This window comes from Streptomyces sp. NPDC006235 (genome assembly GCF_040613735.1).
In the GTDB taxonomy this organism is placed as follows: domain Bacteria; phylum Actinomycetota; class Actinomycetes; order Streptomycetales; family Streptomycetaceae; genus Streptomyces.
The window spans coordinates 1-57671 of the sequence record NZ_JBEXSR010000011.1 but is presented as its reverse complement, the minus strand read 5'-3'; the positions used below and the strand labels follow the sequence as shown (position 1 = coordinate 57671).

At 72.9% G+C, this 57671-nt stretch carries 45 protein-coding genes (1 of these 45 running past the window's edge); 26 read left to right on the top strand and 19 right to left on the bottom strand.

Features of this window, described 5'->3' with window-relative positions:
- Together ABZ192_RS15805 and ABZ192_RS15800 are read right to left on the bottom strand one after the other, a co-directional pair.
- Positions 1 to 1113, bottom strand: the 5' portion of a protein-coding gene (locus ABZ192_RS15805; protein WP_356925084.1) for a DUF5691 domain-containing protein. It extends 573 nt beyond the left edge of the window; the window shows 1113 of its 1686 coding nt (coding positions 1–1113); its start codon is at positions 1111 to 1113; the stop codon falls past the left edge of the window.
- 169 nt (positions 1114 to 1282) lie between these two features.
- On the bottom strand, positions 1283 to 2638 hold the full coding sequence (locus ABZ192_RS15800) for an SWIM zinc finger family protein (RefSeq protein ID WP_356925083.1): 1356 nt from the start codon (positions 2636 to 2638) through the stop codon (positions 1283 to 1285).
- Positions 2639 to 2783: 145 nt separating this feature from the next.
- Here ABZ192_RS15800 and ABZ192_RS15795 point away from each other — a divergent pair, with 145 nt between their 5' ends.
- From ABZ192_RS15795 to sucD, 6 genes are all read left to right on the top strand, one after another.
- A complete protein-coding gene (locus ABZ192_RS15795) occupies positions 2784 to 3959 on the top strand; it encodes an AAA family ATPase (protein WP_356925082.1) in 1176 nt (391 codons plus the stop codon).
- Between the two features lie 55 nt (positions 3960 to 4014).
- The gene (locus ABZ192_RS15790) at positions 4015 to 6444 is read left to right on the top strand and encodes a DUF5682 family protein (protein ID WP_356925081.1); all 2430 of its coding nucleotides are present in this window, start codon (positions 4015 to 4017) and stop codon (positions 6442 to 6444) included.
- A gap of 139 nt (positions 6445 to 6583) precedes the next feature.
- Complete coding sequence (locus ABZ192_RS15785; protein ID WP_356925080.1) at positions 6584 to 7747, top strand: VWA domain-containing protein; 1164 nt, start codon at positions 6584 to 6586, stop codon at positions 7745 to 7747.
- A gap of 203 nt (positions 7748 to 7950) precedes the next feature.
- Entirely contained in the window at positions 7951 to 8961 is a 1011-nt protein-coding gene (locus ABZ192_RS15780) for a hypothetical protein (protein ID WP_356925079.1), read from the top strand.
- A gap of 480 nt (positions 8962 to 9441) precedes the next feature.
- Positions 9442 to 10620: an ADP-forming succinate--CoA ligase subunit beta gene (sucC, locus tag ABZ192_RS15775; protein WP_356925078.1), complete on the top strand. Its 1179-nt coding sequence runs from the start codon at positions 9442 to 9444 to the stop codon at positions 10618 to 10620.
- Positions 10621 to 10641: 21 nt separating this feature from the next.
- A complete protein-coding gene (gene sucD / locus ABZ192_RS15770; protein ID WP_010036416.1) occupies positions 10642 to 11526 on the top strand; it encodes a succinate--CoA ligase subunit alpha in 885 nt (294 codons plus the stop codon).
- A 95-nt stretch (positions 11527 to 11621) separates the two neighbouring features.
- On the opposite strand, the gene ABZ192_RS15765 is transcribed toward sucD, so the two are convergent.
- On the bottom strand, positions 11622 to 13013 hold the full coding sequence (locus ABZ192_RS15765) for a sigma factor-like helix-turn-helix DNA-binding protein (protein WP_356925077.1): 1392 nt from the start codon (positions 13011 to 13013) through the stop codon (positions 11622 to 11624).
- A gap of 96 nt (positions 13014 to 13109) precedes the next feature.
- Between ABZ192_RS15765 and ABZ192_RS15760 the strand changes: the two genes are divergently transcribed.
- Positions 13110 to 14999, top strand: a complete 1890-nt coding sequence (locus ABZ192_RS15760; RefSeq protein WP_356925076.1) for a DUF6350 family protein — start codon at positions 13110 to 13112, stop codon at positions 14997 to 14999.
- Positions 15000 to 15015: 16 nt separating this feature from the next.
- On the opposite strand, the gene ABZ192_RS15755 is transcribed toward ABZ192_RS15760, so the two are convergent.
- Positions 15016 to 15792 (bottom strand): hypothetical protein, encoded by a 777-nt coding sequence (locus tag ABZ192_RS15755; RefSeq protein ID WP_356925075.1) that lies wholly within the window; start codon positions 15790 to 15792, stop codon positions 15016 to 15018.
- Positions 15793 to 16110: 318 nt separating this feature from the next.
- Between ABZ192_RS15755 and purN the strand changes: the two genes are divergently transcribed.
- Both purN and purH read left to right on the top strand, forming a co-directional pair.
- Entirely contained in the window at positions 16111 to 16749 is a 639-nt protein-coding gene (gene purN / locus ABZ192_RS15750; RefSeq protein ID WP_356925074.1) for a phosphoribosylglycinamide formyltransferase, read from the top strand.
- Entirely contained in the window at positions 16746 to 18311 is a 1566-nt protein-coding gene (gene purH, locus ABZ192_RS15745) for a bifunctional phosphoribosylaminoimidazolecarboxamide formyltransferase/IMP cyclohydrolase (RefSeq protein ID WP_356925073.1), read from the top strand. The genes purN and purH overlap by 4 nt, the downstream gene beginning before the upstream one ends.
- Positions 18312 to 18359: 48 nt before the next feature.
- Here the strand turns inward: purH and ABZ192_RS15740 are convergent, their stop codons facing one another.
- From ABZ192_RS15740 to ABZ192_RS15720, 5 genes are all read right to left on the bottom strand, one after another.
- A complete protein-coding gene (locus tag ABZ192_RS15740) occupies positions 18360 to 18968 on the bottom strand; it encodes an ALF repeat-containing protein (protein ID WP_356925072.1) in 609 nt (202 codons plus the stop codon).
- A 145-nt stretch (positions 18969 to 19113) separates the two neighbouring features.
- Positions 19114 to 20826: a protein kinase gene (locus tag ABZ192_RS15735; RefSeq protein ID WP_356925071.1), complete on the bottom strand. Its 1713-nt coding sequence runs from the start codon at positions 20824 to 20826 to the stop codon at positions 19114 to 19116.
- Between the two features lie 122 nt (positions 20827 to 20948).
- Entirely contained in the window at positions 20949 to 22511 is a 1563-nt protein-coding gene (locus ABZ192_RS15730) for a protein kinase (RefSeq protein ID WP_356925070.1), read from the bottom strand.
- Positions 22508 to 23257 carry an FHA domain-containing protein gene (locus ABZ192_RS15725; protein WP_356925069.1) on the bottom strand — a complete coding sequence of 250 codons (750 nt, stop codon included), beginning with the start codon at positions 23255 to 23257 and terminating at the stop codon, positions 22508 to 22510. The genes ABZ192_RS15730 and ABZ192_RS15725 overlap by 4 nt, the downstream gene beginning before the upstream one ends.
- Before the next feature lie 130 nt (positions 23258 to 23387).
- Positions 23388 to 23969 (bottom strand): hypothetical protein, encoded by a 582-nt coding sequence (locus tag ABZ192_RS15720; protein ID WP_356925068.1) that lies wholly within the window; start codon positions 23967 to 23969, stop codon positions 23388 to 23390.
- 274 nt (positions 23970 to 24243) lie between these two features.
- Here ABZ192_RS15720 and ABZ192_RS15715 point away from each other — a divergent pair, with 274 nt between their 5' ends.
- The 12 genes from ABZ192_RS15715 to ABZ192_RS15660 all read left to right on the top strand — a co-directional run bounded on the left by ABZ192_RS15715 (position 24244) and on the right by ABZ192_RS15660 (position 40083).
- Positions 24244 to 25098: a bifunctional methylenetetrahydrofolate dehydrogenase/methenyltetrahydrofolate cyclohydrolase gene (locus tag ABZ192_RS15715; protein ID WP_356925067.1), complete on the top strand. Its 855-nt coding sequence runs from the start codon at positions 24244 to 24246 to the stop codon at positions 25096 to 25098.
- A gap of 148 nt (positions 25099 to 25246) precedes the next feature.
- The gene (locus ABZ192_RS15710) at positions 25247 to 25714 is read left to right on the top strand and encodes a DUF3017 domain-containing protein (RefSeq protein WP_356925175.1); all 468 of its coding nucleotides are present in this window, start codon (positions 25247 to 25249) and stop codon (positions 25712 to 25714) included.
- A 368-nt stretch (positions 25715 to 26082) separates the two neighbouring features.
- Positions 26083 to 27321 (top strand): DUF2690 domain-containing protein, encoded by a 1239-nt coding sequence (locus tag ABZ192_RS15705; RefSeq protein ID WP_356925066.1) that lies wholly within the window; start codon positions 26083 to 26085, stop codon positions 27319 to 27321.
- 1045 nt (positions 27322 to 28366) lie between these two features.
- The gene (locus ABZ192_RS15700) at positions 28367 to 29356 is read left to right on the top strand and encodes a malate dehydrogenase (protein ID WP_193502044.1); all 990 of its coding nucleotides are present in this window, start codon (positions 28367 to 28369) and stop codon (positions 29354 to 29356) included.
- A gap of 218 nt (positions 29357 to 29574) precedes the next feature.
- Positions 29575 to 31359: a hypothetical protein gene (locus ABZ192_RS15695; RefSeq protein ID WP_356925065.1), complete on the top strand. Its 1785-nt coding sequence runs from the start codon at positions 29575 to 29577 to the stop codon at positions 31357 to 31359.
- On the top strand, positions 31346 to 31702 hold the full coding sequence (locus ABZ192_RS15690; RefSeq protein WP_356925064.1) for a hypothetical protein: 357 nt from the start codon (positions 31346 to 31348) through the stop codon (positions 31700 to 31702). Before ABZ192_RS15695 ends, ABZ192_RS15690 begins: the two co-directional genes overlap by 14 nt.
- 70 nt (positions 31703 to 31772) lie before the next feature.
- Complete coding sequence (locus ABZ192_RS15685; RefSeq protein ID WP_356925063.1) at positions 31773 to 32777, top strand: hypothetical protein; 1005 nt, start codon at positions 31773 to 31775, stop codon at positions 32775 to 32777.
- Positions 32778 to 32940: 163 nt separating this feature from the next.
- Positions 32941 to 34461 (top strand): aldehyde dehydrogenase family protein, encoded by a 1521-nt coding sequence (locus ABZ192_RS15680; protein WP_356925062.1) that lies wholly within the window; start codon positions 32941 to 32943, stop codon positions 34459 to 34461.
- 82 nt (positions 34462 to 34543) lie between these two features.
- Entirely contained in the window at positions 34544 to 36073 is a 1530-nt protein-coding gene (locus ABZ192_RS15675; protein ID WP_356925061.1) for a GMC oxidoreductase, read from the top strand.
- Positions 36074 to 36105: 32 nt separating this feature from the next.
- Complete coding sequence (locus tag ABZ192_RS15670; RefSeq protein WP_356925060.1) at positions 36106 to 37176, top strand: glycine betaine/L-proline ABC transporter ATP-binding protein; 1071 nt, start codon at positions 36106 to 36108, stop codon at positions 37174 to 37176.
- On the top strand, positions 37176 to 39125 hold the full coding sequence (locus tag ABZ192_RS15665; protein WP_356925059.1) for an ABC transporter permease subunit: 1950 nt from the start codon (positions 37176 to 37178) through the stop codon (positions 39123 to 39125). Before ABZ192_RS15670 ends, ABZ192_RS15665 begins: the two co-directional genes overlap by 1 nt.
- Before the next feature lies 1 nt (position 39126).
- Entirely contained in the window at positions 39127 to 40083 is a 957-nt protein-coding gene (locus ABZ192_RS15660) for an ABC transporter substrate-binding protein (RefSeq protein WP_356925058.1), read from the top strand.
- 6 nt (positions 40084 to 40089) lie between these two features.
- Here the strand turns inward: ABZ192_RS15660 and ABZ192_RS15655 are convergent, their stop codons facing one another.
- From ABZ192_RS15655 to ABZ192_RS15645, 3 genes are read right to left on the bottom strand one after another with little or no spacing between them, the layout of a single operon-like run.
- A complete protein-coding gene (locus tag ABZ192_RS15655; RefSeq protein ID WP_356925057.1) occupies positions 40090 to 40809 on the bottom strand; it encodes an isocitrate lyase/phosphoenolpyruvate mutase family protein in 720 nt (239 codons plus the stop codon).
- On the bottom strand, positions 40806 to 41282 hold the full coding sequence (locus ABZ192_RS15650) for a carboxymuconolactone decarboxylase family protein (protein WP_356925056.1): 477 nt from the start codon (positions 41280 to 41282) through the stop codon (positions 40806 to 40808). Before ABZ192_RS15650 ends, ABZ192_RS15655 begins: the two co-directional genes overlap by 4 nt.
- Positions 41279 to 41800: a carboxymuconolactone decarboxylase family protein gene (locus tag ABZ192_RS15645; RefSeq protein ID WP_356925055.1), complete on the bottom strand. Its 522-nt coding sequence runs from the start codon at positions 41798 to 41800 to the stop codon at positions 41279 to 41281. The genes ABZ192_RS15650 and ABZ192_RS15645 overlap by 4 nt, the downstream gene beginning before the upstream one ends.
- Before the next feature lie 47 nt (positions 41801 to 41847).
- Between ABZ192_RS15645 and ABZ192_RS15640 the strand changes: the two genes are divergently transcribed.
- Together ABZ192_RS15640 and ABZ192_RS15635 are read left to right on the top strand one after the other, a co-directional pair.
- Complete coding sequence (locus tag ABZ192_RS15640; protein WP_356925054.1) at positions 41848 to 43236, top strand: PLP-dependent aminotransferase family protein; 1389 nt, start codon at positions 41848 to 41850, stop codon at positions 43234 to 43236.
- Positions 43237 to 43284: 48 nt separating this feature from the next.
- Positions 43285 to 43752, top strand: a complete 468-nt coding sequence (locus ABZ192_RS15635) for a carboxymuconolactone decarboxylase family protein (protein ID WP_356925053.1) — start codon at positions 43285 to 43287, stop codon at positions 43750 to 43752.
- A gap of 86 nt (positions 43753 to 43838) precedes the next feature.
- Here ABZ192_RS15635 and ABZ192_RS15630 read toward each other — a convergent pair whose 3' ends face one another.
- From ABZ192_RS15630 to ABZ192_RS15600, 7 genes are all read right to left on the bottom strand, one after another.
- Positions 43839 to 44639: an aminotransferase class IV gene (locus tag ABZ192_RS15630; RefSeq protein ID WP_356925052.1), complete on the bottom strand. Its 801-nt coding sequence runs from the start codon at positions 44637 to 44639 to the stop codon at positions 43839 to 43841.
- 11 nt (positions 44640 to 44650) lie between these two features.
- A complete protein-coding gene (locus ABZ192_RS15625; RefSeq protein WP_356925051.1) occupies positions 44651 to 45829 on the bottom strand; it encodes an FAD-dependent monooxygenase in 1179 nt (392 codons plus the stop codon).
- On the bottom strand, positions 45826 to 47385 hold the full coding sequence (locus tag ABZ192_RS15620) for an AMP-binding protein (RefSeq protein ID WP_356925050.1): 1560 nt from the start codon (positions 47383 to 47385) through the stop codon (positions 45826 to 45828). The genes ABZ192_RS15625 and ABZ192_RS15620 overlap by 4 nt, the downstream gene beginning before the upstream one ends.
- A gap of 23 nt (positions 47386 to 47408) precedes the next feature.
- Positions 47409 to 48932 carry an AMP-binding protein gene (locus ABZ192_RS15615; RefSeq protein ID WP_356925049.1) on the bottom strand — a complete coding sequence of 508 codons (1524 nt, stop codon included), beginning with the start codon at positions 48930 to 48932 and terminating at the stop codon, positions 47409 to 47411.
- Positions 48929 to 51382, bottom strand: coding sequence for an aminodeoxychorismate synthase component I (gene pabB / locus ABZ192_RS15610; RefSeq protein WP_356925048.1), 2454 nt, complete (start codon positions 51380 to 51382; stop codon positions 48929 to 48931). The genes ABZ192_RS15615 and pabB overlap by 4 nt, the downstream gene beginning before the upstream one ends.
- 30 nt (positions 51383 to 51412) lie before the next feature.
- A complete protein-coding gene (locus tag ABZ192_RS15605) occupies positions 51413 to 51991 on the bottom strand; it encodes an antibiotic biosynthesis monooxygenase (protein ID WP_356925047.1) in 579 nt (192 codons plus the stop codon).
- 102 nt (positions 51992 to 52093) lie between these two features.
- Positions 52094 to 52942 (bottom strand): DMT family transporter, encoded by an 849-nt coding sequence (locus tag ABZ192_RS15600; RefSeq protein WP_356925174.1) that lies wholly within the window; start codon positions 52940 to 52942, stop codon positions 52094 to 52096.
- A gap of 144 nt (positions 52943 to 53086) precedes the next feature.
- Between ABZ192_RS15600 and ABZ192_RS15595 the strand changes: the two genes are divergently transcribed.
- From ABZ192_RS15595 to ABZ192_RS15585, 3 genes are all read left to right on the top strand, one after another.
- Positions 53087 to 53443: a hypothetical protein gene (locus tag ABZ192_RS15595; protein WP_356925046.1), complete on the top strand. Its 357-nt coding sequence runs from the start codon at positions 53087 to 53089 to the stop codon at positions 53441 to 53443.
- Positions 53444 to 53457: 14 nt separating this feature from the next.
- Positions 53458 to 54639: a glutathionylspermidine synthase family protein gene (locus ABZ192_RS15590; RefSeq protein ID WP_356925045.1), complete on the top strand. Its 1182-nt coding sequence runs from the start codon at positions 53458 to 53460 to the stop codon at positions 54637 to 54639.
- Positions 54640 to 54811: 172 nt separating this feature from the next.
- Positions 54812 to 57580, top strand: coding sequence for a hypothetical protein (locus tag ABZ192_RS15585; protein ID WP_356925044.1), 2769 nt, complete (start codon positions 54812 to 54814; stop codon positions 57578 to 57580).
- Positions 57581 to 57671 lie beyond the last annotated feature (91 nt).

Genomic DNA, 57671 nt, shown 5'->3' with positions numbered 1-57671 from the left:
CCGCCGCGACCAGGTCCCGAGCGGGGCCGCCTCCACCAACTGGCCGAACCACCACGACCGTTCCCCGCGCCCGGCGGGCGCCTTCGCCACGACGCCGTCGCGCTCCATGCCGGGATCGCACTCGTGCGGCGCTTCGACGGTGATCGTCGGCGTGGCCACGGTGGATCCGGTGGCCGGGGAATGCTGGGTGGGCTGGGTGGGCTGGGTGAGCTGGGTGGGTTGCGTGTGGTCGATGGCGACGCACGCCTCCGCCCTGAGCGCCATACGCGCCGCGAGCGCCGAACCGGGCAGCGCCGACAGCAGCTCGGCCGCCGTCGCCCGGACGTTGCGGCTGCGGTCGGCCAGGGCCTGTTCCAGGAACGGCTCGTCGTCCGGTCCCAGGCCCGTGCGTAGCGAGTCGAGGAACATCAGCCGGTCCTCGGCCCGTTCCGTGGCCCAGGTCGTCGCGAGCAGGTCGCGCGCGGCAGCCGGTTCGCGGGAGCGCAGGGCGGACAGGAGGGCGACCCGTTCGGCGAACAGGCCCTCCTGCCACAGCTGCCGGATGCTGTCGGCGTCATCGAGATGCGGAAGGGCCGCTCCGCCGCCCGGTGTCGAGCGCAGGGCGAACCGCCAGTCCGGGTTCAGCCGGGCCAGCCACAGGGCCCGCGGCCCCGCGAACTCCAGTGCCGCCGGACGCAGGTCCGTACGCCCCCGGGCCGCGTCCAGCAAGGCCGGCAGCAGTTGCGGAGGCGGAGCAAAGCCACGGGCGTTGGCCGCCGCGAGCCACTGGGGCAGCAGCTCCGTGAGGTCGGGCGCGGCGCCCCGACGGCCGCCGCCGGACGCGCCGGAGCGGTCGGCCAGCAGTATCGAGAGTCTGCGGGCGGCCGCCTGCGGCAGAGGCGGACGCGGGTCCTCCGGGGCCGGTTGCGGACGCTCCGCCGCCCGCGCCGGACGCAGACCGGCCCGTCGCCGTACGGTCTCCACGGCCGCCGCGTCCAGCAGGGCCACCGGTGCCTCCGGGCCCGGCCCGGTGCTCGGTGGCGTGCGCCGGTCCGTGCCCAGCAGTGCCGTGGTGACGAGCCCCTCCCAGGCGCCCGTCGCGGGCGCGGCCACAGGAGCGGAGGTCCTGGTCATGAGCTTCCTTTCCGTGGGGCGCCCGGGGGTGGTTGAAGGCTCACCCTTACCGGTTGTCCCGGGATGCCTGAAAGATTCGTGGATTCGAGGGGAAGGCGGGTCGGGCCGGAGGAGCCGGGCCGCCGTCGCCGACGCCGGCGTGCGTGATGGCGTCTGAGGCGGCGCCGGCTCAGCACAGGGCTGTCGCCTCACCCGGGCCTTCCGGCCACGCCGTCAGCGGAGTGAACCCCTGGTGGCCGCATTCGCCGAAGACCCGGACCGGGGCACCGCCCGACAGCGCGACGAGCCGCCACAGGCCCGGCCGGGAACGCGCGGCCGGTGTGAGCGGCAACGCCGCGTCCTCGTCCGCGTCCGCCAACTGCCAGGAGTCGCCGTCCGGGATGGGGACGACCCGGTCCAGCGTCATGGGGACGGATTCCAGCCACGGATCGTCGCGCAGGGCGTCGCCGTAACGGGCGGCGGCCTGGGACGTCGTCATCCCCCGCGGACGTATCGCCGTCGGCGCGGGCGGGGCGAACTGTTCGCCCAGGGCCACCCGCGGCTGCCCGGCACCCGGGTAGGCGCACACCTCGGCATCCAGGGACAGCCCGACCGGCAGCGCCAGCTCCGGGGCGCGGCCGGCCGCGCCGTAGGAGAGGAGCAGTACGGTGCGGTCCGAGTCTGCGCCGTACAGCCAGATCCGGCGGGTCGTCAGGCGGGTGTCCACCGTGTCGTACTGGGCGAGCACCAGCCAGCGGTCCCGCACGGGCGGTCCGTCCGCGGAGCCCGGCAGACCGATGCGGGAGCGCACCGTCGCCGCGAGGGCGTCGGGCAGCCGCTCGCGGCGCAGCCAGCCCTGGCCGAGGAGATGCAGCAGCGCGCACTCCTCCAGCAGCCGCACCGGCCAGCCCGGGCCGGTGGACGGTATGATCCCCAACTCCCTGACGCGCGAGGCCAGGCCCTGGGCCTGGGCGTCGACCATGCGGGCCGCCGTCTCCTCCCACAGGCCGTAGCCCGACTGCTCCGCCGAGGCCAAGCCGCCGCGCAACAGGTCTGTCAGGCGCTGCTCCAGCTCCACCGCGCCCGCCGTGACCCGCTCGGCACGGCGCTCCGCCCGGCGCCGCGCCGCCTCCGGATCAGCGGACCCGGACGGCGAACCGGAGCTGTCCCCGGCCTTCTTCTCCTCCGCGCGCTTGCGCCGCCCCGCCATCCACTGCCCGGCCCACTCCGGCGCCTCTCCCGTCGGCACCGCTCCCTCGCCGCCCGCCCAGAGCAGCAGCAGCCCGACCGCGTGCTTGCACGGGAACTTCCGGCTCGGGCAACTGCACTTGTACGCGGGCCCGGAGGCGTCCGCGATGTCCACGACCGTCTGATACGGCTTGCTTCCGCTGCCCTTGCACAGCCCCCACACCGTCCCCTCGTCGGAACTGCCCGCCTCGGACCACGGCCCCGCCGCGCCGAGTTTGCTTCCCGCTTTGCGTGATGCGGCGTCAGGCGCCAGTGCCAGCACCTGGTCCGCAGTCCAGCGCACCCCCTGCTGAGTCATGTCATCGAAGGTAGATCCCACCACTGACAATCGGGTCCGCGAGCGGCTTCGACGGGGCGTTTTCGCAGGTCAGAACGCATTGTCAGTGGTGTGGTGCAACGTGGATGCCAGATCCGAACCGGCCGAGCTGGAGGGGGACTCAGCCATGCCTGTGTCCGTAGAACCGACGTCCGTCGACCCGAGCCAGAACGGGTCCGCGCCCGCGAACGCGGGCACGGGCGCACCCGCGGACGTACCTGAGGCAGAAGCGCTGCGGCCGCACGCCGAGGACGCCTTCGCCGGTGAACTCGCCGCGCTGGCCGCGCAGGACGACCGTCCGCGTCCGGCCCGCTGGAAGCTGTCGCCGTGGGCGGTGGCGACGTACCTGCTCGGCGGGACGCTGCCGGACGGCACGGTGGTCACACCCAAGTACGTCGGCCCGCGCCGCATCGTCGAGGTCGCCGTCACCACGCTCGCCACCGACCGCGCCCTGCTCCTGCTGGGCGTGCCCGGCACGGCGAAGACCTGGGTCTCCGAGCATCTGGCCGCAGCGGTCAGCGGCGACTCCACCCTGCTGGTGCAGGGCACGGCCGGCACACCGGAGGAGGCCATCCGGTACGGCTGGAACTACGCGCAGCTGCTCGCCCACGGCCCGAGCCGCGACGCCCTCGTGCCCAGCCCGGTCATGCGGGCCATGGCCGAGGGCATGACCGCCCGCGTCGAGGAACTGACCCGCATCCCGGCCGACGTGCAGGACACCCTCATCACGATCCTGTCCGAGAAGACGCTGCCGATACCGGAGCTCGGCCAGGAGGTGCAGGCGGTCCGCGGCTTCAACCTGATCGCCACGGCCAACGACCGCGACCGCGGGGTCAACGACCTGTCCAGCGCCCTGCGCCGCCGCTTCAACACAGTGGTGCTGCCGTTGCCGGAGAGCCCCGAGGCCGAGGTCGACATCGTCTCGCGCCGGGTCGACCAGATCGGCCGCTCCCTCGACCTGCCGGCCGCGCCCGACGGCCTCGACGAGATCCGCCGCGTGGTCACGGTCTTCCGCGAGCTGCGCGACGGGATCACGACCGACGGCCGGACGAAGCTGAAGTCGCCGAGCGGCACGCTGTCCACGGCCGAGGCGATCTCCGTCGTCACCAACGGGCTCGCCCTGGCCGCCCACTTCGGCGACGGCGTGCTGCGGGCGGGCGACGTGGCCGCGGGCATCCTCGGCGCGGTGGTCCGCGACCCGGCGGCCGACCGGGTCATCTGGCAGGAGTACCTGGAGACCGTGGTCCGTGAGCGGGACGGCTGGAAGGACTTCTACCGGGCCTGCCGGGAGGTGAGCGTGTGAGCGGCGTGGGGCGGGGGGTCGGGTGCGGGACCGGCATGCGAGGGGAGGGGACCAAGTGACGGGCTTGGAAGAAGCCGTGAGCCGGGCGGCCGGGGCGGGGCCGTTGTTGCTCGGGGTGCGGCATCACGGGCCGGGGTCGGCACGGGCCGTGCGGGCGGCGCTGGAGGAGGCCCGGCCGCGGGTCGTGCTGATCGAGGGGCCGCCCGAGGCCGATGCCCTGATCCCGCTCGCCGCCGACGAGGAGATGCGGCCGCCGGTCGCCCTGCTCGCCCACGCCGTGGACGAGCCCGGCCGCTCGGCGTTCTGGCCGCTGGCCGAGTTCTCCCCGGAGTGGGTCGCCCTCCGCTGGGCCCTGGAACACGACGTCCCGGCCCGCTTCATCGACCTGCCGGCCACGCACACGCTGGCGTGGGGGAGGCAGGAGGACGAGGCGGGAGTGGAGGGTGACTCTCCGCTGGATGCCGAGACGGCGGACAGCGAGGGTGACTCGGGACCGGGACCCGGTCATGGACCCGAACCCGGCCCCGGACCCGCCGACGTACGGATCGATCCGCTCGGTGTGCTCGCCGAGACCGCCGGCTACGACGACCCGGAGCGGTGGTGGGAGGACGTCGTGGAACACCGGGGCGTGGGGAAGGGGGACGCGCTCGCGCCGTTCACGGTGCTCGAGGAGGCGATGGGGGCGCTGCGGGAGACCTACGGCAGCGGGGGACACGACCGGGACCTGGTGCGTGAGGCCTACATGCGGCTCCAGCTGCGGGTCGCGCAGCGGGAGTTCGAGGACGGCGTGGCCGTCGTGTGCGGGGCGTGGCATGTGCCCGCCCTGCGCCGGAAGACCACCGTCACCGCCGACAAGGCCCTGCTCAAGGGGCTGCCCAAGGTCAAGACCGACATGACGTGGGTGCCGTGGACCCACCGCCGGCTGTCCCGGGTGAGCGGCTACGGGGCCGGCATCGACTCGCCGGGCTGGTACGGGCATTTGTTCAGCGCCCCGGACCGGCCGGTCGAGCGGTGGATGACCAAGGTGGCGGGCCTGCTGCGCGCCGAGGACCGGCTCGTCTCCTCCGCGCACGTCATCGAGGCCGTGCGGCTGGCCGAGACGCTCGCTGCGATGCGGGGCCGTCCCCTGCCCGGCCTGAGCGAGACGACCGACGCCGTGCGGGCGGTGATGTGCGAAGGCTCGGACGTGCCGCTGGCGCTGGTGCGGGACCGGCTGGTCGTGGGGGACGTGCTGGGCGAGGTGCCGCCGACGGCCCCGGCGGTTCCGCTGCAGCGTGACCTCGCCCGGCTCCAGCGCCGCCTGCGGCTGAAGCCGGAGGCGCTTGAGCGGGAGCTGGAGCTCGACCTGCGCAAGGAGACCGACGCCGCCCGCAGCAGGCTGCTGCACCGGCTGCGGTTGCTCGGCGTCGCGTGGGGCGAACCGGCTGCCTCGCGGGGCAGCACGGGCACGTTCCGCGAGACGTGGCGGCTGCGCTGGGAGCCCGAGCTGTCGGTGCGGGTCGCCGAGGCCGGTGTGTGGGGGACGACCGTCCTGTCCGCCGCGACCGCCAAGGCCGAGGCGGACGCCGTCACCGCGCAGGGGCTCGCCGAGGTCACCGCACTCGCCGAGCGCTGTCTGCTGGCCGAACTGCCCGACGCCCTGCCGACGGTGATGCGGATCCTCGCCGACCGGGCGGCCCTCGACGCGGACGTCGGCCGGCTCGCCGAGGCGCTGCCGGCCCTGGTCCGCTCCCTGCGCTACGGCGATGTGCGCGGCACGGACACCGGGGCCCTGGGAGAGGTCGCTGCAGGTCTGGCCGAGCGGGTCTTCGTCGGGCTGCCTCCGGCCTGTGCCGCACTCGACGCGGACGGCGCCGAGGAGATGCGGCGCCATGTCGACGCCGTGCACGGGGCCGTGGGACTCCTGGGAGACGCCCCCGCGGCGGGACGAGGCCGCCTGAGAGCCCGCTGGCAGTCGGTGCTGCGGGTGCTGTGCGGGCGGGACACCGTACCCGGAGTGATCAGGGGGCGGGCCGTCCGGCTCCTGCTGGACGACGGGGAGTTGGCGCAGGACGAGGCGGCGCGCCTCATGGGGCTCGTCCTGTCGCCGGGCACACCGCCGCCGGACGCCGCCGCGTGGATCGAGGGCTTCGTCGGAGGAGGCTCCGGGGGCGGGATGCTCCTGGTGCACGACGAGCGGCTGCTCGGGCTGGTCGACGCGTGGCTGACCGGGGTGCCGCCGGAGGCGTTCACGGACGTGCTGCCCCTGCTGCGGCGGACGTTCTCGGCGTACGAGCCCGGGGTGCGGCGGACCCTCGGCGAACTGGTCCGGCGCGGGCCGGGGGCCGGGAGCGGTGCGACCGGGGCCGGCTCCGGCATACCCGGCTTCGCGGCGGAGCTCGACCCGGTGCGAGCGGACGCCGTGCTGCCGGTCCTGCGGCTGCTGCTCGGGCTGGACGAAGTGGCAGGGCACATCGGCGACGAACTGGTGGGGGTGGGGGGATGACGACCGACGGACTGCGGCGGCCGGTGCCGAACGCGGAAGCGGCAGACACCGACGGGAACGGGTCGCCGGCGGAAGGCCGGCCGGCGACGGCCGTGCCGGTGATCCCGCTGTGGGAACGGCCTCGCGAGGGAGGACGCGGATGACGGCCGAGGTGACGGACCCGGCGCAGGAGCGGTTGCGGCGGTGGCGGCTCGTGCTCGGCGGTGACGCGGCGGACGGCACCGGGTGCGAACTGTCCGGGCGGGACGCGGCGATGGACGGAGCGCTGGCCGCGCTCTACGGAAAGGGGGAGAAGCCGCAGGGGGGCCGGGACCGTTCGGCGGGGCTCGGGGCGTCGGCGCCGTCCGTGGCGCGCTGGCTCGGGGACATCCGGACGTACTTCCCGTCCTCCGTCGTACAGGTCATGCAGCGCGACGCCATCGACCGGCTCGGTCTCGCCACGCTCCTGCTGGAGCCGGAGATGCTGGAGGCGGTGGAGGCCGACGTACACCTCGTCGGCACGCTGCTGTCGCTCAACAAGGCCATGCCCGAGACGACGAAGGAGACGGCACGGGCCGTCGTGCGCAAGGTCGTCGAGGATCTGGAGAAGCGGCTCGCCACCCGCACCCGGGCCACCCTCACCGGCGCCCTCGACCGCAGCGCGCGGATCAACCGGCCCCGCCATCACGACATCGACTGGAACCGCACGATCGCGGCCAACCTCAAGCACTACCTGCCCGAGTACCGAACGATCGTGCCGGAGCGGCTCATCGGGTACGGGCGGGCGTCCCAGACCACGAAGAAGGAGGTCGTCCTCTGTATCGACCAGTCGGGATCCATGGCCGCATCGGTGGTGTACGCGTCGGTGTTCGGGGCGGTGCTCGCCTCGATGCGGACGATCTCCACGCGACTCGTCGTCTTCGACACGACGGTCGTCGACCTCACGGACCAGCTCGACGACCCCGTCGACGTCCTGTTCGGGACGCAGCTGGGCGGCGGCACGGACATCAACCGGGCACTGGCCTACTGCCAGTCGCAGATCACCCGTCCCGCGGAGACGGTGGTCGTGCTGATCAGCGACCTCTACGAGGGAGGCATCCGGGACGAGATGCTCAAGCGGGTCGCGGCGATGAAGGCCTCGGGGGTGCAGTTCGTGACGCTGCTGGCGCTCTCCGACGAGGGGGCACCGGCGTACGACCGGGAGCACGCGGCCGCGCTCGCCGCCCTGGGGGCACCGGCGTTCGCCTGCACACCCGATCTGTTTCCCGAGGTGATGGCGGCGGCGATCGAGAAGCGTCCGCTGCCGATACCCGACGCGGCGTGACGTGCGGAGGGCCGGGGTGGTCCGACTTCGGCCGGCAAACCGGATATGACTGCCCGTCAGTGGGCGAGGGTCTTGCGTCAACTCCGCACTCCCGTGCGAGGATCGGCGCCTGCTCGGCGGTGCGTCGCGCTGCGCTTGTTCCGTAGCACGGGAGGAAGCTCCCCCTGATCTGGTCAGCAGCCCTGCCCGGTGCCGCTGTGCGCGTGCTGCGCACAGCGGCCGGGTGGCGTGCGCTCCGCGCGGCGCTGCTGGTGGGCGGGGTGCTCGTCATCGGGCTGCTGTGGGGGGAGCGGGCGTATGCGGCGGACGGCGTGCGGGGGCTGACGGGCGCGGCCGTCACGGTCGGCCGGATCGACTCGCCGGGTCTCCCTTCCCTGTCCGGAACCGGTAGCCCTTCCCGGGCGGTGGCCGACGTGGCGGCCGTGGGGGAGCGGGTCGTGCGGGTGGTCGGTGATACGGGCGAGGCGGTGAGCCCGGGGTGGCGAGAGGCGCGGGCGAAGGAGCCGTCCTCGTCGGACTCGTCGTCCTCCTCCTCATCGTCTTCCTCGCCGCTGCCGCTGCCGCTGCCGCTACACCTGCCGCTGCCGTCTTCCTCGCCGTCGCCGTCGCCGGTGCCGGTGCCGTCGTTGCCGGCGCTGCCGTCGCTCAAGCTGTCCGTGCCGGCAGGGCTGCCCGCCCTGTCCGATCCGCCACCGGCACCCGCACTCCCGAGCGATTTCCTGCCCCCACCCTCCACTGGCGAAGTCACGCTCCCGGGAGCGCCTCCGGCCGACGCCCCCGCCTCCGTCGGACGGACCGGGGCGACGGACGTCGTCACCGCGACGGCGGACACCGTGGTGCGCGGCGCCGAGCGCCACGCCGCCGGACTCGCAGAGGACCCCAGCCACATCAGACGCACAGACCCGGGCGGCCCCAGACGCACAGACCCGGGCGGCCCCAGACGCGCAGACCCGGGCCATCCCAGACGCACAGACCACGCAGGCCCGTCCGACCGCCTCGGACACAGCCCGGGCGCGCACGTGCCGGCAGACCGGCCTGGCGGCACGCTCGGCGACTGGTACACGGCCCACGGCGGTACGTCCCGCCACGGCGACGCGTACACCGTCACCCCGAGCCCTATGGCCCCGCTGAGACTCCTGCCCGGTGTCGCGGCCCCCTCTCGCACGGTCGGCACCCGGGACAGTCACCGGGACATCCCCCTCTTCCCCGGCTAGCACTCCGCACCCCAGCACCCAGCACCCAGCACCCCACGGATCACATCACCCTCCCCCCTCCCCCTCCCCCCACCGACTCCACGAGGCATCCCCTCCGGGCGGTCGAAACCGTCGGTCGTCCGAGGCCGAGACCTCGTGGATGGGGCCGGTTGGTCCCCATTGGGGTGGGGACCAACCGCCCCGCACCCCGGAGAGCCGGGGTGTCAGACGGGCCTCACCGGGTCAACCCCAGCCCGGTGAGGCCCCTCACTCCCGGCACGCCGTGCCAGAGAGTGCGGCATCATGTGACAGGTATCACCGCTCAGGTGTGACCCTCGATTTAGAGGCCCCTCGCAAGCAGCGATAACCTGCGAGACGGACATGCCGCGCGCTCGGACACCGTGTGCGCCTCCCTTGTGACAGACAGCGGACGTCACGTTGCCCTCGCGGCACGCCCACGCAGACAACGAACCGCGAGATCACTGATAGGGACGGAAGCGCGTGGACCTGTTCGAGTACCAGGCGAGGGACCTCTTCGCCAAGCACGATGTACCGGTGCTGGCCGGTGAAGTCATCGACACGCCTGAGGCGGCCCGCGCAGCCACCGAGCGCCTCGGTGGCAAGTCCGTCGTCAAGGCCCAGGTGAAGGTCGGCGGCCGTGGCAAGGCCGGTGGCGTGAAGCTCGCCGCCAGCCCCGACGAGGCCGTCGAGCATGCGACCAACATCCTCGGCATGGACATCAAGGGCCACACGGTCCACAAGGTGATGATCGCCGAGACGGCCCCGGAGATCGTGGAGGAGTACTACGTCTCCTTCCTCCTGGACCGTGCCAACCGCACCTTCCTCTCCATCGCGTCCGTCGAGGGCGGCATGGAGATCGAGGAGGTGGCGGCCACCCGCCCCGAGGCCGTCGCCAAGACGCCGATCGACGCCAACGAGGGTGTCACCGAGGCGAAGGCCCGCGAGATCGTCGAGGCCGCGAAGTTCCCGGCCGAGGTCGCCGACAAGGTCGTGAACGTCCTCGTCAAGCTGTGGGACACCTTCATCAAGGAGGACGCCCTCCTGGTCGAGGTCAACCCGCTGGCCAAGGTGGCCTCCGGCGAGGTCATCGCCCTGGACGGCAAGGTCTCCCTGGACGAGAACGCCGAGTTCCGTCAGCCGGAGCACGAGGCCCTCCAGGACAAGGAGGCGGCCAACCCGCTCGAGGCCGCCGCCAAGGAGAAGAACCTCAACTACGTCAAGCTCGACGGCGAGGTCGGCATCATCGGCAACGGCGCGGGTCTCGTCATGAGCACCCTGGACGTCGTCGCGTACGCCGGTGAGGCGCACGGTGGCGTCAAGCCCGCCAACTTCCTCGACATCGGTGGCGGCGCCTCCGCCGCCGTCATGGCGAACGGCCTGGAGATCATCCTCGGCGACCCGGACGTCAAGTCCGTGTTCGTCAACGTCTTCGGTGGCATCACCGCCTGTGACGAGGTCGCCAACGGCATCGTGCAGGCGCTGCAGCTGCTCAAGGACAAGGGCGAGGAAGTCACCAAGCCCCTCGTCGTCCGTCTGGACGGCAACAACGCCGAGCTGGGTCGCAAGATCCTCTCCGACGCCAACCACCCGCTGGTCCAGCGCGTGGACACCATGGACGGCGCGGCCGACAAGGCCGCCGAGCTCGCGGCTGCGAAGTAAGGGACGAGGGACTAAACAGCCATGGCTATCTTCCTCAACAAGGACTCCAAGGTCATCGTCCAGGGCATGACCGGTGCCACGGGCATGAAGCACACCAAGCTCATGCTGGCCGACGGCACCAACATCGTCGGTGGCGTGAACCCGCGCAAGGCGGGCACCTCGGTCGACATCGACGGCAACGAGATCCCGGTCTTCGGCACGGTCGCCGAGGCGATCGAGAAGACGGGCGCGAACGTATCCGTCCTCTTCGTCCCGCCGGCCTTCGCCAAGGCCGCCGTCGTCGAGGCCATCGACGCCGAGATCCCGCTCGCGGTCGTCATCACCGAGGGCATCGCGGTCCACGACTCGGCCGCGTTCTACGCCTACGCCGTGTCCAAGGGCAACAAGACCCGGATCATCGGCCCGAACTGCCCCGGCCTCATCACGCCGGGCCAGTCCAACGCCGGCATCATCCCGGGTGACATCACCAAGCCGGGCCGCATCGGCCTGGTGTCGAAGTCCGGCACGCTGACGTACCAGATGATGTACGAGCTGCGGGACATCGGCTTCTCCTCCGCCGTCGGCATCGGTGGCGACCCGGTCATCGGGACGACCCACATCGACGCCCTCGCCGCGTTCGAGGCCGACCCCGACACCGACCTGATCGTCATGATCGGTGAGATCGGCGGCGACGCCGAGGAGCGGGCCGCGGCCTTCATCAAGGAGAACGTGAAGAAGCCGGTCGTCGGCTACGTCGCGGGCTTCACCGCGCCCGAGGGCAAGACCATGGGCCACGCCGGCGCCATCGTCTCCGGCTCCTCCGGCACGGCCGCCGCGAAGAAGGAGGCCCTCGAGGCCGCCGGCGTCAAGGTCGGCAAGACGCCGACCGAGACGGCGAAGCTGGCGCGCGCGATCCTCGCCGGCTGAGCAGCAGCCACAGCTCGTCAGTGGGCCCGTTCCCCGCAAGGGGGGCGGGCCCACCGCCTTTCCGGGAAACAAGCGTCCCTTTCGCGAAACAGGCGTCAGTGTGGCTGCGGCATCAGCCGGACCGGCCCCCGCTGCTCCTCCTTGCGCAGCTTCGCCCGCAGCTTCCGCTCCGACTCCGACAGCGGCCCGGGCGCGACCGGTGGCGGCACGCCCTGGACGGTCTCGCCCGGAGGCACCGGCGGCTCGTAGCGCGTGGGGGCCGTGCGGGCGGTGAGGGCCGTGGCTCCGATCAGGGCGATCGTGAAGGCGATGGCGGCCCGGGTCCACAAACGGGCCCGGCGTTCCCCGGCCCGGCGCACGACCAGTGGTTTGGCGGCCCGCAGCCGCTCGATGGAGGCCAGCTCGACCAGCCGCCAGTGGAGCACCTCCGGGTCCGCCAGCTCCGGCAGCCGCTCGGCGACCGCCTGCCGCGCGTGCGCCAGCCGGTTCGCGGCCGCGCGGCTGCTCGCCTCCGTCTCCGCCGCCGTCTCCGGCAGGCCGAGCCCGACACCGTCGTGCAGGAGCAGCGTGCGGCGGTACGAGGGCGGCAGCTTCAGCAGGGTGTCCAGTAGCGCGCGGTCGAACGGGTCGGAGGGCGGCGGCTCGGGGAACCGGTAGCGGGGGCGGAACCGGTGCCACGGGGAGAGGGCACAGTCGTAGGCCACCGCCCGCACCCAGCCCACCGGGTCGCGGTCGCGGGCCACCTCGGGCCAGCGCTGCCAGGCGATGTGAAAGGCCCGTTCGACCGACTCCCGCGCCAGCTCGCGGCGGCCGGTCAGCAGGTAGGTCTGCCGGACGAGCGCGGGCGCGCAGAACGCGTACAGCGCGTCGAAGGCCTGGTCCGGTGTCAGGGCGGCGGTCGCGTCGTCCGGCCGTCGCGAGACCGTTGCCCGGGCGGGGCCGGAGCGCCGGTCGGTACCGGTGGTGCGACTGCGATCGGCGACGGCGACGACGGCCTCGTCGGTCGTATGGCGGTGGTCCGCGACGGTGGTGTGGCGATGGTCGGCGGCGGGGCCGCGGCTCCGGACGCTGCCGGCGGTACGGCCGTGCTCGCCGGCCGAGGCGCGGCTGCGGTGGCCGACGGCGGTACGGTCCTGGTCCGCGGTGGAGGTGCGGCCCCGGTCCGTGGCGGACGGGCGGCCCCGGTTCCGGCCGGAGGCCCGGCCGCGGTCCCCGGCCGAGGGGCGGCGCCGATCGCTCACGTCTGTCGTGCCGAGCTCCTCATGAGGCGGTGTCAGGTCCGCCTCCGTGCCCAGTGAGTTCAGCAGCTTCGCGTACTTCTCCCCTTTCCGGCCGCGCGGCGTCGAGCGACCGGTCTCCCACCCGCGCACCGTCTCGCTGGTGACGCCCAGCCGGGAAGCCAGCTGAGCCCGCGTCAGCGAGGCGGCCTCGCGCAGGCGTCGGCGCTCCTTGGGCGGCGGGAGCGGGAGGGCAGGGCTCTGTGTCACCGGACGCCCCTCCGTACAGAAAAGTACATGAACGTATATTGGGCGACACATCGATGGTTCGCCTGTTACGACGGGAGAGCGGGTGTCGTTGGGAGCATGGCGGGCGTGATCGAGATGACCGCTCGCCGACGTCCGCCGTCGCCCCTGCTCCTCCGGATGCGCGACCGTTCGCCCGGACTGGGCGGTGCCCTCGTGGGTGGTGCGGTCGCGGCGGGCCTCGGGCTGGCGGCGTTCGCCGTGCCGGTGATGCTGTTGTGGATCACCTCGCCGTACCCCGACAGCGGACCGGGCGGCGCGCTGCACGTGGCGGCGGCGCTGTGGCTGCTGGCCCACGGAGCCGAACTGGTCCGCACCGACACGCTCGCCGGTGTTCCGGCTCCTGTGGGCGTCCCGCCGCTGCTGCTGCTCGTGCTGCCGGTGTGGCTGCTGCATCGGGCGGGGCGGGACGCCACGGACGGCGGGACGGGCGGCGAGGGCGACGGCATCGACGACGGCTTCGCCGAGGACATCGCGGCTGTCGAGGGCCTCGCGGTGGTCCCGGGGCTCTCGCGGGTCGCGGGCCTCTCGGCGGTCGCGGGGCCGCCGCTGGTCTCCGCCCGTACCGCCTGGACGGGTGTCGTCCTCGGCTACCTCGCTGTCACCGCGCCCGCGGCCCTGTACGCCGCGGGCGGTGTGCTGCGGCCGGCGTGGGTGTGGACGGGGGTGTGCCTGCCGCTGGTCGCCGTCCTGGCGGCCGGGGCGGGCGTGTGGTCGGCGTACGGCCGTCCGGCCGGGCCGCTGCGGCGGCTGCTGGGCGTGCTGCCTGCGGGGGTGCGGCCGCTGGTCCTGGGGCCGGACGGGCGCCCGGGTGCCGCTGCCCGGGCCGCGGCGGCCGGGGTGGCGGTCCTCCTCGGGGGCGGTGCGCTGCTGGTGGCGGTGTCGCTGGTGGGGCACGGGGCGGCGGCCCAGGCGGGGTTGCTGCGGCTGACGGAGGGGTGGTCGGGCCGGTTCGCGGTGCTCCTGCTCTGTGCGGCCCTGATGCCGAACGCGGCGGTGTGGGGCGCCGCCTACGCCCTCGGCCCCGGCTTCGCCCTCGGCGCCGGACAGGTCGTCAGCCCGCTGTCCTCCGCACCGGCCCCGTTCCTGCCGCCGTTCCCGCTGCTGGCGGCGGTGCCGGAGGCGGGGGAGGGGCGGCTGGTGCACTGGGCGGCGGCCGGGGCCGTGCCGATGGTCGCCGGGGTGGTCGCCGGCTGGACCGTGGCGCGGGCGGCGGTTTCCGGGGAGCACGGCGGGGCGCGGCCGGGCGGCGCGCCTGGTGGTGTCTGGTCGCCGGGGCGGACCGCCCGTGCCGCCGCCCTCGCGGCCGTGCTGAGCGCGGCCGTACTCGCGGGGCTCGCCGCGCTGGCGGGCGGCCCGCTGGGGGTCTCCGTCCTGGCCCGGTTCGGGCCGGTCTGGTGGCAGGTGGGTACGGCGACACTGGCGTGGCTGATGCTGGTGGCCGTCCCGACGGCGGTGACCGTACGGTCCTGGCACTGCCGGGCGCCCCAGGCGGACGGGTCGAGTATCGGTGAACAGCGGGAAGAACCGGCCGAGGGCAAGCCCCAACAGAAGGGCTCGCGCCTCGCCTGGGCTTGGTTCACCCGCACCGGAATCGCCGGGTTCGCCGGAGTCGCCGGGGGCAGGGGCGGCGACGGTGCCGCCGGACCCGCCGGTGGCACGGGAAGTGCGGGGGCCTCAGGAGCCGCCGGAGCCCCCCGGGCCGGTACCTCCCCGCCCGACGAGACCGCGCAGCCGCGGGCCTCATCCCCTGCACCGGAGGCCCCCTACGCCGCCTATGCCCTCTACGCGCCCTTCGGCGCCCCCGACGGCCCCAAGGACCCCGGCGACCCCCAAGCCCACAACGACCCAGCATTCGAGCCGTACGACTTCCTGCCGCCCGACCCAGCCCCCGAGCCCTACGACGTCCCGCCCCCGCCCGACCCCATCCCCGGGTCGGACACCCCCTGAAGCAGCAGGCCGTCCGTCAGCCGTCCGTGCCCAGGAAGCCCCGCAGCTCCTTCGGCAGAAGCTCCGTGCAGGACTGCTTCGCCTCGTTCGTGAGGGCGTCGTTCGTGCACGTGTAGTAGTCGCGGTAGACCATCTGGGCCGTGAACGACGCGGCGACCAGGGCGATGGCCAGGGACGCCGTGACCAGGCCGCTCACCGCGGCCGTCGTCTGGGGGCGGCCCGTCTGCTCGCGGGCCGGGGAGTCCGGGTCGGGCCTGCGGGGCTTGGCGCGCAGGGCGCTGATGCCCCAGTAGAGGGCGAGCGCGCCGAGCAGCAGCGCCACGTACGGCCAGCTGAAGAGGGCGAAGAAGAAGGCCCACATGCCGGAGAGCAGGGCGTAGCGCGCACGGCGCTGGGCGGGATCCGTCGGGTCCCAGCGCGGGTTCGCGCCGCCCTGGGGGCCGCCCGGGCCGTCGGGGCCGCCGCCGGGGCGCTCGCCGAAGCCGTCGGAGGAGCGGCCTGGCTGCCGGTCGCTCCACTGCCTGCCCCAGGGGGCGCGGTCGTTCTCGCCGCCGTCCCGGGAGTCCTCGCCCGAGGGGCGCCGCGGCTGCCAGGGCCGGTCCGGGGTGCCCTCGGGCGGCGGGGCGAAGGGGTTGTCCTCCTGGGGCCCGCGCCCTCGCTCGTCGCCGCGGTCGCCGTCCGACGGCGCGTCGGGTGGTGAGCTGGGGCGCTCCCGCAGCAGCACGCTGCCGCGCTCCCCTCCCTGCGCCGACAGGTGGGGGAACGTGAGGAGTCGCAGGCTGCGGTCCGGCATCAAGTGAGCGTCTTCCCGTTGATGAGTAGGAACGAGTTGCTGAGCAGGGAGGGGTGGACAGAACCGAACGGTGTCGGACCCGGGCCCGCCACCTGTTGAACGCATCGCGTCCGGACGGCGTTCCCGAACCGGCTCGGCCCAGACGCTACCTTCCGGCCGAGCCCCCGTCCCGTGGGGGCTGCCCGGTGTGCCGGTATCGTTGCTGACGGTCGGCCGGTTCGTAGGCTTCCCCGTATCCGGGGGCGCGAAGCATTCGTATGAATGTACAAACGCCGGGGCCGGCCGAGGACAGACGCTCCCTTCGAGAAAGGCCCCACCGTGGCCGCCAAGCCCGTGGCCCCGCGCGCCAAGCGCCTCGTCGTGCTGGTCTCCGGATCCGGCACCAACCTGCAGGCGCTGCTCGACGAGATCGATGCCGCCGGTGCGCAGGAGTACGGGGCCGAGATCGTGGCCGTCGGCGCCGACCGTGAGGGCATCGAGGGGCTGGCCCGCGCCGAGCGCGCCGGGCTGCCGACCTTCGTGTGCAAGGTCAGGGACTACGGCAGCCGCGAGGAGTGGGACGCCGCCCTCGCCGAGGCCGTCGCCGCCTACGAGCCCGACCTCGTGGTCTCCGCCGGTTTCATGAAGATCGTCGGCAAGGAGTTCCTCGCGCGGTTCGGCGGGCGGTTCGTCAACACGCACCCGGCCCTGCTGCCCAGTTTCCCGGGGGCCCACGGTGTGCGGGACGCGCTCGCGTACGGCGCCAAGGTCACCGGGTGCACCGTCCACTTCGTCGACGACGGCGTCGACACCGGACCGATCATCGCGCAGGGCGTGGTGGAGGTCCGGGACGAGGACGACGAAGGCGCTCTGCACGAGCGCATCAAGGAAGTCGAGCGAAGGCTGCTCGTCGAGGTCGTGGGGCGGCTCGCCCGCAACGGCTATCGCATTGAGGGACGAAAGGTAGTTATCCAGTGACCGCCGAGAGCAACAAGCGGCCCCTTCGCCGGGCGCTCGTCAGCGTCTACGACAAGACCGGGCTGGAGGAGCTCGCGCGCGGGCTCCACGAGGCCGGGGTCGAGCTCGTCTCCACCGGCTCCACCGCCGCGAAGATCGCCGCTGCCGGCGTCCCCGTCACCAAGGTCGAGGAGCTCACCGGCTTCCCCGAGTGCCTGGACGGCCGGGTGAAGACGCTGCACCCGCGCGTGCACGCCGGCATCCTCGCCGACCTGCGCCTGGACAGCCACCGCGAGCAGCTCGCCGAGCTGGAGGTCGAGCCGTTCGACCTCGTCGTCGTCAACCTCTACCCGTTCCGCGAGACCGTCGCCTCCGGTGCCTCGCCGGACGAGTGCGTCGAGCAGATCGACATCGGCGGTCCTTCGATGGTCCGCGCCGCCGCCAAGAACCACCCCTCGGTCGCGGTCGTCACCAGCCCGGCCCGTTACGCCGACGTGCTCCAGGCCGTCCAGAGCGGCGGCTTCGACCTCGCCACCCGCAAGCGGCTCGCCGCCGAGGCCTTCCAGCACACGGCCTCCTACGACGTCGCCGTCGCCTCCTGGTTCGCCTCCTCCTACGCGCCCGTCGACGAGTCACAGTTCCCCGACTTCCTCGGCGCCACCTGGGAGCGCGAGCACACCTTGCGCTACGGCGAGAACCCGCACCAGCCGGCTGCGCTCTACGTCTCCCCGGAGGGCGGCGGTCTCGCCCAGGCCGAGCAGCTGCACGGCAAGGAGATGTCGTACAACAACTACACGGACACGGACGCCGCCCGCCGTGCCGCGTACGACCACGCCGAGCCGTGCGTCGCGATCATCAAGCACGCCAACCCCTGCGGTATCGCGGTGGGCGCCGATGTCGCCGAGGCGCACCGCAAGGCGCACGCCTGCGACCCGCTGTCGGCGTTCGGCGGTGTGATCGCGGTCAACCGCCCGGTCAGCAAGGAGATGGCCGAGCAGGTCGCGGAGATCTTCACCGAGGTCATCGTCGCGCCGGGCTACGAGGACGGCGCCCTGGAGGCCCTCACCAAGAAGAAGAACATCCGCGTGCTGCGCTGCCCCGACGAGCCCTCCGCCTCGGTCGAGGTCAAGCCCATCGACGGCGGCGCGCTGCTCCAGGTGACCGACCGGCTCCAGGCCGACGGCGACGACCCGGCCAACTGGACGCTGGCGACCGGCGAGGCGCTGGACGCCGATGAGCTCCAGCAGCTCGCCTTCGCCTGGAAGGCCTGCCGCGCGGTGAAGTCCAACGCGATCCTGCTCGCCAAGGACGGTGCCTCGGTGGGCGTCGGCATGGGGCAGGTCAACCGGGTCGACTCCTGCAAGCTCGCGGTGGAGCGGGCCGGCGCCGAGCGGGCCCGGGGCGCGTACGTCGCGTCGGACGCGTTCTTCCCGTTCCCCGACAACATCGACGTCCTGGGCGCAGCCGGCGTCAAGGCCATCGTGCAGCCCGGCGGTTCCGTCCGTGACGAACTGGTCGTCGAGGCCGCGCAGAAGGCCGGCATCACGATGTACTTCACCGGGACGCGGCACTTCTTCCACTGACGGTGGCGAGCGGGTCGGTGATCAAAGCCGACCCGCTCTCCGTACGACTCAGCCGTCAACCTCGTACTGTCCGACCTCCAGGAAGTACCGCAGCTCCTCCGGAGTGCCGTCGATGGCCTCCTCGGCGGCGGCCCTGAGCGCCGCGCTGATGGTCGGATCGGCCAGGATGCGGGCGACGGCGACGCGGTCGTCCTCGGCTTGGGCGAGGCGGTAGCCGGTCTCCAGGAAGGCGCGCAGGGCCTCCGGGGTGTTCACGTCGAGTGCCTTGCCGGCTTCCCGCTTGACGCCCCGGCCGGAGTCCGGGTCGGCCAGGATGCGGGCGATGGCGACGCGGTCGTCCTCGGCCTGGGCGAGGCGGTAGCCCGTCTTCAGGAACTCCCGCATGTCCTCCACGGTGCCGTCGAGGGCCTCATTGGCCTCCCTGATGACGCCTCGGCCGCTGTCCTCGTCGGCGATGATGCGGAGGATCGCGATCCGCAGGTCGTCCTCCGACATCTCGTCCACCGGCGTGCCGTCCGTCACCGCGGTGGCGGTCACGGCGGGGGCGGTCACGGCGGGGGCCGCCGGGGCCGGGCCGGCGGCGAGGGCCGGGGTGGTGAGCAGGAGGGCCGGTGCCAGGGCGGCGGCGACGATCAGGGCACCGCGGGTGGGTCCCATGCGTGAACCTTCCTAACGGGAAAGGGAGTCGGTGAGGCCGAGTGGTGCCAGGCGGCTGCCTGGGACCCGGTGCGGACATCCTCACATCGACCGCCGCGCGCGGCAGCTCCCTTTTTGAGGTCGAGAATTTTCAGGCCCAGGATTTTCAGGTCGAGGAGCGCAGCGCCGCCCACGTCCTGGGGCCGACCTTGCCGTCGGGGTCCAGCCCCTTGGCGCGCTGGAAGCCGCGTACCGCCGTGGCGGTGTCCTTGCCGAACTGGCCGTCCACGCCCGAGCCGCCCACGGCGTAGCCGCGCTTGGCCAGCATGCACTGCACCTGTACGACGCGCTGGCCGCTGTCGCCGCGGCGGGTGAGTTCGGTGCCGGAGTAGTAGGTGCAGTCGGTGAGCCACGGGGGCCTGACCGGGGCGGTCGGCGTCTTCGGCGGTTCCGTGGCCGACGGCCGGGGCTTCGTCGTCTCCGGCGGGGGAGCGGGGGCGGTGGTGCGGGTGCCGGCCTCGGCGCTGTGGTCCGAGGGGCTGGGCGAGGCGCCCGTCGTCGTCCCCTTGCTCTCCGGGACTCGGCTGGACGGTGGGGAGGAATCCGGGTGGTCGAAGCCCGGCAGGGACGTCCGGTCGTAACCGTCGCCGGTCGCACGGGCCGTGGGCGCGGCGGACCCGCTGTCGCCGGCCGACGATGGGCGGGTGGCCAAAAAGGCCGTCAGGCCGAGGGCGCACACGGTGAGTGCGGCGGCGAGGGCGGCGTAAGGTTTCAGCCGCCGCCGGGCGGGAGTTCCGGCCGCCGGTGTCGCCACCGGCGTACTCCCCGCCGCCGGCGGCCCGAAGGGCAGCTGCCCCGCCGCCGATACGCCGGGTAATGGAGCTGCTCCGGGCGACGCGAACCCCGGCATCGCAGCCACCGCCGGCCGTGGCGCCGGTAACGGACCGTCCCTCAGCGCCTCGTGAGCCCGCTGCCGGGCCAGGATGCGGCTGCCCAGCGGCTCCTGCCAGGAGGCGGACCGGGGCTGTGCCGAGGCCGCGTCGACCAGATCCTGGGGGCCGGGACGCAGGGCCGGGTCCTTGGAGAGACACGCCGTGAGGAGGTCGGCCAGAGCCGGGTCGGCCGTCCGCACCTCGGACATGACCTCGGCGTTCGGCTCCTCCGAGGCGATGCGGTGCAGGACGTCCACGCCGGTGCCGTCGCCGAAGGGGGCGTGTCCGGTGACCGCGTGGACGACCGTGCTCGCGCAGCAGAACACGTCGGAGGCCGTGTCGCAGCGGCCGTCCCTGAGGTACTCGGGGGACATGAAGGCGGGGGTGCCGACGCGGTTGCCGGTCGTGGTGATCGCGCTGGCGTCGACGGCCTGGGCGATGCCGAAGTCGACGACGTGTGCGCCCTGTCGGGTCAGGAGAACGTTGGAGGGCTTGAAGTCCCGGTGCACGATCCCGGTCGCGGCCAGCGCGCCGAGCGCCCGCCCGAGATCGGCCACCAGCCGCCAGGCGTCGTCCGGTGGCAGGACACCGCAGTCCCGCACCGCCTCCGCCAGGTTGAGACCGGGTAAGTACACGGTCGCCATCCACAGCAGCTCGCTGTCCGGCTCGAAGCCCGTGCCCAGCAGCTCGGGCGTGTAGGGCGCGCCCACGCGCGCGTGCACGGTGGCCTCCCGCTCGAACCGCCGCCGGAAGAGCAGGTCCTCGGCGTACTCGGGCCGGATGACCTTCACCGCGGCGAGCCCGGGCGTCCCGTCCCCGTGCCGCGCCAGGTAGACCCGTCCCATACCGCCCCTGCCGAGCAGCCCCAGCGGTACGTACGGTCCGACCCGGGCCGGATCGGCGGGCCGCAGCGGCACGCAACCGGTCTGCGCGACGGCGTCTGACATGGATCCCCCGGCTGTGGTCCTGGCAGCGATGCCGGAAACGGTACCGGAGGCAGGCCGCCGGCCCGACGTACCGGGCGCCCTGACCTACCCGGCGTCCGGGGAGTACCTGTGAACTCTGAGGGTCACTTCTTCGCGGCGGGGGTGTACTCCTTGAGGTAGTGGGCGACGCGGGCGGCGTAGTCGCGGTACTTCGGGGGAACACCGCCCGCGTTGTTCACGCTCTTGTACGACGTCCGGTACGCGGCGGCGACCAGCACCCGGCGGTCGCCGCGCAGCCCGGTCTCCAGGCGCGGTTCGGCGAAGCAGAGGTAGCGGGCCATGGCCGGGATGGACTCGGAGGGGGTGAGCGGCGGCCTGGGGGTCTCCTTCGCGGGGACGCCGTCGGCGCGGATCCACCAGCGCAGGATGCTCGGGGTCCAGCGGGCGATGCCGTACTCGCCCTCCCCGCCCGCGTCCGGGTCGGAGAGATCGGGGTCGAAGTCGCTCTCCACCTTCAGCATCGCGGCGATGAGCGCCGGGGTGATCTCCGGCTGGACGCAGTCGTGGGCCGAGTCGACGATGAGCTGCCGGTAGGCGACCGGGACGCCCTTGTCGGTGCGCAGTTCGGAGGCGCCGTACGTGGCGGGGGAGACCTTGCGGGACTCGCCGGTCTTGTTCCCGCCGTCGTCGCCGGGATCGCCCCAGCTGGCGACGCCGTAGCCGAGCACGGCGACGGCGGCACCGGCCGCCAGGACCGCGATGCGGCGCGAGCGGCGGCGGGCCGGGCGCAGGCGGGGCAGGAGGAAGGAGCGGTGGCCGGTGCCGGCGGCCGCCCGGACGCGGGCGAGCAGGGTGTCGCCGGAGACGCGGTCCTGGTGGGTGCGGGTCAGGCAGGCCGAGATGATCTGCCGCCAGTCGTCGGGCAGTTCGGGCGACAGGCGCAGCTCGTCGGTGCCGCGGGCGTAGGCGGCGGCCGCGTCGCGGCGGGCCGTCGCGGTCGCGCCGGGCAGCGGGAAGGAGTCGGTGAGGACGAGGTGCGCGAGGACACCGAAGGCCCAGATGTCGGCCGACGGGCGGATCCTGCGGCCCCGTTCGCCGATCTCGGTCCACAGGAGCTCGGGCGGGGTGTAGTCGGGCGTGGAGAACGCCGGGGTGTAGGCGTGGGTGCCCTCCAGCTCGGCGGCCATGTTGAAGTCGGCGAGGCGGACCGAACCGTCGTCCATCAGCAGCACGTTGGCCGGCTTCAGGTCGCCGTGCACCCAGCCGGCGCCGTGCAGCTGGGCCAGGCCCTCGCAGATCTGCGCGAGCAGCGCGGGACCGGCTTCTGGCCGGGGCTCCGCGGTGAGCAGGGCGGACAGGGAGGCCTTGGCCCGCTCCAGGACGAGGACGGTGGCGCCGTCCAGTTCCGGCCGGTCCGGGTCGTCGACCGTCAGCGTCTCGTACATCCGCACCAGGCGCGGCTGCTTCAGCCGCCGGTACAGCTCGATCTCCCGCTCGACCAGCTCACGCAGATGGGTCAGCCGGCGGGGCGTGGCCGTGCCCGTGGGCAGGAACTTCAGGGCGGCCGTCCGGGGCAGCTCCGTGCTCTCCCCGGTGCGCCGGGCCGCGTACACACTGCCGAAGGCGCCGGTCGCGAGGGGCTCGCGCACCTCCCAGACGCCGACCCGGTAGCCCTTCGGCACCGCGACGGCGTAGGGCTCGGTCACCGGGTCACCCGGCCCGGCGGCGGGCCAGCCAGGACGGCCAGGTCGTCCTCGCGGACCAGGTCGAAGCGGAGCGCCAGGGAGACCAGGGACTCCTTCTTGCCGTTGAGCCGCGGGCCGGTGTCCGCGCTCTCCGGGCCCGGTTTGAGGCGCAGTTTCACGGCGAGGTAGTCGATGTTCCACTGCACCGAGGTGCGGGACGCGGCCGGCCAGGTGGGGCGCAGGCGGTCGGCGACCTGGTCGACGGTGGGCAGCGGGGCGTGCGGGGTGCCGCGCAGGCGCGGTTCGCACAGGGCGGCCAGGACCGCGAAGTAGCGCTTGGTGCGGTCGAGGGAGAAGGCCGGTGCGGTCGTGGCGCCGTCGAGGCCGCCGGTGCCGCTCAGGTAGTCGTGGCGCGGCGCCCACACCTGGAGCGTCAGCAGGTCGCCGGCGGCGGGCAGCACGATCCGCGAGAACTCGAAGGGGATCGGCGCGTCCAGCCGCCCGGGCGCGATCTTGACGTGTTCGCCCGCGCCCTCGGGGTTCTCCACCACGTAGGTCTGGTCGCGGCTGAGGTTGCTGAGGATCCAGAAGGCGCCCTGCGCGGTGATCTCACCGGCCCGGCGGGAGACTCCGTCGTGGGTGATGCGCAGGTCGTTGCCGTGTGCGGAGCGGCCGAACGCGAGGCGTTCGCCGGGTGCGAGTCTGATCTGACTGGGGTTTCGCTCGTCCTCCGTGGTCGGCGGAGGTACCACGATGATGCTGTACAAGGTGCTCTCCCGTGCCTGACAGCCATGGACGTCAGACTAGGGCGACGCACCAGGGCCGTGCCCCCCTCGAACGGGTGAGACACGGCCCTTGGAGGCGATTGGCGCGAACTGTTCCGCCCGCCCGGTCCGTTCAGTAACGGGGGCGGTTGAACCAGGCCTTGCCGTTGGCGTTGCCGACGAACACCGCGACCAGGATGGCCAGGACGGTGTGCACCAGGCCCACGAGGATGAACGGGTAGATGCCGAGGACGGCGGTGATGATGGCGAAGACCAGGATGGTCACGCGGGCGCCGTTGCCGCCGTTCTTGAACTTCGTCGCCAGGACGGCCGCGAACACCAGCCAGGCCAGCCCGAACACCACGTAACCCCAGATCACGCCGGTCGACTGGCCGACCAGGTCCTGGAAAGCGGTGTTGTCCTTGAGGGACTCGTCGTCCTTCGCGGAATTGAGGGCCGCGGCGGCGAAGGCGAAGATGGCCACGCCGATGACCTGCAGACCGACGATGACCCACATCATCACGCGGGCCGCGCCCACGGAGCCCGGCATCGTCGTCGGCGCGGCGGGACCGCCGTACTGGGACACCGGAGGGGCCTGCGGGTAGCCGTACCCGGGCGCCTGCCCCTGCTGCTGCGGGTAGCCGTAGCCCTGCTGCGGCTGCTGCGGCTGCCCCTGGGGGGCGCCGTAGGGGTTGTTCGGGTCGCCGTAGCTCATGGGGACTTTCCTCCGTTGGTCCGAGTGCGGGGACGACGCGTGACATCCGCACGGAGGAAAATCTTCAGTATTGCGACCGTCCCCCCGTTGAGCTGCCCGCGGCACTTGTCAGGTCATCGTTCTTCACCACTGACGGGCTTGTCCAGCCGCATTTCCGATGTGTTGTGCAAGTGCAACATCACTGATCATGGGCGGATACGAGGGGAGGAGCCCCGCGGTGCCCGTATTGCGGCCGGATTGGAACCGTGGGCGGGTCATCCGCGAGGATGGGGTCATGACCGCCCAGATTCTCGATGGCAAGGCCACCGCAGCCGCGATCAAGTCCGACCTGACCGCCCGCGTGGCGGCGCTGAAGGAGAAGGGCGTCACGCCCGGCCTCGGCACGATCCTGGTCGGGGAGGACCCCGGCAGCCAGAAGTACGTCGCCGGCAAGCACCGTGACTGTGCGCAGGTCGGCATCGCCTCCATCCAGCGCGAGCTGCCGGCCTCGGCGACGCAGGAGGAGATCGAGGCCGTCGTCCGCGAGCTGAACGAGGACCCGGCCTGCACGGGTTACATCGTGCAACTGCCGCTGCCCAAGGGCATCGACGAGAACCGCATCCTGGAGCTGATGGACCCGGACAAGGACGCGGACGGCCTGCACCCGATGAACCTCGGCCGTCTGGTCCTGAACGAGCCGGCCCCCCTGCCCTGCACCCCGAACGGTGTGCTGACCCTCCTGCGTCGCTACGGCGTGGAGATCAAGGGCGCGGAGGTCGTGGTCGTCGGCCGCGGTGTGACCATCGGCCGGCCGATGCCGCTGCTGCTGACCCGGCGCAGCGAGAACGCGACCGTCACCCAGTGCCACACCGGCACGCGTGACCTGTCGGCGCACCTCAAGCGGGCGGACATCATCATCGCCGCGGCCGGTTCCGCCCATCTGATCCGCGCCGAGGACGTCAAGCCGGGCGCGGCCGTCCTCGACGTCGGTGTCTCCCGCAGCGCCGAGGGCAAGATCGTGGGCGACGTCCACCCCGACGTGGCCGAGGTCGCCGGCTTCATCTCCCCGAACCCCGGCGGAGTCGGCCCGATGACCCGCGCCCAGCTGCTCGTCAACGTGGTTGAGGCGGCGGAGCGCAGTGTCGGCTGAACGGAACGCGGCGAGCGCGGGGAGCGCGGCGAGCGCGGGCAGCGCCTCGGACGCCGGAGGCGCGGAGAGCGCCCCGGCCGTCACGGGCGCGCAGACCGTGCACGGTGAGCCGGACGCGCCCGCTGTGGCCGATGGTGACGCCGATGCCGTGGTGCGCGACGAGGACGGCGACCTCACCGTGCGGGATCCCGTCAGTGCCCCCGACGCCGAGGGGCGGCCGCGGCGGGTCACCCGGCGGTTTCCGCTGTTCACCAAGGACACCGCGCGGCCCGAGGGCGGTGGCCGCGCCGCACCCGGGGACGCGTTCGCGCCGGCGCGGCAGTGGCCCGTCCTCGCCGTGCTGGGGCTGGTCGGGCTCGGGCTGCTCGTGACCGCGCTCGGGCAGTTCCGGCTCGGGACACTGCTGATCGGCATCGCCCTGCTGGGCGGTGGCGCGATGCGCTGGCTGCTGCCGGACGTCGGCATGCTCGCCGTCCGCTCCCGGTTCACGGACATCGTCACGTACGGCGTCATGGGACTGGCGATCGTCCTGCTGGCGCTGATGGCGCAGCCGAATCCCTTGCTCCAGATCCCGTTCCTGAAGGACACACTGCACTTCACGGTCACCAGCGAGTGACGCGACGGCGGTCCGTCCTCTCCCCCGAGGGAGGACGGGCCGCCGTCACGGCCCACCCTCCTGCACGGCGAACGGCCTGTTCAACGGCTGTCAGTGCGCTGTGGCACGGAAGTGACGGTTCCGGTACGTCCGCAGGGAGATTCGGCATGAAGTGATGCAAGGACGGGTTCGGCATGGACAATCGGGACGGTCCGGGGTGTATCACGCGCGGGTCCTGTGCTTCTGTGCGCCCCCGGTCAGGGAACTGAGATCCTGGGTGGGCGCATCCCTGTGGGTAGCCAGAACGGGGACTCGGCCGAGGCCGCCGACGCGCGGGGGCGTACAGCGCGGGAAACAACAGCACGTACCGGGGGGAAGAGGGGGACGCAATGCCTCGTTGGAGGACCTTGCCGGATGAGCTCGATCCGCAGATCAGGGAGTTCACCAGCCAGCTGCGCAGACTCGTGGACCGCAGCGGTCTGAGCATCGCGTCGGTGGCGGACCGCACGGGCTACAGCAAGACGTCGTGGGAGCGTTATCTGAACGGCCGGCTTCTCGCGCCCAAGGGTGCGATCGTGGCGCTGGCCGAGGTCACCGGGACCAACCCGATGCACCTCACCACCATGTGGGAGCTCGCCGAGCGCGCCTGGAGCCGCTCGGAGATGCGGCACGACATGACGATGGAGGCCATACGGATCTCCCAGGCGCGCGCCGCGCTGGGCGAGTTCGGCGGGCAGGACTTCGGGACTCCGCCGGCCGGTGCCAAGGGCGACGGCAAGGCGGCCGCCGCGGGCGGTGGCGGGGCGGGCCGCCGAAGCGGCAGCGCCACGGTGACGCCGGGGATCGCGGGCCCGGCGGGTGTCGCCTCGACCGTGCCGCCGCAGCCGACGGCGCCCGAGGTGCAGGACTCCACCGGCAGCGACGGGACCGGGGTCAACTCGTGGGGTGTGGCCGGGTACCAGGGGCCGTCCCAGGGCCGTGGCCGTACCGCCGGCACGGGGCCCGGCACCACGCGGATGCCGGGCGTCGGGCCGGACGCGTACGGCACGCCGCCGCGGGACGCGGTCCCGGCGGGCGCGGGTGGTTCCGGGGGCACGGGCGGCTCCGGTGGGTCCGGGCGCTCCGGCAGCTCTGCCGGCAAGCGGCGGACCGCGACCTTCGTCGCGGGTGTCGTGGGTGTGCTCGTGGTGATCGCCGGCGCGTTCTACCTCACCGGTGGCGGTGGTGACGACGAGGCCAAGGGCGGCACGAAGTCGCCCTCGCCGAGCGCCACCACGAACCAGGAGCTGCCGCCCGGCGTGAAGTGCAGCGGCGACGGCTGCACCGGCAAGGACGCGGAGAACATGGGGTGCAGTGGTGACCTGGTGACCACGGCCCGGACCGCGACCGTCGGCACGACCGTCGTCGAGGTCCGCTACAGCGAGACCTGCAAGGCGGCCTGGGGCCGTATCACCCAGGCGGCCCAGGGCGACGAGGTCCAGATCAGCGCGGGCAAGGCGAAGCAGACCGGCAGCATCACGGCCACCGGCGACACCATCGCGTACACCCCCATGGTCTCGGTCAAGAACGCCACCGACGCCAAGGCGTGCGCCACCCTGGCCTCCGGCCGGCAGGGCTGCACGGAGTAGGAGGGCGACCGACCGCCTGACATCTGGCGGGGGTGGCTTCCGGCGGCGCGCCTGGCCCCGGCCGGGGCGATCCTGCCGAGGGGCCGGGGTCCGACGGGCGCCTGGCACGCTCCCCTTGCCGCCGACGGGGCGCGGGGCTTCTGGCCGCCGGTGGTGCTCCGTGCGCGGCGGGCCACCCGGTGCCCGCCCGGCTTGCGGCCGGAGACCTCGGCGCCGGTGAGTGCCCGGCATGTGGCGGGCGCCTCGCGCCGAGTGGGGCCGAGCACTTGGCGGCAGCGCCCGAGAGGGCCTGCCCCCGGCGGGCGCGCCTGGCTTCCGGCCGGGGGCAAGGTTGCGGTTGTGTTCTGCGTGCGGAGGGCCGCCGTTCCTGCTGGGCGCCGGGCAAGCGGGGGCGCCTCGCGCTGGGTGGGTCCCAGCGCTTGGCGGCAGCGCGCGAGGGGGCCTGCCCCCCGGCGGGCGCGCCTGGCTTCCGGCCGGGGGCAAGGTTGCGGTTGTGTTCTGCGTGCGGAGGGCCGCCGTTCCTGGTGGGCGCCGGGCACACGGGGGCGCCTCGCGCCGGGTGGGGCCCAGCGGCCTTGCTGTAGCGCTCGAGGAGCACTACCCCTGCGGGCGGCCGGCATCCGGCCGAGGGTCAGGGGCCGGTGGGCGTCGGTGGAACGTGGGGCGCTTCGCGCGGGGGCGGGCCCGTCCCGACTGGTCGCAGTGGCGGATACCGGGCGGAGGGTCCGGCGGCAGGAACGGGCGCGGGAGAAATTTTGGTGAGGGTGGCATGCGTGGGGGGATCGGGGGCACGCGAACCGTACCCCCACGGGAGTCCGGCTTGGTCGGTTCCCCCCCGGCGGCCGCCTTCGTCCTCCTCTCCCGGACGGGCGGCCGCCTTTTGTTCGGGTGTCGGGTGGGTTGTGGGGTGGGCCACACCGACCTGGCCGTGCGGGATCCCGGATGCGCGATAGCCTGACCGCTGGATGGATCTCTTGACGCCAAGAGATCGATCAAACGTCCGGGGCAGGGACGCCCCACCGCCAGCTGTCATACGGAGAACGCCATGACCCGCACTCCCGTGAACGTCACCGTCACCGGCGCGGCCGGCCAGATCGGTTACGCCCTGCTCTTCCGCATCGCCTCCGGTCAGCTGCTCGGCGCGGACGTGCCGGTGAAGCTGCGCCTGCTGGAGATCACGCCCGCCCTGAAGGCGGCGGAGGGCACGGCCATGGAGCTGGACGACTGCGCGTTCCCGCTCCTGCAGGGCATCGACATCACGGACGACCCGAACGTCGCCTTCGACGGCACGAACGTGGGCCTGCTCGTCGGCGCCCGCCCCCGCACCAAGGGCATGGAGCGCGGCGACCTGCTGGAGGCCAACGGCGGCATCTTCAAGCCGCAGGGCAAGGCCATCAACGACCACGCCGCGGACGACGTCAGGGTCCTCGTCGTCGGCAACCCGGCCAACACCAACGCGCTCATCGCCCAGGCCGCCGCGCCGGACGTACCCGCCGAGCGGTTCACGGCCATGACCCGCCTGGACCACAACCGCGCCCTGACCCAGCTCGCGAAGAAGACCGGTTCCACGGTCGCCGACATCAAGCGGCTCACCATCTGGGGCAACCACTCCGCCACCCAGTACCCGGACATCTTCCACGCCACGGTGGCCGGCAAGAACGCCGCCGAGGTCGTCAACGACGAGAAGTGGCTGGCCGAGGACTTCATCCCGACCGTCGCCAAGCGCGGCGCCGCCATCATCGAGGCCCGCGGCGCGTCCTCGGCCGCGTCGGCCGCCAACGCCGCCATCGACCACGTCTACTCCTGGGTCAACGGCACCGCCGACGGCGACTGGGTCTCGATGGGTATTCCGTCGGACGGTTCGTACGGCGTCCCGGAGGGTCTGATCTCCTCCTTCCCGGTCACCTGCAAGGACGGCAAGTACGAGATCGTCCAGGGCCTGGAGATCAACGAGTTCTCCCGCGCCCGGATCGACGCCTCCGTCAAGGAGCTCGAGGAGGAGCGCGAGGCGGTCCGCGGCCTCGGCCTCATCTGAACCTGACGCAGATCTCCGCATCGATCCCCGGGCCGCCGCGCCGGCCCGGGGATCGATGCGTTCGGGGATCGATGCGCGGTGCAGACCTTGTGTCCATCGCCGCCGCACAGCGAGCCCTCCCGGCATACCGCTTCCACGGGCCTCGCCGGTCACTCTATGCTGATGGCTCCTCAACTCAAGGTCGTAACAAGGTTCTTTTCGCGCATCGGGGGAGTGGCGTGAGCACCGCATACGTGCCGCAGCAACCGCAGCCGACACACGCCGGCGCACCACCGGCACCGCCGCCCACGGCGCCGCACGCCAGCGAGGCGACCCGGCTGCTGTGCGCGGGCACCTATCTGGACTCCGGGTACCGGGACCGCGTCATCGAGCAGCTGCATCTCAACGAGCAGCGGATCGTGGCCCCCTCGCTCGGCTTCGACGCGGCCCGCGTCCTCGCCCACGCCCTGCGGGCCCGGCGCCACGAGCTGTTGTGGGCCGGGGCGATCCTCGGCCTGTGGATCATCGGCGCGGCGCTGACCGGGGGTCTGCTGGCGGTCTTTCTGGGCCCCAGCCTCTTCCTCGCGATCGCGTCCTGGGTCAGGGGCAGCGCCGACCGGCCGCCCCTGTACCGCAGGGTGCCGGCCTTCCTGTTCCGCTGGTGGGGCCGCATCGGCTTCGCCTGGCTGCTGGTCGCCACGGTGATCACGGCCTTCGGCGGCAACGACGACGGCTCCTCGTACGGATCGTCGTACGACTCGTATGACTCGTACGACTCCTCCGGCGCGTACGGCGACGGCACGCCGGACCTGTCCGATGTGCTGGTCCCCACCTCCAGCGAGCTGGGTGAGCTGTTCGAGCCCTGGCAGGCCTGGCTCGGGCTGGTCATGTTCGTGCTCATCGCGCTGTGCACGGCCGCGCAGCGCGGCCAGTTCGCCCGGGTGCTGGCCGCCGAACTGTCCCCGCAGCGCTTCCCGGACGCCGCCGGTGACCCCGCGGAGCAGGACGAGGGACAGCGGTTCCAGCGACTGAAGGACCGCATCCGGCTGGAACAGCACGCCCCGCTGATCATGTACCACGAGGCGCGTCCGTTCTGCGGGGCCGGTGTGGCCTACGAGACCTGGGTCCTCGCCGTCGAGCTGCGGCCTGACGGCATGAAGAAGCAGCAGCCGATCAGCAACCGGACGGTGCTGGAGAGGGTCCGGCCGCTGCTCGAGCAGCTGCGGCTGCCCTCCGAGTACGCCGGTCTGTCGGTGCGTGACCGGCTGCGCTGGCTGGAGATCGACGAGTGCGTGTTCCTGCCCGCGGAGGGGCTGCGGCGGCGCGACGAGGCGCCGTACCACCCGCAGGCCTTCGAGGAGCACCGGGCGCGCGCGGTCGAGGAGGGCGGCGAGAAGCGGCGCCACTTCTTGCGCATCCGCGTCGGTGGCTGGGAGGAGGAGCTGGTCGTCACCGTCTTCGTGCGCATCCACACCCAGGGCGGCATGCTCATGCTTGAGATCGCCCCGCATGTGCTGCTGCCGGTGCGCGAGGACTTCAAGGACGCCGACCGTACGGCCCACCGCTTCCGCCACAACAACGTGTTCGGCAAGGCGGCCTGGGCCGTCGCCCGGGTGCCCGGCTCGGTGGCCCGCTCCCTGGTCGCCCTCGGCAAGGGCGTGCTGTACGCGTGGCGGCTGCTGACCGGCGGCTACGCGGAGGCGTTGCCCGACGGACCCGCCCTGTCGGTACGGGAACTGGGCTCGGTGCGGGGCGGGTCCCTCTTCCAGGAGATGGACGTCCAGCGCTACCTCAAGAGCATCCAGGACCGCGTCGCGAACGGGGTGAAGGCCGCGATCGCCGACGCCGGTTACCAGACCGGCGAGTTCGTCCAGAAGATCGTCAACATCAGCAGCGGCGGCGTGAACATCGAGGGCGGTGTCGAGGGCAGCACCTTCGCCGTCGGCAGCCACGCCTCCGCCTCCACCACCACGTCCGGCGGCGCCGCGCCGCAGAAAGGGGCCGACACCGATGGCAACGAATGAGCCCAGCGTCAGCATCGGCGGCAATGTCGAGCGCAGCACCTTCGCCATCGGCAGCCACGCGCACGCCGAGAGCCACCACGGCACCTCGGCCCCTCGCGACGAGGCCGCCGAGGAGCTGCTGAAGGCCGTACGGGAACTGCGGGCCGATCTGACCCGGGTGCGGCAGAGCGAGGAGGCCGCGCAGCTGGACACCGCCCTGGCGGAGACCGAGGACGAGATCAGCCGAACCGGCAGGGCTGGTGAGGGCCGCCTCCAGCGGTTGCGGGACGTGCTCGGGGACGCCCAGACCGTCCTGACGCTGTTCGCGTCGGCCGGGGCGGTGGCCGGGCTGCTGGGGATGTGACGTCCGGGGGCGTGGCGCACGGAGACAAGGCGCGCGGAGACAAGGCGCGCGGCGAGGTGGGAGGAACCTCATGAGCGGGGGACAGCGGTACTGGAACGAGGAGACGCAGCGCTGGGAGGACGGCACCGAGGGGGCCGCTAAGGTCACCCCGCCGCCCCCGCCGCCCCCGCCGCGCCCGGACTTCACGCCCCTTGCACCGCACACGGCTGATCAGCCCGAAAGCGGCGCCTGGTCCACGTCCGAGCTGCCGCAGGATCCACCGCTCGGCGGCGCCTGGCCGCCCGCGGACCCGGCGGCACCCCCACCGGCGGCCGTCACCCGCGGATACAGCCGCCGGCTCGTGTGGTCCGTGCTGGGCGGCGCCGCCGCGGTCGGAGTCGCCGTGGCGCTGGTGCTGACCCTGCCGGCCGGCGGCGACGGCACGGACGACCGCGACGACAAGGCGGCGAGCGCGTCCCCGACCACCGGCAGCCCGACGTCCACCACCGAGGAGCCCGAGCCGACCACCGAGGAGACGGCCTCGCCGTCCGACCCGGCCACCGAACTCCCCGCCGACTACGAGCTCTACGAGGACGCCGAGGGCTTCACCATCGCCCGGCCCGTGGGCTGGACGCGGAAAGCGGTGGCCTCCCAGCACGGCATGGACGTGGTCAACTACCGCAGCTCCGACGGCGAACGGCGACTGCAGGTGTTCGAGGTGGCGGAAGCCTCCCCCGACGAGTCCTTCGAGCTGTTCCTCTCCGACGAAACCCCCAAGGCCGAGGGCTTCCGGAAGCTCGACCTGAACCACATGAACGACGGCGGGCTCACCGCCGCCCGGCTCGAATACCTCGCCGACTCCATCGACGGCGAGCCCGAGGTCGGCACCTGGCACATCGTCGACGAGCGCTTCGTGGCCCCGGACGGCAAGGTGTACGCCATCGCCGCCTACGGCCCCGACGCGGACGGCCGCGACGACGAACACGAGCTGCTCGACATCGCGCTCGCCCACTTCTGCCCGCCGAACACGATCTGCGGGACGGGGACGGGGACGGGGACGGGGACGGTGTCGCAGACGGACGTCGTCCTGGGCTGAACCTGTGAGATACGTCCAGGTTTGTCCGCATCTTCAGTGATGCAGCGCACTTTCAGCCATGGATTGCGCATGCAACCGGGCGCCCCGGGCAGGCGCACTCGGTCTCTTAGTGACACGTGTGTGACACAGGGGCGCTGATCAGGAACGGAAGGCGAAAGCGATCATGGCGGAAAGCAACGAACTGCAGGCGCGCAGCACCATCCACGCGGGCGGGGAATGGCGTGCGGCCGTCTCCGGCGCCACGCGCGAGATCCTCGACCCCGCGGACGCCCTGCCGTTCGCCGTGGTCGCGGAGGGTGACGAGAAGGACACCGATCTGGCGATCGCCGCCGCCCGGCGCGCCTTCGACGAGGGGGAGTGGCCGCGGACGCCCGTCGCGGAGCGGGCCGCGCTGCTGCGGCGGGTCGCCGACCTGCTCGTGCGCGACCGCGAGCAGCTCGGGCTGCTGGAGAGCCGCGACGCCGGCAAGACCGTCGAGGAGGGGCGCGTCGACATCGACTGCGTCGCCGACGCCTTCCGGTACTTCGCCGACCTGGTCGCCGGCGAGTCGCCCGGCCGGGTCGTGGACGCCGGCTCGTCCGACATCCACAGCGTCGTCGTGCACGAGCCCATCGGCGTCTGCTCGATGATCACGCCCTGGAACTACCCGCTGCTCCAGGCCAGCTGGAAGATCGCCCCGGCCCTGGCCGCCGGCAACACCTTCGTCATCAAGCCGAGCGAGATCACCCCGATGACGACCATCGCGCTGATCGAGCTGCTCGTCGAGGCCGGACTGCCCGCCGGGGTCGCCAACATCGTCACCGGGCCGGGCCATTCGGTCGGCGCCCGGCTCTCCGAGCACCCCGACGTCGACCTGGTCTCCTTCACCGGCGGCCTGATCAGCGGCACCAAGGTGGCCCAGGCCGCCGCGCCGACCGTGAAGAAGGTCGCCCTCGAACTCGGCGGCAAGAACCCCAACGTGGTCTTCGCCGACGCCTGTGCCACCGACGAGGACTTCGACACCGCCGTCGACCAGGCCCTCAACGCCGCCTTCATCCACAGCGGCCAGGTCTGCTCGGCGGGCGCCCGCCTCATCATCGAGGAGTCCGTGCGGGACCGCTTCGTCACCGAACTCGCCCGCAGGGCCGAGAAGATCCGCCTCGGCCGCGGCACCGTGGACGGCGTCGAGTGCGGCCCGCTGGTCTCCGAACAGCAGCGCGCCAAGGTCGAGATGTACGTCGAGTCCGCCCTGAAGGAGGGCGCGGTGCTGCGCTCCGGCGGCAAGCGCCCCGAGCCGTCCCCCGAGCGTCCGGAGAACGGCTACTTCTACGAGCCGACCGTCCTCGACCACTGCCACCGCGAGATGCGCGTCGTGCGGGAGGAGGTCTTCGGGCCGGTCCTCACCGTCGAGACCTTCCGTACCGAGGACGAGGCCGTCGCCCTCGCCAACGACACCGAGTACGGCCTCGCGGGCGGCGTCTGGACCACCGACGCGGGCCGCGCCCGGCGCGTGGCCGGCCGGCTGCGGCACGGCACGATCTGGATCAACGACTTCCACCCCTACCTGCCGCAGGCGGAATGGGGCGGTTTCGGCAAGAGCGGAGTGGGCCGCGAACTCGGCCCGGCCGGCCTCGCCGAGTACCGCGAGACCAAGCACGTCTACCAGAACCTCGCGCCGAAGCCGGTGCGCTGGTTCGCGGGCTGACTCCCCACCCAGGGCCGCCCTGCTCCCTCCGAGCCCCGTCCCTTCGTCCCCTCTGGTTCATCCCCTCTGGAGCAAGCACGCCATGTCCCACAACCATGAGTACGACTATGTCGTGATAGGCGGCGGAACAGCCGGTTCCGTCATTGCCTCCCGCCTGACCGAGAACCCCGACGTCTCCGTCGCCGTCATCGAGGGCGGCCCCAGCGACGTCGGCCGCGACGACGTGCTGACCCTGCGCCGCTGGATGGGCCTGCTGGGCGGCGAACTCGACTACGACTACCCCACCACCGAGCAGCCACGCGGAAACTCGCACATCCGGCACAGCCGGGCCCGGGTCCTCGGCGGCTGCTCCTCGCACAACACGCTGATCGCGTTCAAGCCGCTGCCCGCCGACTGGGACGAGTGGGAGGCCGCCGGCGCCAAGGGCTGGGGCGCGGTGCAGATGGAGGCGTACTTCGCGCGCCTGCTCAACAACATCGTCCCGGTCGACGAGCAGGACCGGAACGCCATCGCCCGCGACTTCGTCGACGCGGCCCAGGAGGCGCTCGGCGTCCCGCGCGTCGAGGGCTTCAACCAGAAGCCGTTCACCGAGGGCGTCGGCTTCTTCGACCTCGCCTACCACCCCGAGAACAACAAGCGGTCCTCCGCGTCGGTGGCGTATCTGCACCCGGTGATGGACGAGCGCCCCAACCTGACGATCCTGCTGGAGACCTGGGCGTACAAGCTGGAGCTGGACGGCAACCGCGCCGAGGGCGTACACGTGCGCACCAAGGACGGCGAGGAGATCCTCGTCAAGGCGCGCAACGAAGTGCTGCTGTGCGCCGGAGCCGTCGACTCGCCCCGGCTGCTGATGCACTCCGGCATCGGCCCGAAGGCGGACCTGGAGAAGCTCGGCATCCCCGTCACGCACGACCTGCCGGGCGTCGGCGAGAACCTGCTCGACCACCCCGAGTCGGTCATCGTCTGGGAGACCAACGGCCCCATCCCGGAGAACTCCGCGATGGACTCGGACGCGGGCCTGTTCGTGCGCCGCGACCCCGAACTGCCGCACCCGGACCTGATGTTCCACTTCTACCAGATCCCCTTCACGGACAACCCGGAGCGACTGGGCTACCAGCGGCCGGAGTTCGGCGTCTCGATGACCCCGAACATCCCCAAGCCGAAGAGCCGCGGCCGGCTGTACCTGACCAGCGCCGACCCCGAGGTCAAGCCCGCCCTGGACTTCCGCTACTTCACCGACGAGGACGACTACGACGGCCGCACCCTCGTCGACGGCATCAAGATCGCCCGCGAGATCGCCAAGACCGAACCGCTGGCCGGCTGGCTCAAGCGCGAGGTGGCCCCCGGCCCGGACGTCACCGGTGACGAGGAGCTCGGCGAGTACGCCCGCAAGGTCGCCCACACCGTCTACCACCCCGCCGGCACCTGCAAGATGGGCGACGCCGGCGACCGGCTCGCCGTCGTCGACCCCGAGCTGCGCATCCGCGGCCTGGAGGGCATCCGCATCGCCGATGCCTCCGTGTTCCCCACCATGACCACCGTGAACCCGATGATCGGGGTGCTCATGGTCGGGGAGCGTGCCGCCGAGCTGATCGGTGGTGGTGCCAAGTGACCGCGACCCTCGAACCCCCCACGGAGCAGACCATGGACACGACCCCCGTCTTCTCGGTGGAGGGCCTGTGGAAGGTGTTCGGCCCCAAGGCCGACCGCGTTCCGGGCGACCCCGAGCTCACCGCCCTCGACCCCGCCGAGCTGCGCGCCCGCACCGGCTGCACGGCCGCCGTCCGCGACGTCAGCTTCGACGTGCGCAAGGGCGAGGTCTTCGTCGTCATGGGCCTGTCGGGCTCCGGCAAGTCCACGCTGGTGCGCTGTCTGACCCGGCTGATCGAGCCGACCGCCGGCACGATCGCCATCGACGGCGAGGACGTCCGCGCCATGGACCGCTCCCGGCTGCGCGAACTGCGCCGCCACCGCGCCGCCATGGTCTTCCAGCACTTCGGCCTGCTGCCGCACCGCACGGTCATCGACAACGTCGCCTACGGCCTGGAGATCCAGGGCATGGGCAAGTCCGAGCGGCGCGAGCGGGCCGCCGAGGTCGTCGCCAAGGTCGGCCTGGAGGGCATGGAGCAGCGCCGCCCCGGCCAGCTCTCCGGCGGCCAGCGGCAGCGCGTCGGCCTCGCCCGCGCCCTCGCCGTCGACCCCGAAGTGCTCCTCTTCGACGAGCCGTTCAGCGCGCTCGACCCGATGATCCGGCGCGACATGCAGGAGGAGGTCGTCCGGCTGCACCAGGAAGAGGGCCGCACGATGGTCTTCATCACCCACGACCTCCAGGAGGCCCTGAAGCTGGGCGACCGCATCGCCCTGATGCGTGACGGCCGGGTCGTGCAGCTCGGCACGCCGGAGGAGATCGTCGGCTCGCCCTCCGACGACTACGTCCGCGAGTTCGTCCGGGACGTCCCGCGCGAGCAGGTCATGACCGTCCGTACGGCCATGCGCCGCCCCACCGCCGACCAGGACGGCAGCGGACCGGCGGTCCGGCCCGAGGCGACGGTCTCCGAGGCCATCGAGGCGGTCGCCCGCGCCGGCGCACCGGCCCGTGTCATGGACAAGGGCCGCTGCGTGGGCGTGGTCGACTCCGACACCCTGCTCGGCGTCGTCGCCGGCACGGAGCAGCCCGCCCCGCCGGGGGCCGAGCAGCCCAAGGAGGCGGTGTGATGGCGACGATCACCGCGTCCCCGCCGCGTATCGGCCTGCCCGGCGTCCTCAAGCGCCCGGCCGTCCGCAAGCTTCTCTTCCTGGCCCTCGCGGCCGCGATCCTCGTCCCGCTGGCCAACGCCCGCTGGGCGAGCGGCACCTGGCCGAGCGCCCTGACCGTCGACTTCTCCGAGCCGCTCGCCAAGGCCAGCGACTGGATCATCGACAACCGCGACAGCCACCCGTTGTTCCTGTACTTCCTCGGCCACGTCAGCAACGTCGTCGTCATCGCCGTACGGGCCGTCTACCTCACCCTCCTGGCCATCGGCTGGGCGGGCGTCACGGCCCTGGGCGCGCTGGTCGCCTGGCGCGTCGCGGGCATCCGGCTCGCCCTCGGTACGGGCACCGCGTTCCTGGCCTGCGGCCTGCTCGGCATGTGGGTGCCGACCATGCAGACGCTCGCCCTGATGGTCGTCGCGGTCGTCGCGTCGGTCGTGGTGGGCCTGCTGCTCGGGCTCGCCGCCGGGCTGTCCGACCGGATGGACCGCGTCCTGCGCCCTGTCCTGGACACCATGCAGGTCCTCCCGGCCTTCGCCTACCTGCTGCCGGTCGTGCTGATCTTCGGTATCGGCGTCCCGGCGGCCGTCCTGGCCACCGTCATCTACGCCGCCCCGCCCATGGCCCGGCTGACCTCGCTCGGTCTGCGCGGCGCCGACAAGGAGGTGCTGGAGGCGGTCGCGTCACTCGGTTCCACGGCACGCCAGCGGCTGCTGACCGCCCGTCTCCCGCTGGCCCGCAAGGAACTCCTCCTCGGCGTCAACCAGACGATCATGATGGCGCTGTCCATGGCCGTCATCGCGGCCGTCATCGGCGCGGGCGGTCTCGGTGACCGCGTCTACCAGGCGCTGGCCTCGGTCGACGTGGGCGCCGCGCTCGCCGCCGGTATCCCGATCGTGCTGCTGGCCGTCGTCCTGGACCGCGTCACGGGCGCGGCGGGGGAGCGGCTCGGCGCCGAACCGGAGCCCCGGAGCGGGCTCGGCTGGCTGTACGCCCTGGCCGGTGTCGTCGCCGTGGCGGTCGCCGGGCGTCTCGCGGGCCGGCTCGACTGGCCCGACTCCTGGGTCGTCGGCATCGCCGAGCCCGTCAACCGCGTGGTCGACTGGATGACCGCGCACCTGTACTCGGGTGTCCCCGTGATCGGCGGCACCGCCGACTGGGCGGGCCACTTCACCACCTGGGTCCTCGACCCGATGCGCGACGGCCTGCAGGGGCTGCCCTGGTGGTCGGTCCTGCTGATCGTCGCCGCGCTGGCCTGGGTGATCGGCACCTGGCGCACCGCGCTGACCGCCGTCCTCGCCATGGCCGCGATCGGCGCGCTCGGCGTCTGGAAGCCGTCCCTCGACACCCTGTCCCAGGTCCTCGCCGCCGTCGCCGTCACCCTCGTCGTGGGCTTCGCCACCGGCATTGCTGCGGCCCGCAGCGACCGCCTGGAACGGCTGCTGCGCCCGGTCCTGGACGTCTTCCAGACGATGCCGCAGTTCGTGTACCTGATCCCGGTCGTCGCCCTGTTCGGCGTCGGCCGCGCACCGGCCGTCGCGGCCGCGATCGTGTACGCGCTCCCGGCCGTCGTCCGCATCACCACCCAGGGCCTGCGCCAGGTCGACCCGGCCGCCCTGGAGGCCTCCGGCTCGCTCGGCGCGACCAGCTGGCAGCAGCTGAAGCAGGTCCAGCTCCCGCTGGCCCGTCCGGCCCTGCTGCTCGCCGTCAACCAGGGCCTGGTCCTGGTCCTCGCCGTCGTCGTCATCGGCGGCCTGGTCGGCGGTGGCGCGCTCGGCTACGACGTCGTCTTCGGCCTCGCCCAGGGCGACCTGGCGACCGGACTGGTGGCCGGCGCGGCGATCGTCTGCCTCGGTCTGATGCTCGACCGGGTGACCCAGCCCACCGAACGCCGCGCGAAGAAGGGAGCGTGACATGCGATTCCGTACCTCCGCCGCGGTCGCCGCGGTGAGCTCCCTGGCGCTGCTCACCGGCTGCGGTGCCGCCGACATGACCAAGCAGGCCTCGCCGTTCGCCAACGCGCAGGGCGCCAAGACCGTGACCCTGTCCGTACAGTCCTGGGTGGGCGCCCAGGCCAACGTGGCCGTCGCCCAGTACATCCTGGAGCACGAGCTGGGCTACCGCGTCGACACCGTCCAGGTCGACGAGGTGCCCGCCTGGGACGCCCTCAGCCAGGGCCGCGTCGACGCGATCCTGGAGGACTGGGGCCACCCCGAGCAGGAGCAGCGGTACGTCAAGGACAAGAAGACGATCACCGACGGCGGTGAACTCGGCGTCACCGGTCACATCGGCTGGTTCGTCCCGACGTACCTCGCCAAGCAGCACCCGGACATCACCGACTGGAAGAACCTCAACAAGTACTCCCACCTGTTCCGCACCCCGGAGAGCGGCGACAAGGGCCAGCTGATGGACGGCTCGCCGTCCTACGTCACCAACGACAAGGCGCTGGTGAAGAACCTGAAGCTGGACTACCAGGTGGTGTTCGCCGGGTCCGAGGCCGCGCAGATCACGCAGATGCGGCAGTTCGCCAAGGAGAAGAAGCCCTTCCTCACCTACTGGTACTCGCCGCAGTGGCTCTTCAAGAAGGTCCCGATGACCGAGGTGAAGCTGCCGCCGTACAAGGAGGGCTGCGACGCCGACCCGGAGAAGGTCGCCTGCGCCTATCCGCACACGCCGCTGAAGAAGTACCTGAACTCGGGCTTCGCGAAGAACGGCGGCAAGGCGGCGGCCTTCCTGAAGAAGTTCAAGTGGACGACCGAGGACCAGAACGAGGTCTCCCTGATGATCGCCGACAAGAAGATGACGCCGGAGGACGCGGCGAAGAAGTGGGTGGACAGCCACAAGTCCACGTGGAAGAAGTGGCTGTCCTGAGCACTCCTAGGGTCGCAGCCCGGCGGCGATCTCCCGCAGCGCGCGGGCGGCCCGCCGCTGGAGCCCCGGCCCGAAGGTGATCCGGGTGGCCCCTCGCGCGCCGAGTTCGGCGGGCGAGGGGCCTCTGCCCGGCACGGCACCCACGTTGATCGGCCCCTGGATGCCGGCCCGCAGCAGCGGCAGCACCTCCGGCGGGGCCCCGATCGGGTAGACGCAGTCGGCGCCCGCGGCGACGTACAACGCCGCCCGTTCGATGGCCTGTCGGGGATCGGCGACCCCGCGGGCGAAGGTGTCCACGCGCGCGTTGACGAAGAGCCGGTCGCCGGCCGCCTCCCGTACCTCGGCCAGCCAGTCGGCGTGCGCACGGGGCTCCTTGAGCACCCCGCCCTCGGAGTCCTCCAGGTTGCAGCCCACCGCCCCCGCCTCCAGCAGCCGCTCCACGAGCTCCTTCGGCGGGAGCCCGTACCCGCCCTCCACGTCCGCCGACACCGGCACGTCGACGGCCCGGACGATCCGGGCTACGGCCGCGAACATCTCGTCGGCGGGGACCTGCCCGTCCTCGTAGCCGAGGGAGGCGGCGACCCCGGCACTGGGCGTGGCGAGCGCCGGGAACCCGGCCTCGGCGAACACCCGGGCGCTGGCCGCGTCCCACGGCCCGGGCAGCACGAGGGGATCGCCGGGCGCCCGGTCGTGGTGCAGGGCGCGGAACATCTCGGCCTTGCTCATGGCGTGTGACCTCCCGGCGGAATCCGGCGGCTGACCATCACCCGGTTCCAGTTGTTGATGGCGACGACCAGGCCGATCAGATGGGCGAGCCCGACCTCGTCGAAGTGCTGGGTGGCCTGCTCGTACACCTCGTCCGGCACGAAACCTCCCTCGGAGCCGGAAGCCTGGGAGGTGCCCCCGGTCAGGACCGTCACGGCCTCCGTCAGTGCCAGCGCGGCCCGCTCCCGCTCGTCGAAGACGTCCCCGGCCTCCTCCCACGCGGCCAGCAGATCGAGCTGCTTCTCCCCGACCCCGTACTCGCGGGCGATGGCCAGGTGCATGTCGAGGCAGAACGCGCAGTGGTTGAGCTGCGAGGCGCGGATCACCACGAGTTCGGCCAGGGCCGGGTCGCCCAGGCCCTGCTTGGCGGCCTTGCTGAGCGCGGACATGGCCCGGCCCACCGCCGGGTCCAGCAGCCCGGTCCGCACCGTCACTTGTACTGGCCCGGCTGGTAGTGCCCCGGCACCATCCGGCAGGTCACACCGAACCGGTTCCAGGCGTTGATCGCCGTGATCGCGGCGATCAGCTGCGACAGCTCGGCCTCCTCGAAGTGCTCGGCCGCGTTCTCGTACACCTCGTCCGGCACAAAACCGTCCGTCAGGACCGTCACGGCCTCCGTCAGCTCCAGGGCCGCGAGCTCCTTCGGGGTGTAGAAGTGCCGCGACTCGTCCCAGGCGCTGAGCTGCACGATCCGCTCGACGCTCTCGCCCGCCGCGAGGGCGTCCTTGGTGTGCATGTCGATGCACAGGGCACAGTGGTTGATCTGGGAGGCGCGGATCTTCACCAGCTCGTACAACGTGTGGTCGAGGCCCTGCCGGGCGGCCATGTCCAGCCGGACCATCGCCTTGTAGACCTCGGGCGCGTGCTTGGCCCACTCCAGGCGGGCGGGCTGCTCAGGGGCGTACTCCACAGTCGTCGTGCCGGCCGTGTCATCGCTGTGCGTGGTCGTCATGCCCTCGATCCTAGGAAGCAAGCAGCCCAGGGGTATGGTCCATTTTCATGGCGGATCAATGGGCCACTCTGGGCATCGACCTGCACCTGGAGCCGACCGGTCCGGGCCTGCGGCGGGGGCTGACCGACGCCTTGCGCGAGGCGGTGCGCTCCGGCCGGCTGGCCCCCGGCACCCGGCTGCCCTCCTCCCGCGCGCTCGCCGCCGACCTGGGCATCGCCCGCAACACGGTCGCCGACGCCTACGCCGACCTGGTCGCCGAGGGCTGGCTCACCGCCCGCCAGGGCTCGGGGACCCGGGTCGCCGACCGGACGGTGGTCCCGCCGGCCGGCACGGCACCCCACGCCCGCGCACGCAGCCGCCCCGTCTACGACCTGCGCCCCGGCAGCCCCGACCTCGCGTCCTTCCCGCGCGCGCTGTGGCTCAAGGCGGCCCGCCGCGCCCTCACCGCCGCCCCCCACGATGCGCTGGACTACGGCGACCCCCGTGGCCGCCCCGAGCTGCGGGCCGCCCTCGCCGGCTACCTCTCCCGGGCCCGGGGCGTGCGCGCCGACCCCGAACGGATCGTGGTGTGCGCCGGGTTCGCACACGGCCTGAAACTGCTCGGCGCGGTCCTGCGGGCGCGCGGGGCACGGACGGTCGCCGTCGAGTCGTACGGGCTCGACGCGCACCGGAGGATCCTGGCCGCGTCCGGCCTGCGCACGGTCCCGCTGCCCTTCGACCGGCTGGGCACCGACCCTGCCGCGTTGTCCGCCGCCGACGCGGTCCTCCTCACCCCCGCCCACCAGTTCCCCATGGGCGTCCCCCTGCACCGCGACCGCCGCGCGGCCGTCGTGGACTGGGCGCGCCGCACCGGAGGGCTGGTCCTGGAGGACGACTACGACGGCGAGTTCCGCTACGACCGTCAGCCCGTGGGCGCGCTCCAGGGCCTGGACCCCGACCGGGTGGTCTACCTGGGCACGGCGAGCAAGTCCCTGGCCCCCGGGCTGCGGCTGGCCTGGATGGTGCTGCCGCCGGGCCTCGCGCAGGAGACGACCGCGGCCAAGGGCGGGACCGAGATCTGCGGGGTGCTGGACCAGCTGACCCTGACCGAGTTCCTCACGTCCGGGGCCTACGACCGCCACCTCCGCGCGACCCGCCTGCGCTACCGGCGCCGCCGCGACGCCCTGGTCGACGCCGTCGCGGCCCGGACCCCCGGGGCCCGCGTCACCGGCATAGCGGCCGGGCTGCACGTCCTGCTGCGGCTGCCGCCCGGCACCGAGCAGTCGGTGGTCCAGGCGGCCCACTGGCAGGGCCTGGCGGTCCATGGACTCACTCGCTACCGGCACGCCGCCGCGCTCGCCGAGCCGGCCGACGCCCTCGTCGTCGGCTACGGGACACCGCCGGACCACGCGTGGTCGGGGGCGCTGGACGCGCTGTGCGCGGTACTGCCCGGATAATCGCGCGAATTACCCTCGGGAATGCCGTTCAACGGATATGGTCGCCCCATGAGCGAAAGCATTTCCCCGTCCCGCGTGGCCCTGAAGAAAATAACGCCCGACGTCTCCGCCGTGATGGGCTCCCTGCACGCCGCAGCCGTTTCCGCGGCCCAGGACGCCAAAATCGAACCGGAACTGCTGGAACTGGTCAGGATCCGCGCCTCGCAGATCAACGGCTGCGCGTTCTGCATCGACATGCACACCAGGGACGCCCGCGGCCGAGGCGAGACCGAGCAGCGCATCTACGCCCTGAACGCCTGGCGGGAGACGCCCTTCTTCACCGAACGCGAGCGTGCGGCACTGGCCTTGACCGAGGCGGTGACCCTCGTCCACGACGGCCACGTCCCGGACGCGGTGTACGCGGAGGCGGCCGGCGTCTTCGACGAGAACCAGATCGCGGCCCTCATCTGGTCGGCCACCGTCATCAACGCGTACAACCGGATCGCGATAGCGACGCGTATGGCGCCGAAGAGCTGAAAAAACAGAATTGAAGCAGTCGAATCGAAGCAGTCATGGAAAAACGCGCCGGGTCGAATTCGACCCGGCGTCGCCATTTCCTCGGATCAGTCGGCAGGCAGCGGCTCCATGAGGCCGTCCAGCCACCTCCGCCATTCCCCGGCCCGCTGAACCGGAGGCACCCGCATCGGCCGCCCGACCCAGCCCGTCACGGGCCGGATCCCGTGCAGCGCGTTCACCAGCCACACCTCCCGGCCGTCCAGCTCGGCCACCGTCCGCTCCCGGTGCGCGATCCGGATCCCGGACCGCAGTGCCCGCTCCTGGACCAGCCCGGCCGTCACCCCCGGCAGGACGGGCAGCCGGGGAGGCGGCAGGCACAGGGTGTCGTCCTCCCACCACAGCACGCTGGCCGTGGCCGACTCCAGCACCGTGCCCGAGGGCGCGATCAGCACCGCCTCCTGCGCGCCCTCGCCGGACGCCCGGCGGCGCACCCGGGCCAGGGTGTCCAGGTCCGGGCCCTTGCGGCGGGGCACGGTCCGCGGATCGGACTGACCCGCCGCCCACAGCCGCACCTCCGTGCCGAGCGGCGGAGCGGGCCGCAGCAGCAACCGCAACTCCAGGGAGCCCGCCGCGAGTTCCACCCGCGGGAACCACGCACCCGTGCGCGGCAGTACGGCGGTCACGTCCTGCCAGAACGCGGCGAGCCGGCGCGGCTGTGGCCCGCCGCAGTCGGCGCAGGCCCGCGCGAACCGCTCCCGGTGCCGGTCATAGGCCCGCACCCGGCCCTCGTGCACCAGCCACGAGTCCGCGGCGAGCAGCCGCCCCCCGGCCGCCTGGTCCGCGGCCGGGACCAGGCCACCGCCGGGCGTCCACGCCCACATGCCTTCCGCCACCGCCGGTGTCGTCACCCACAGCCTCCTCAGTACTTGCGTCCCGCGACGGCCGGTGCCCCGTGCCGGGGCCCGTACGGCGCGTGCTCCAGCCACGACCCGCACCACGGCAGCACCGGCGCCAGGGCCGCCGCCGTCCGCTGCCTGACCCGGACGATCCGGCGGCGCGGCCGCAGGTGGTCCAGGGCGGCGCCGGCGGCGGCACTGTTGAACAGGCCCGCCGCCCGCCGCACCTCCGCGAACCCGGCGACAGCCTCGCCGGTCCCCGCGGCGATCGCCTCGGCGGCGGCCGCCGCGTCCGTGATCCCGCTGTTCATCCCGCGTGCCCCGAACGGCGGGAAGAGATGCGCCGCCTCACCGGCCAGCAGCACCCGCCGGTGCCGATCGGTGAACGAGGCCGCCACCTTGCGCAGGAAGCGGTACGTCGACACCCACAGGATCCGCTCGCCGTAGCCGTCCCCGACGACCGAGGGCAGCCAGCGCCGCACGGCCTCCTCGGTGCCGAACTCCTCCGGCCGGTCGTCGTCCCGGCACTGGAGGTCGACCTGGAAGCCCCCGGTGAACGGCACCCGCATCACACTGCGCCCGCCCACCCCGGGATGCTCGTAGTGGAAGACCCGCTCCAGCGGCAGCTCGGCGCCCGGCACGTCGGCGACGTCCACGACGACGTGGAAGCCCTCGCCGTGCGTGCCCTCCAGGGCGATGCCCAGCTCGCGCCGGACCGTGGAGCGGGCCCCGTCGGCGGCGATCGCGAACGCGCCGGACCACACCCGCCCGTCCTCTCCGGTCAGCCGGACCTCCGACGCGCCGGTGCTCACGCCCGCCACGCGCGCGCCCCACACGAACTCCACCCCGGCCTCCGCACAGGCCGCGCGCAGGAACCGCTCGGTGTCCGTCTGGCGCAGGCTGGTGAAGGGCGGCGGGCCGGACGGGGGCGGGAACGTCCGGGAGTACACCTCACGTCCGCGGTAGAGGGTGCGCCTGGTGTGCCAGGTCCGGCCGTACGAGGTGATCTCGGCCGCGAGGCCGGGCCGCATCGCGTCCAGCAGACCGAGGGTCTCCCGGTGCACGAACAGGGCCCGGCTGCCCGGCCGTTCCCGGTCCTCCGGCTCCGCCTCCAGCAGGACGGCCGGCAGCCCGTGCGCCCGCAGCGCCAGAGCCGCCGACAGGCCCACGGGACCGGCGCCCACGACCAGGACCGGGGTCATGCCCGGGCCCCTTCGGTGAGCATCCGGGCGATCTCCACCCGCTTCACCTTCCACGTCGCGGTCATCGGCAGGTCCTCGAACCGCCACTGCCGCGGCTCGGCCATCGCCGGCAGTCCCGCCGTGGCCCGCCGCCAGCGCTCCGGGTCCAGGGGCCGCTCGCCGCGCACGCACACCACCGGCACCGGCTCCCGGTCCGCGCCCGGCACGATGACGACCTCGCGCAGCTCCTCCAGCCGGGACATCAGCGCGTCCTCGACCTCCAGATTGCTGTGCACGGCGTCGATCTGGTCGACCTCACGGTCGATCAGGTACAGCGCGCCCAGACGGCTCCGGTAACCCATGTCGCCCATCTCCCACCAGCCGTCGGTGAGCTGACGCTCGTAGCGCTCCGGCATGCCGAGGTAGGTGAGGATCCGGCCCCGGGTGCGGGCCTCGATCCGGCCGGGGGTGCCGGGCGGGACCCGCCCGCCCCCGGCGTCGGTGACCCGGACGCGGGTGAAGCCGGGTATCCCGAATCCGACCCGGCGGCCGTCCGCGCGGGCCGCACTGCGCCGCGTCACCACCTGGAACGCCACGGGGCCCGTCTCGCTCTGCCCGTACAGCTGGACCAGCCAGGGCGTACGGCGCCGCGAGGCGCCCAGCAGGCGCCGGACGGTGCGCGGATGGATCGCGTCGAACGTCGAGCCGTACGCCCGGACCCGGGACAGCGGGGCACCGGGCGCGTCGGCCAGCTCCTCCCACAGCACGAACGTGTTGGGGTGCGTCTCCACGATGCCGGGCCGGTGCCGGACCAGCAGCGGTCCCACCACGGCCGGATCCGGGTCGGTGATCAGCACCAGCGGGCTGCCGAAGTGCAGCAGGACGCCGAGCAGATGGTAGAAGCGCGAGTGCACGAACGACATGTGCAGCGCCGCCGGCTCGCCCCGCGTGGGCCAGCCCATCGCCTGCTGCGGCACCAGCCGGTTCCACATGGTGTGCGCGCAGTGCACGGCCAGTTTGGGGACGCCGGTCGTGCCCGAACTGTGGGTGATCAGGGCGGGTTCGCGGGGATGCAGCCGGACCGGCGGGGGCGGCTCCGCGCCGGCGAACTTCGCCAGGGGCTCCGCCCCGGCCGCGTCGTCCACGCAGAGCGTCCGCCGCACGAGGCCGGAGAGGGCGAGTTCCTTCAGGCCGTCCAGCGTGGTGCTGTCGGTGATCAGCCAGGGCCGGCGCAGTCGTTCCAGCAGCTGCCCGGCCACCGCCGGGGCCAGCGCGGGCGACAGCAGCACCGGCACCGCTCCGATACGGGACACGGCGCAGGTCAGCAGCATGATGTCGACGTTGTCCGCCTTGTGCACGACGACCTGCTCCGAGGGCCGCACCCCGGCCTCCCACAGCCGGCCGGACAGGTCCTCGACCAGGTCGGCCAGCACGGTGTAGCTCAGGTCGAACCCGAGGGCCGGAGCGACGTCCAGCGGCCGGTCCAGGGTGACGAAGACGGCCCCGTGCCGGTCGGCCGCACGCCGGAAGACCGGTCCCAGATAGAAGCCGCGGTCGGCGAGCACAGACTGTCGCATGGGGTGGTTCCTTTCCGAGAGGTTCACCAGGCGCCCCGTCGCACCAGATGGCGGCGCAGCTTCCCGGTCGGGGTGCGCGGCAGGGACGGGACGAAGCTGACGCTTCGGGGGACCTTGAACGCGGCGAGGCTCTCCCGCGCCAGGACGATGAGCTCGTCCGCCAGGCCGTCCCGCACCGGCGCGGCGGGGACGACGAAGGCCCGCAGCCGGCTCGCGCCCCGCCCGTCGGGCACGGCCGCGACCACCACCTCCCGCACCGCCGGATGGCCGCGCAGCACGGCCTCCACCTCCAGCGGCGAGACGGTGATGCCGCCGACCATCTCCATGTCGTCGGCCCGCCCCAGATGCCGGAAGGAGCCGTCCGGTTCGCGGCACGCCCGGTCCCGGGTGGCCAGCCAGCCGCCGACCAGGGTCCGGGCGGTCTCCTCCGGGCGGTTCAGATAGCCGGGCGTCACCGTCGGCCCGCGCACCCACATCTCGCCCTCCTCGCCGTCCGGCACCGGGTGGCCGTCCCCGTCCCGCAGCTCCACCTCGAAGCCGGGCACGGGACGGCCGACGGTCCCCGGCTGGTTGTGGGCGAAACCGTTGGCGCAGAAGGCGTGACCGGCCTCCGTGGAGCCGATCTGCTCCAGCACGGGTGCGCCGAGCAGCGAAGTCACCTGCTGGGCGAGCCCCTCGGGCAGCCCCTCGCCGGCCGACACCGCGGCCCGCACCGAGGCGAAACAGCCCTCGTGACCGTGGCCCCGCTCGGCCACCAGCGCGGCGTACGCGGACGGCACGGAGTACAGCAGCGTCACCCGGTGCCGGGCGACGAGTTCGTCGAGGATCGCCGGGGTGGGCCGCCGGTCCACCAGCACCGCGGACGAGCCGGAGAACAGCGGGAAGACGAAGGCGTTGCCGAAGCCGTAGGCGAAGAACAGCTTCGACACCGACAGGGTGACGTCCTCCGCGGTGATCCGCAGCACCCGCCGGCCGACGAGGTCGTGGTACGCCCGCGGGTCGCCGTGCGTGTGCACGACGCCCTTGGGGCGGCCCGTGGTGCCGGAGGTGTACTGGACGTAGAGCGGGGTGTGCGCGTCGGCCTGGTGGGCGGGCGCGGGCTCGGCGGCGGGGGCGAGCGCCATCAGCTGGTCGGCACCCAAGCGGGCCCGTCCGGCGAACCGCTCCTCCAGACCCGGCCCCGTCACACAGAGCACGGCCCCGGTGTCCTCGGCCAGGAACGCGTGGTCGGCCGCCGGGAGTTCGGGGTTGACCAGGACCGCGACGGCGCCCAGACGGGCGGTGGCGAGGAAGGCCGTCACCCAGGCGAGGGAGTCGGGCAGCGCCAGCAGCACACGGTCCCCGGGGCGTACCCCGTGCCCGGCGAGCACGGTGGCGGCCCGGGCCGCCAGGCCGTGCACCTCGCCGTGGGTCCAGGCCCGGTGCCCCTGGTGGAAGGCGGTCCGCCCGCCCCACCCGCGCCGCTCGGCGAGCTCCGCGAGCTGGGCCGCGAGGTTCCCGGGCGCCTCGGCCTCGGCGGGGTGCAGCAGGGCTTGCGGACTGGTCATCGCCGCGCCTCCTCGGCCGCACCGGCCCAGTCCCCCGGCGGAGCATGCTGCCGGATCCGGTCGGCCGTGTGCTGGTGCAGGGCCCGCATCGGGGCCGCGGTCTTCAGCAGCATCTCCTCGTACTCCGCGTCCGGATCGGAGCCGAGGACGATCGCCCCGCCCGCACCCAGATGCATCTGGCCGTCGGCGAACACGGCCGTACGGATGACGATGCTGAGGTCCGTGCCGCCGCCGCACCCGAAGTAGCCGAGGGCGCCCGAGTACACGCCCCGGGCCTCGGACTCCAGCGAGTCGATGATCTCCAGCGTGCGCAGCTTCGGCGCGCCGGTCATCGAGCCGCCGGGGAAACAGGCCCGTACACAGTCCACCGCGTCCGTGTCCGCCCGCAGCCTGCCCTGCACGGTCGAGACGAGCTGGTGCACGGTGGCGTACGTCTCCGTGGCCATCAGCTTGGAGACCCGCACGGAGCCCGTCCGGCAGACCCGGCCCAGGTCGTTGCGGAGCAGATCGACGATCATGAGGTTCTCGGCCCTGGTCTTGGCGTCCGACGCCAGCGCGTCCCGCAGCCGGGCGTCCTCCTGAGGCCCCTCGCCCCTCGGCGCGGTCCCCTTGATCGGCTTGGCCTCGGCGGTGCCGTCCCGCCCGATCCGCAGGAACCGCTCGGGCGAGGACCCGGCCACCTCCAGCTCCCCGAACCTCAGGAACGCCGCGTACGGGGCCGGGTTGTCGCGGCGCAGCGTCCGGTAGAACTCCAGCGCGTCGGGCGGAGCGGGCAGGCGGGCGGCGTTGGTCAGGCAGACCTCGTAACTGGTGCCCGCCCGCAGCTCCCGCTTGCACGCCTCGATGTCCGCGAGATACGTCGCCCGGTCGCGCACCAGCCACGGCTCGGCGGCGCCGGGGTCCGCCGGGGCGGGCGTCACGGGCAGCGGCGGGCGCTGCGTCGCCACGCAGGTGAGGTCGGCCAGGGCGCTCTCCAGCCAGTCGGCGGCCTCCCGCGCGGCCTGCGGGGTGTCCTCCGCGAGGCAGACGGCGTACGTGAAGCCCTCCTGGTGGTCCACCGCGATCACCCGGTCGGCGAACAGCCAGGCGGCGTCCGGGACGGGGGAGCGGTGCCGGTTGGGCGACCCGCAGTCCGCCTTCACCTCGTAGCCGAAGTAGCCGACGTACCCTCCGGTGAAGTCGAACGGCAGCCCGGTCGCGTCCACGCGGCGGCTGCTCAACTGCCGCTTGAGGTAGTCGAAGACACTGGCAGCGACCTTCCTCACCGGCCGCCCCGCCCGCTCGATCTCGCAGCGCCCGGTTTCGACGTCGTACCGTACGAACTCGGCGAGCGGCCCGCTGCCGTCCCCGAAGAACGAGAACCGCGACCGCCCCGGCTCCACGAGCGAACTGTCCAGCCAGAACGCCCGCGGGGCCCCCGCGTACATCCGCCCGAACGCCGCCTCGGCGTCCACGGCCCCTGCGATCCGCCGGCTGTGCAGCCGGTACCCGACCCGGTGAGGCCGGCGGGGGCGGGGGATGGTGGCGGCGGGAGGGGCGCCGCCGCCGGAGGGGACGGGGGTTCCAGCGCCCGCGGACGGACCGACCCCGGAGGGTGACACGGTCCCTCCGGACGGCGCGGCGGAGGCGGACGTACCGGCCCCGGAGGACGAAACAACCCCTTCGGACGGCGCACCCCCGTCCGACTCCCCGCGCCCGGCGTCGGACGCAGTCGCCCCGTGGCCCGGGACCTCCGCCCGGGCCGCAGCCGCAGGCCGACGCTCCCCTGCCCGTGACAGCGACACCCCCGCCTCGCACTCCGGTACCGCCACCCGGCGCCGGACCGCCTCCGGGGACGGCACCGCCGTGTTCTTCGTGCGCAGCTTGCCGGCCCGCTTCGCGGTCAGGTTGCGGAAGTTCACGAGCATGCGGTGGCCGAACTCCGTGAGGACGGACTCCGGGTGGAACTGCACGCCCCACAGCGGCCGCGTCCGGTGCCGCAGGCCCATCAGGACGCCGTCCTCCGCCCAGGCCGTGGCCTCCAGCATCTCCGGCAGCGGTTCGCGCACGGACAGCGAGTGGTAGCGGACGGCGGTGAAGTTCTGCGGCAGGCCCTCGAACAGATCGCGCTCGTCATGCCGGATCGTCGAGAGATGCCCGTGCCGCGGCTCCGGTGCGGGCCCCACCACCCCCCGCTCCCCGAGTGCGATCCCCTGATGGCCGAGACACACGCCGAGCACGGGAACCGGGGAGGTCGCGACCAGCCTGGCCGCGATGCCGAAGTCACGCGCGTCCGCCGGGTGCCCGGGCCCCGGGGACACCACCAGGTTGTCGAACTCCCGGAGATCCGGCACCCCGTCGGCGGCGGTGTCGTTGCGGACGACCACCGGCTCCTCGCCGTTGACCTCGGCGATCAGCTGGAACAGGTTGTACGTGTACGAGTCGTAATTGTCGATGAGCAGGGTCTTCACCCGCCCACCTCCCTCTGTTCGTTCGCGGGCCTACATGGCCCGGCGTTTGTGCCGGCCGCGGAGCGCCTGGAGCGACGGGTACAGCCATTTCCTGAAGAAACGCTGGAGCCGCGGCATGAGAATCCAGGTGACAAGGGCCGTCACGCACAGGCATAACAACAGCGTGCGGAACAGTGCATTGAGGTCACCGAGATAGGGAAGCACCGTCAGATTGAACAGGAGCACCGGAGGGAAAACTGCGCTCATATTCACGAACCACAGTTTCCATTTCGATGGCGGAGCCGGTGGCGCGGGTGTCAGAGTCTGCGCCTCGAACCAGGCCCGGGCGCCCCGCACCCGCCTGCGCGCCGCCTCCTGGGCGAGCCCTTCCAGCCGGGCGTCCCACTGCGCCCGGGAGGGCGATTTCTCCCAGGCCAGGGCCGAACCCTCGCTGGCGAAGCGATAGACGACATGCCACTCCGCCCCTCCGTCGACAAGTACCCCACCCCCCAGAAACCCCGGTTGCCGCGCGGTCGCGCCCAGCATGGCCCACCCCCAGGAGTGGAAGTCGGCCGCACGGCCCGGCGTCACGCGATAGGCCACGGTGACCGTGACGGGATTACTGGTCACGCCGTACCGTACGGAAAGCGGTTCACCCGCGTTCAAGTTTCAACGAACAATTTTCCGATCGTCCGGAACGTGAAGCTTTTCAGCAGGTGGGAATCCCCAGGATCACCTGGGCGTCCGGACCTCCGGCCTCTCCTCCCGCTCGACCGGCGCCTCCCCGAACCGCGACAGCGCCAGCGCCCCGGCCACCGCCACCGCGAAACCGAGCACCGCCGCCCACCCCAGCCCGGGCCGCGTGCGGTCCCCGAGCCACACCACGCCGATCAGCGCGGGCGCGACCGTCTCCCCGAGCACCAGCCCGGCGGTCGCGGTGGTCACCGACCCGCGCTGGAGGGCGGAGGTCAGCAACAGGAACGCGGCCCCGCCCCCGAGCAACAGCGCGTACACCGCCGGGTTCGTGACGAGCGCACCGGGCGTCAGCCCGTCGATCAGCCGCACCGCCACCTCCACCACCCCGAACCCCAGCCCGGCACCGAGCCCGAGCGCGAGCGCCCGTCCCCGCTCCGGCAGCCGCCCTCCCGCCGCCCCGAGCAGCAGCACCCCGAACGCCGCCGCGAGCATCGCCCACTTCAGCCAGACCTGTCCGCCCTCGTCGCCCTCCGCCCCGGACGCCAGTCCGAGCAGCGCGAGCCCGGCGCACACCACCCCCACCGCCGCCCACTCCAGGCGGCTCAGCCGCACTCTGAGCAGCCGCGCCGCCACCACCGCCGTCACCGCGAGACTCGCGGCCAGCGCCGCCCCCACGGCATAGATCGGCACCGACCGCAGCGCGATGATCTGGAGCAGGAAGCCGAGCCCGTCCATCCCGAGCCCCACCAGATACCGCCACTGCCGCAACGCCCGCCACAACAGCGCCACGTCCCCGCCCGGACCGCCCGCCACCGCCCGCGCGGCCATCGCCTGCAACACCGTCGCCGTACCGAAGCAGACCGCCGCACCAAGGGCGCACACCATTCCAAAGATCACAAAACGACAGTAGGGGAGGGGGCGTGAGCCGGGGGGCCATGCGCGCCCGCTCACACCGGTCTCTAGGCTGACCGCTCGGCAGTACATGACAGGAACACGCGGTACACCACGGGGACACGGGGAGACACACGCATGGCTGAGACACGGCGGCGACTGCGCTCGAGCACGGTGGTGCTGGGCGGCATGGGGGTCCTCGCGGCGGCCCTGTCCGCGTGCGGCTCCGAGCCGGACCGCCGCTGCGTGGACCGGGACAGCTACGACTACATCAACGGCTACAAGATCGTCGCCGACAAGAACTGCGCGTCCGGCTCCTCGTCCTCCTCCTACGGCAAGAGCCGCAAGAAGACCGGCAGGACCACCACGGACGCCGACTGGTACTACGACGCCGACGTCAGCGGCCGCTACGCCGACAACGGCACCTTCAGCCGCAGCGAGGCCGTCGACCGGGGCGGCTTCGGCTGCTCGGGCTCCGGCAGCGGCGGCGGCTGACCGGGGTCGTACGCATGGAACGCCACACCATCACCCCCCGCCCCGGCTGGCAGCAGACCGTCGAGGAGCAGGGCCTGGTCTATCCCCTCACCCGCTACCCCGACGACTCCCTGCGCCCCTACTGGGACGAAAGCGCCTACTACGTCTTCACCCTCCCGGAGATCGAGGCCCTGGAGGAGGTCGTCGAGGAACTCCACGGCATGTGCCTGGCGGCGGCCGACCACATCGTCACCGAGGACCGCTTCGCGGACCTGGGCATCACCGACCCGCGCCTGGCCCGGACGGTCGCCGAGTCCTGGCACCGGCGCGCCGAACTCCCCTCCGTCTACGGCCGTTTCGACCTCCGCTACGACGGCACCGGCCCGGCCAAACTCCTGGAGTACAACGCCGACACCCCCACCTCACTGGTGGAGGCCGCGTCCCCCCAGTGGTTCTGGATGGAGGACCGCTTCCCCGGCGCCGACCAGTGGAACTCCCTCCACGAACGCCTGATCGACGCCTGGCGGAAACAGGCCGCCCTCCTCCCGCCGGGCAGCCCCCTGTACTTCGCGTACTCCTCCGCCGACGAACTCGGCGAGGACATGATGACGGTCGCCTACCTCAAGGAAACGGCCGAGCAAGCGGGCCTGGCCACCGACTGGATCTCCATGGAGGAGATCGGCTGGGACCGCCTCTCCGGCCGCTTCGTCGACAACCGCCTCCGCTTCATCCGCAGCATCTTCAAGCTCTACCCCTGGGAGTGGCTCACCACCGACCGCTTCGCCGACCACGTCCTGGACACCCTGGACAACGGCGGCGGCACGGGCACGACCCTCTGGATCGAGCCGGCCTGGAAGATGCTCCTCAGCAACAAGGCGCTCCTGGCCATCCTCTGGGAGCTGTACCCCGGCCATCCCAACCTCCTCCCGGCCTACCTGGACGACCCCCGGGAGCTCATCACCACGGGCTGGGTGGCCAAGCCCCTCCTGGGCCGGGAAGGCGCCGGCGTCACGATCCACGAGCCCGGTTCCCCTCCCACCCTCCGCGACGAACCCTGCTGCTACCAGCAACTGGCCCCGCTCCCCGACTTCGACGGCAACCGGGTGGTCCTGGGCGCCTGGGTGGTGGAGAACGAGTCGGCGGGCCTGGGCATCCGGGAGAGCTCGGGCTTGATCACGGATGAATACGCCCGCTTCCTGCCCCACGTGATCCTTTAGAGCTCCCGCAGCTATCGGAGACCGATCGGCTGCACTGGCTTGATCGCATCGCTCGCCCGCTCCGGGCGTCTCCTCACAGACAACCCACAGACTCCCGGCCCCGTCCTCTGTGACGCGAGAGGCGCCCGGGACCGGCGGGACGTCTGCGCACGGGGTTGTGAGGAGAGGATCATTGATCCGTGCCCGTCGAATATGTGTGACCGCCGTGGCGGTGCTGGCGGCCCTGGCGGGCTCGCCCGGACCGGCACAGGCTGAACAGTCCCAAGAGCCGGGGCGGTTGAGCGCGACGGACGACAACCCCCTTCCGCCGGGGTGGCGGATCGGCGGGGAGGGCGGGGCGCGCGAGCTGGTCTGGCGTGCGCCGAAGGCCGTGCCCATGGGGGATGCGCGGGTCGAGTTCCGTACCGCGGACCGGCTGCTCGGGGTGCCGAAGCCGGCGAGGGACGGGCGGACCTTCCGCCTCCCCCTCGGCGAGGCGCGGCCCGAGCAGCTGACGGACCTTCACGTGACGGCCGCGGGGCGCCGGCTGGACGCGGCGGCCGACGACAAGCACAGCTCCGGCTCGCGCGTGCCACGGATACCCCCGCAGGCGGCCGCCAACGGCGTTGATCCGGGCAAACCCGGCTCGTACCGCACGGTCACCGGGGAGTACGACCTCGCCCCGGTGCGCCTGCCCGGGTTCGACACCCCGGTGGAGATGACCGCCGAGGTGGTGGCGCCGAAGGGTGCCACCGGCAGCCGGCCGCTCGCGCTGTTCCTGCACGGCCGCCACAGCACCTGCTACAAGCCGGGCTCCGAGGACGACGTGACCGGCGACTGGCCCTGTGCGGACGGCCACAAGCCGATCCCGAGCCACCGGGGCTATCTGCGCGACCAGCGACTGCTGGCCTCCCAGGGCTATGTGACGGTGTCGATCTCGGCGAACGGCATCAACGCCCAGGACTGGGAGGCCGAGGACGCCGGCGCGCAGGCGCGTTCCTCGCTGGTACGGCAGCACCTCGCCCGCTGGGCCGACTGGACCGCCCATCGCTCCTCCGCCCCGGCCGTCGTACGCAAGGCGGCGAAGGCGGACCTCTCCCGTGTCCTGCTCGTCGGCCACTCACGCGGTGGCGAGGGCGTCAACCGGGCCGCCATGGACAGCCTCTACCCGCCGCCGGCCGCCGAGGACGGCTACCGGGGCCCGGTGCGCTGGAAGGTGCGCGGGACGGTGCTCATCGGTCCGACGATCTTCGGCCGGAATCCGGTGGCCGACGTGCCGTCCGTGACGCTGCTGCCGGGCTGCGACGGCGACGTGTCGGACCTGCAGGGCGAGGACTTCGTCGACGGGACGCGCGGGATCAGCCGGGGCAGGGCGCTGCACAGCGCGGTCTACATGGTCGGCGCCAACCACAACTACTTCAACAGCGAGTGGACCCCGGGCGAGGCCGTCGCACCCGCCAGGGACGACTTCGGGACCGACCCGGAGCAGCCGGACCCGGTGTGCACACCGGGTGCCGCGACCCGGCTGACCGCCGCCCAGCAGCACAAGGCGGGCGCCACGTACATCGCCGCGGCGGCCCGGCTCTTCATCGCCGGGGACGATCGGGTGCGTCCGCTGCTCGACGGTTCCGGCAAGCGGGCCCCGTCCGCGGACCCGGCCCGGGTGCTGACCCACGCGGTCGGCGGCCGTCGCAGCGGTGGTTTCCTGCCGGACGGCGGGGCGAAGGTGACCGGCGCCCGGCTGTGTTCGGCGATCGACCCCGACCCGGCCGTGGCCTGTCTGGACCCGGAGACCCCCGGATCGTCACCGCACTTCGCGTCGTGGGAGACGGAACAGGAGACCGGCCGCAGCGCTGTGGACCTGAAGTGGTCCGCGCCGGGCCGGGCCGCGCGAATCACTCCGGCCGAGCCCCTCTCCCTCCGCGGCTCCCAGAAGCTCGCGCTCCGGGTCTTCGTACCGCCGAACACGACCGGCACGAAGTTCGACGTGTCCGTCACCGACTCCGCCAAGCGTCGGGTGACGCTGGGCTCGGTCCGGGTGGACGGGCTCCCGGGCTCCGCGAACACCGCCTCCTACTGGGCTCGGGAGCTGCGCGTCCCGCTGTCGGCCGCGACCCGGGCCGGGCTCGATCTCAGGCATGTCAAGTCCCTTGAGCTGACGCCCCGTTCGAAGTCCGGGCGGGCCTGGCTGATGGACGCCTGGGGCTGGGCGCCCGGCACTCCGGCGGTGAAGGCGGCAGCACTGCCGCGTGTCGACGTGGGCCGCATGATCGTCAAGGAGGGCGACTCGGGCACCCGCACCTACCGGATCCCGGTCGAGATCTCCGGGCACGGCAGCGGGCAGGTCCGCGTGTACGTCCTCGACCAGGACAGCGGCCGGGCCGAGAACCGCCTCGTGACCGTACGGCCCGGCAGCCACGCGATCGACGTGCCGGTCGAGGTGAAGGGCGACACGGTCTACGGCGACGACGTGGAGCACGACATCGCCGTCAAGGCCGTCCGGGGCGCCGTCGTCGGCAAGCACCGGGGCGGGCTCACCGTCGAGAACGACGACCCTGCGCCGGTGATCACCCTGTCGCCGGTCGCGGACCGGGTGACCGAGGGAGAGACGCTGACCTGGCGGTTGTCCGTGGAGGAGCCCACGGCGGTGGATCTCTGGGAGCCGGTGCGGGTGCTTCCGGTCACCGAGGGCGCCGAGCTGTCGACCAAGGACGTGGACCCGCAGTGGCTCGAGGAGTGGTCCGGTGACGTGCCCGACCCCGAGCGGCCGCTGTCCGACGCGAACCTGTGGGTGTGGCTGAACATCCCGCCCGGGAGCACCAGCGTGGACTTCGTCGTGCCGACCGTGCGGGACCAGGTGGCCGAGCCGACCGAGTCGATGCGTCTCGCACTGACCGACAGAAACGCCGAGCCGCTGCCCGGCAAGCCGGTGCTGACGGGGACGGTGCTCGACACGCCCTAGGCAGTGTCTTTCCGATCATCTGATCGTTGGGTCGGTCGTGAGGGATGGGGAGATATCTGACGCTGCGTGGACGGTGATCGAGCCTTTGCTG

What these genes read in the sequence shown, in the direction of transcription:
- ABZ192_RS15800 (WP_356925083.1), bottom strand. Translation starts at nt 2,638, where the DNA reads ATGACTCAGCAGGGGGTGCGCTGGACTGCGGACCAGGTGCTGGCACTG.
- ABZ192_RS15795 (WP_356925082.1), top strand. Translation starts at nt 2,784, where the DNA reads ATGCCTGTGTCCGTAGAACCGACGTCCGTCGACCCGAGCCAGAACGGG.
- ABZ192_RS15785 (WP_356925080.1), top strand. Translation starts at nt 6,584, where the DNA reads ATGACGGCCGAGGTGACGGACCCGGCGCAGGAGCGGTTGCGGCGGTGG.
- sucD (WP_010036416.1), top strand. Translation starts at nt 10,642, where the DNA reads ATGGCTATCTTCCTCAACAAGGACTCCAAGGTCATCGTCCAGGGCATG.
- ABZ192_RS15760 (WP_356925076.1), top strand. Translation starts at nt 13,110, where the DNA reads ATGGCGGGCGTGATCGAGATGACCGCTCGCCGACGTCCGCCGTCGCCC.
- ABZ192_RS15755 (WP_356925075.1), bottom strand. Translation starts at nt 15,792, where the DNA reads ATGCCGGACCGCAGCCTGCGACTCCTCACGTTCCCCCACCTGTCGGCG.
- ABZ192_RS15740 (WP_356925072.1), bottom strand. Translation starts at nt 18,968, where the DNA reads ATGGGACCCACCCGCGGTGCCCTGATCGTCGCCGCCGCCCTGGCACCG.
- ABZ192_RS15735 (WP_356925071.1), bottom strand. Translation starts at nt 20,826, where the DNA reads ATGTCAGACGCCGTCGCGCAGACCGGTTGCGTGCCGCTGCGGCCCGCC.
- ABZ192_RS15720 (WP_356925068.1), bottom strand. Translation starts at nt 23,969, where the DNA reads ATGAGCTACGGCGACCCGAACAACCCCTACGGCGCCCCCCAGGGGCAG.
- ABZ192_RS15715 (WP_356925067.1), top strand. Translation starts at nt 24,244, where the DNA reads ATGACCGCCCAGATTCTCGATGGCAAGGCCACCGCAGCCGCGATCAAG.
- ABZ192_RS15705 (WP_356925066.1), top strand. Translation starts at nt 26,083, where the DNA reads ATGCCTCGTTGGAGGACCTTGCCGGATGAGCTCGATCCGCAGATCAGG.
- ABZ192_RS15700 (WP_193502044.1), top strand. Translation starts at nt 28,367, where the DNA reads ATGACCCGCACTCCCGTGAACGTCACCGTCACCGGCGCGGCCGGCCAG.
- ABZ192_RS15690 (WP_356925064.1), top strand. Translation starts at nt 31,346, where the DNA reads ATGGCAACGAATGAGCCCAGCGTCAGCATCGGCGGCAATGTCGAGCGC.
- ABZ192_RS15685 (WP_356925063.1), top strand. Translation starts at nt 31,773, where the DNA reads ATGAGCGGGGGACAGCGGTACTGGAACGAGGAGACGCAGCGCTGGGAG.
- ABZ192_RS15680 (WP_356925062.1), top strand. Translation starts at nt 32,941, where the DNA reads ATGGCGGAAAGCAACGAACTGCAGGCGCGCAGCACCATCCACGCGGGC.
- ABZ192_RS15675 (WP_356925061.1), top strand. Translation starts at nt 34,544, where the DNA reads ATGTCCCACAACCATGAGTACGACTATGTCGTGATAGGCGGCGGAACA.
- ABZ192_RS15670 (WP_356925060.1), top strand. Translation starts at nt 36,106, where the DNA reads ATGGACACGACCCCCGTCTTCTCGGTGGAGGGCCTGTGGAAGGTGTTC.
- ABZ192_RS15665 (WP_356925059.1), top strand. Translation starts at nt 37,176, where the DNA reads ATGGCGACGATCACCGCGTCCCCGCCGCGTATCGGCCTGCCCGGCGTC.
- ABZ192_RS15660 (WP_356925058.1), top strand. Translation starts at nt 39,127, where the DNA reads ATGCGATTCCGTACCTCCGCCGCGGTCGCCGCGGTGAGCTCCCTGGCG.
- ABZ192_RS15655 (WP_356925057.1), bottom strand. Translation starts at nt 40,809, where the DNA reads ATGAGCAAGGCCGAGATGTTCCGCGCCCTGCACCACGACCGGGCGCCC.
- ABZ192_RS15645 (WP_356925055.1), bottom strand. Translation starts at nt 41,800, where the DNA reads ATGACGACCACGCACAGCGATGACACGGCCGGCACGACGACTGTGGAG.
- ABZ192_RS15640 (WP_356925054.1), top strand. Translation starts at nt 41,848, where the DNA reads ATGGCGGATCAATGGGCCACTCTGGGCATCGACCTGCACCTGGAGCCG.
- ABZ192_RS15635 (WP_356925053.1), top strand. Translation starts at nt 43,285, where the DNA reads ATGAGCGAAAGCATTTCCCCGTCCCGCGTGGCCCTGAAGAAAATAACG.
- ABZ192_RS15625 (WP_356925051.1), bottom strand. Translation starts at nt 45,829, where the DNA reads ATGACCCCGGTCCTGGTCGTGGGCGCCGGTCCCGTGGGCCTGTCGGCG.
- ABZ192_RS15620 (WP_356925050.1), bottom strand. Translation starts at nt 47,385, where the DNA reads ATGCGACAGTCTGTGCTCGCCGACCGCGGCTTCTATCTGGGACCGGTC.
- ABZ192_RS15615 (WP_356925049.1), bottom strand. Translation starts at nt 48,932, where the DNA reads ATGACCAGTCCGCAAGCCCTGCTGCACCCCGCCGAGGCCGAGGCGCCC.
- ABZ192_RS15600 (WP_356925174.1), bottom strand. Translation starts at nt 52,942, where the DNA reads ATGGTGTGCGCCCTTGGTGCGGCGGTCTGCTTCGGTACGGCGACGGTG.
- ABZ192_RS15595 (WP_356925046.1), top strand. Translation starts at nt 53,087, where the DNA reads ATGGCTGAGACACGGCGGCGACTGCGCTCGAGCACGGTGGTGCTGGGC.
- ABZ192_RS15590 (WP_356925045.1), top strand. Translation starts at nt 53,458, where the DNA reads ATGGAACGCCACACCATCACCCCCCGCCCCGGCTGGCAGCAGACCGTC.